This is a genomic window from Mucilaginibacter sp. P2_A4 (genome assembly GCF_056405015.1).
In genome coordinates this window covers 1-57,671 of record NZ_JBFUCX010000010.1, presented here as the reverse complement: position 1 = coordinate 57,671, position 57,671 = coordinate 1, and the positions used below count along the sequence as shown (strand labels likewise).

General features: G+C 41.1%; 53 protein-coding genes and 1 pseudogene (1 of these 54 running past the window's edge). 12 read left to right on the top strand and 42 right to left on the bottom strand.

Going from position 1 to position 57,671, the window contains the following annotated elements; translation table 11 throughout:
• From nuoK to AC1DYB_RS18230, 20 genes are all read right to left on the bottom strand, one after another.
• A protein-coding gene (gene nuoK, locus AC1DYB_RS18325) for an NADH-quinone oxidoreductase subunit NuoK (protein ID WP_295717574.1) crosses the window boundary here: on the bottom strand, positions 1–228 show its 5' portion. Its footprint begins 102 nt before the window's first position; the window shows 228 of its 330 coding nt (coding positions 1–228); its start codon is at positions 226–228; its stop codon lies beyond the left edge, outside the window.
• The gene (locus AC1DYB_RS18320) at positions 228–725 is read right to left on the bottom strand and encodes an NADH-quinone oxidoreductase subunit J family protein (protein ID WP_295717576.1); all 498 of its coding nucleotides are present in this window, start codon (positions 723–725) and stop codon (positions 228–230) included. Before AC1DYB_RS18320 ends, nuoK begins: the two co-directional genes overlap by 1 nt.
• 61 nt (positions 726–786) lie before the next feature.
• Positions 787–1,284 (bottom strand): NuoI/complex I 23 kDa subunit family protein, encoded by a 498-nt coding sequence (locus AC1DYB_RS18315; protein ID WP_295717578.1) that lies wholly within the window; start codon positions 1,282–1,284, stop codon positions 787–789.
• Between the two features lie 4 nt (positions 1,285–1,288).
• Complete coding sequence (gene nuoH, locus AC1DYB_RS18310) at positions 1,289–2,332, bottom strand: NADH-quinone oxidoreductase subunit NuoH (protein ID WP_295717581.1); 1,044 nt, start codon at positions 2,330–2,332, stop codon at positions 1,289–1,291.
• Positions 2,332–3,321, bottom strand: coding sequence for an NADH-quinone oxidoreductase subunit G (locus AC1DYB_RS18305; protein WP_477391675.1), 990 nt, complete (start codon positions 3,319–3,321; stop codon positions 2,332–2,334). Before AC1DYB_RS18305 ends, nuoH begins: the two co-directional genes overlap by 1 nt.
• Positions 3,322–3,504: 183 nt before the next feature.
• Positions 3,505–4,863 carry an NADH-quinone oxidoreductase subunit NuoF gene (nuoF, locus tag AC1DYB_RS18300; protein WP_477437020.1) on the bottom strand — a complete coding sequence of 453 codons (1,359 nt, stop codon included), beginning with the start codon at positions 4,861–4,863 and terminating at the stop codon, positions 3,505–3,507.
• Positions 4,864–4,871: 8 nt separating this feature from the next.
• A complete protein-coding gene (locus AC1DYB_RS18295; RefSeq protein WP_295712785.1) occupies positions 4,872–5,396 on the bottom strand; it encodes an NADH-quinone oxidoreductase subunit NuoE family protein in 525 nt (174 codons plus the stop codon).
• Entirely contained in the window at positions 5,389–6,600 is a 1,212-nt protein-coding gene (locus AC1DYB_RS18290; RefSeq protein ID WP_295712787.1) for an NADH-quinone oxidoreductase subunit D, read from the bottom strand. Before AC1DYB_RS18290 ends, AC1DYB_RS18295 begins: the two co-directional genes overlap by 8 nt.
• A 57-nt stretch (positions 6,601–6,657) precedes the next feature.
• Complete coding sequence (locus AC1DYB_RS18285) at positions 6,658–7,161, bottom strand: NADH-quinone oxidoreductase subunit C (protein ID WP_477437019.1); 504 nt, start codon at positions 7,159–7,161, stop codon at positions 6,658–6,660.
• Positions 7,161–7,703: an NADH-quinone oxidoreductase subunit B gene (locus AC1DYB_RS18280; protein WP_295712790.1), complete on the bottom strand. Its 543-nt coding sequence runs from the start codon at positions 7,701–7,703 to the stop codon at positions 7,161–7,163. Before AC1DYB_RS18280 ends, AC1DYB_RS18285 begins: the two co-directional genes overlap by 1 nt.
• A gap of 125 nt (positions 7,704–7,828) precedes the next feature.
• A complete protein-coding gene (locus AC1DYB_RS18275) occupies positions 7,829–8,200 on the bottom strand; it encodes an NADH-quinone oxidoreductase subunit A (protein ID WP_295712793.1) in 372 nt (123 codons plus the stop codon).
• Positions 8,201–8,300: 100 nt separating this feature from the next.
• Positions 8,301–10,019 carry a tetratricopeptide repeat protein gene (locus AC1DYB_RS18270; RefSeq protein ID WP_477437018.1) on the bottom strand — a complete coding sequence of 573 codons (1,719 nt, stop codon included), beginning with the start codon at positions 10,017–10,019 and terminating at the stop codon, positions 8,301–8,303.
• Between the two features lie 9 nt (positions 10,020–10,028).
• On the bottom strand, positions 10,029–10,955 hold the full coding sequence (locus AC1DYB_RS18265) for a PstS family phosphate ABC transporter substrate-binding protein (protein ID WP_477437017.1): 927 nt from the start codon (positions 10,953–10,955) through the stop codon (positions 10,029–10,031).
• On the bottom strand, positions 10,945–11,175 hold the full coding sequence (locus AC1DYB_RS18260; protein WP_477391671.1) for a hypothetical protein: 231 nt from the start codon (positions 11,173–11,175) through the stop codon (positions 10,945–10,947). The genes AC1DYB_RS18265 and AC1DYB_RS18260 overlap by 11 nt, the downstream gene beginning before the upstream one ends.
• Positions 11,176–11,179: 4 nt before the next feature.
• Positions 11,180–12,010: an energy transducer TonB gene (locus tag AC1DYB_RS18255; protein WP_477437016.1), complete on the bottom strand. Its 831-nt coding sequence runs from the start codon at positions 12,008–12,010 to the stop codon at positions 11,180–11,182.
• 39 nt (positions 12,011–12,049) lie between these two features.
• The gene (locus AC1DYB_RS18250; protein WP_477437015.1) at positions 12,050–12,595 is read right to left on the bottom strand and encodes an ExbD/TolR family protein; all 546 of its coding nucleotides are present in this window, start codon (positions 12,593–12,595) and stop codon (positions 12,050–12,052) included.
• A gap of 6 nt (positions 12,596–12,601) precedes the next feature.
• Positions 12,602–13,228, bottom strand: a complete 627-nt coding sequence (locus tag AC1DYB_RS18245) for an ExbD/TolR family protein (RefSeq protein ID WP_477437014.1) — start codon at positions 13,226–13,228, stop codon at positions 12,602–12,604.
• Positions 13,229–13,318: 90 nt separating this feature from the next.
• The gene (locus AC1DYB_RS18240) at positions 13,319–14,164 is read right to left on the bottom strand and encodes a MotA/TolQ/ExbB proton channel family protein (RefSeq protein WP_295712812.1); all 846 of its coding nucleotides are present in this window, start codon (positions 14,162–14,164) and stop codon (positions 13,319–13,321) included.
• 411 nt (positions 14,165–14,575) lie between these two features.
• Entirely contained in the window at positions 14,576–14,911 is a 336-nt protein-coding gene (locus AC1DYB_RS18235) for a translation initiation factor (RefSeq protein ID WP_477437013.1), read from the bottom strand.
• Positions 14,912–14,925: 14 nt separating this feature from the next.
• Positions 14,926–15,807, bottom strand: coding sequence for a diacylglycerol/lipid kinase family protein (locus tag AC1DYB_RS18230; RefSeq protein ID WP_295712819.1), 882 nt, complete (start codon positions 15,805–15,807; stop codon positions 14,926–14,928).
• 223 nt (positions 15,808–16,030) lie between these two features.
• Between AC1DYB_RS18230 and metK the strand changes: the two genes are divergently transcribed.
• The 4 genes from metK (at position 16,031) to purD (ending at position 22,657) form a co-directional block, all read left to right on the top strand.
• A complete protein-coding gene (gene metK / locus AC1DYB_RS18225) occupies positions 16,031–17,281 on the top strand; it encodes a methionine adenosyltransferase (protein WP_295712822.1) in 1,251 nt (416 codons plus the stop codon).
• Between the two features lie 211 nt (positions 17,282–17,492).
• Complete coding sequence (locus AC1DYB_RS18220; protein WP_477437012.1) at positions 17,493–20,015, top strand: M1 family aminopeptidase; 2,523 nt, start codon at positions 17,493–17,495, stop codon at positions 20,013–20,015.
• A gap of 129 nt (positions 20,016–20,144) precedes the next feature.
• Positions 20,145–21,179, top strand: a complete 1,035-nt coding sequence (locus AC1DYB_RS18215; RefSeq protein ID WP_477437011.1) for a YncE family protein — start codon at positions 20,145–20,147, stop codon at positions 21,177–21,179.
• Between the two features lie 203 nt (positions 21,180–21,382).
• Positions 21,383–22,657, top strand: a complete 1,275-nt coding sequence (gene purD / locus AC1DYB_RS18210) for a phosphoribosylamine--glycine ligase (protein ID WP_477437010.1) — start codon at positions 21,383–21,385, stop codon at positions 22,655–22,657.
• Between the two features lie 94 nt (positions 22,658–22,751).
• On the opposite strand, the gene AC1DYB_RS18205 is transcribed toward purD, so the two are convergent.
• From AC1DYB_RS18205 to AC1DYB_RS18195, 3 genes are all read right to left on the bottom strand, one after another.
• Positions 22,752–23,885 (bottom strand): redoxin domain-containing protein, encoded by a 1,134-nt coding sequence (locus tag AC1DYB_RS18205; RefSeq protein WP_477437009.1) that lies wholly within the window; start codon positions 23,883–23,885, stop codon positions 22,752–22,754.
• A 131-nt stretch (positions 23,886–24,016) separates the two neighbouring features.
• On the bottom strand, positions 24,017–25,189 hold the full coding sequence (locus AC1DYB_RS18200; protein ID WP_477437008.1) for a redoxin domain-containing protein: 1,173 nt from the start codon (positions 25,187–25,189) through the stop codon (positions 24,017–24,019).
• Positions 25,190–25,246: 57 nt separating this feature from the next.
• Positions 25,247–26,428, bottom strand: coding sequence for a formimidoylglutamase (locus tag AC1DYB_RS18195; RefSeq protein WP_295712840.1), 1,182 nt, complete (start codon positions 26,426–26,428; stop codon positions 25,247–25,249).
• A 249-nt stretch (positions 26,429–26,677) separates the two neighbouring features.
• Here AC1DYB_RS18195 and AC1DYB_RS18190 point away from each other — a divergent pair, with 249 nt between their 5' ends.
• A complete protein-coding gene (locus AC1DYB_RS18190; protein ID WP_477437007.1) occupies positions 26,678–27,643 on the top strand; it encodes an SDR family NAD(P)-dependent oxidoreductase in 966 nt (321 codons plus the stop codon).
• Positions 27,644–27,791: 148 nt separating this feature from the next.
• Entirely contained in the window at positions 27,792–29,081 is a 1,290-nt protein-coding gene (locus AC1DYB_RS18185; protein ID WP_477437006.1) for an HAD-IB family phosphatase, read from the top strand.
• An 88-nt stretch (positions 29,082–29,169) separates the two neighbouring features.
• Here AC1DYB_RS18185 and AC1DYB_RS18180 read toward each other — a convergent pair whose 3' ends face one another.
• Complete coding sequence (locus AC1DYB_RS18180) at positions 29,170–29,640, bottom strand: universal stress protein (RefSeq protein ID WP_477437005.1); 471 nt, start codon at positions 29,638–29,640, stop codon at positions 29,170–29,172.
• Between the two features lie 216 nt (positions 29,641–29,856).
• Here AC1DYB_RS18180 and AC1DYB_RS18175 point away from each other — a divergent pair, with 216 nt between their 5' ends.
• A complete protein-coding gene (locus tag AC1DYB_RS18175; RefSeq protein ID WP_477437004.1) occupies positions 29,857–30,804 on the top strand; it encodes a tryptophan 2,3-dioxygenase family protein in 948 nt (315 codons plus the stop codon).
• A gap of 8 nt (positions 30,805–30,812) precedes the next feature.
• On the opposite strand, the gene AC1DYB_RS18170 is transcribed toward AC1DYB_RS18175, so the two are convergent.
• The 9 genes from AC1DYB_RS18170 to AC1DYB_RS18130 form a co-directional block, all read right to left on the bottom strand.
• A complete protein-coding gene (locus AC1DYB_RS18170; RefSeq protein ID WP_477437003.1) occupies positions 30,813–31,979 on the bottom strand; it encodes an aminotransferase class V-fold PLP-dependent enzyme in 1,167 nt (388 codons plus the stop codon).
• A 44-nt stretch (positions 31,980–32,023) separates the two neighbouring features.
• Entirely contained in the window at positions 32,024–33,343 is a 1,320-nt protein-coding gene (locus tag AC1DYB_RS18165) for an MFS transporter (RefSeq protein ID WP_477391658.1), read from the bottom strand.
• 271 nt (positions 33,344–33,614) lie between these two features.
• Positions 33,615–34,997 (bottom strand): M20/M25/M40 family metallo-hydrolase, encoded by a 1,383-nt coding sequence (locus AC1DYB_RS18160; protein WP_477437002.1) that lies wholly within the window; start codon positions 34,995–34,997, stop codon positions 33,615–33,617.
• A gap of 130 nt (positions 34,998–35,127) precedes the next feature.
• On the bottom strand, positions 35,128–37,230 hold the full coding sequence (gene recG, locus AC1DYB_RS18155) for an ATP-dependent DNA helicase RecG (protein ID WP_477437001.1): 2,103 nt from the start codon (positions 37,228–37,230) through the stop codon (positions 35,128–35,130).
• A 383-nt stretch (positions 37,231–37,613) separates the two neighbouring features.
• Positions 37,614–37,991: a RidA family protein gene (locus AC1DYB_RS18150; RefSeq protein WP_477437000.1), complete on the bottom strand. Its 378-nt coding sequence runs from the start codon at positions 37,989–37,991 to the stop codon at positions 37,614–37,616.
• Positions 37,988–38,131, bottom strand: coding sequence for a DUF6728 family protein (locus AC1DYB_RS18145; RefSeq protein WP_366086741.1), 144 nt, complete (start codon positions 38,129–38,131; stop codon positions 37,988–37,990). The genes AC1DYB_RS18150 and AC1DYB_RS18145 overlap by 4 nt, the downstream gene beginning before the upstream one ends.
• Positions 38,132–38,270: 139 nt before the next feature.
• Positions 38,271–39,614, bottom strand: a complete 1,344-nt coding sequence (locus AC1DYB_RS18140) for a M28 family peptidase (protein ID WP_477436999.1) — start codon at positions 39,612–39,614, stop codon at positions 38,271–38,273.
• Positions 39,615–39,756: 142 nt separating this feature from the next.
• On the bottom strand, positions 39,757–42,933 hold the full coding sequence (locus AC1DYB_RS18135; RefSeq protein WP_477436998.1) for an ATP-dependent DNA helicase: 3,177 nt from the start codon (positions 42,931–42,933) through the stop codon (positions 39,757–39,759).
• An 83-nt stretch (positions 42,934–43,016) separates the two neighbouring features.
• Positions 43,017–43,730, bottom strand: a complete 714-nt coding sequence (locus AC1DYB_RS18130; RefSeq protein ID WP_477436997.1) for a hypothetical protein — start codon at positions 43,728–43,730, stop codon at positions 43,017–43,019.
• Between the two features lie 133 nt (positions 43,731–43,863).
• Between AC1DYB_RS18130 and AC1DYB_RS18125 the strand changes: the two genes are divergently transcribed.
• Positions 43,864–44,034, top strand: a complete 171-nt coding sequence (locus AC1DYB_RS18125) for a hypothetical protein (protein ID WP_477436996.1) — start codon at positions 43,864–43,866, stop codon at positions 44,032–44,034.
• A gap of 111 nt (positions 44,035–44,145) precedes the next feature.
• On the opposite strand, the gene AC1DYB_RS18120 is transcribed toward AC1DYB_RS18125, so the two are convergent.
• Entirely contained in the window at positions 44,146–45,873 is a 1,728-nt protein-coding gene (locus AC1DYB_RS18120) for a glycoside hydrolase family 3 protein (RefSeq protein ID WP_477436995.1), read from the bottom strand.
• Positions 45,874–45,996: 123 nt separating this feature from the next.
• Between AC1DYB_RS18120 and AC1DYB_RS18115 the strand changes: the two genes are divergently transcribed.
• Complete coding sequence (locus AC1DYB_RS18115) at positions 45,997–46,677, top strand: porin family protein (protein ID WP_295712884.1); 681 nt, start codon at positions 45,997–45,999, stop codon at positions 46,675–46,677.
• A gap of 61 nt (positions 46,678–46,738) precedes the next feature.
• Here AC1DYB_RS18115 and AC1DYB_RS18110 read toward each other — a convergent pair whose 3' ends face one another.
• The 4 genes from AC1DYB_RS18110 to AC1DYB_RS18095 form a co-directional block, all read right to left on the bottom strand.
• Positions 46,739–47,689: a nucleotide-diphospho-sugar transferase gene (locus AC1DYB_RS18110; protein WP_477436994.1), complete on the bottom strand. Its 951-nt coding sequence runs from the start codon at positions 47,687–47,689 to the stop codon at positions 46,739–46,741.
• Positions 47,690–47,771: 82 nt separating this feature from the next.
• Positions 47,772–48,368: a hypothetical protein gene (locus tag AC1DYB_RS18105; protein ID WP_477436993.1), complete on the bottom strand. Its 597-nt coding sequence runs from the start codon at positions 48,366–48,368 to the stop codon at positions 47,772–47,774.
• A 68-nt stretch (positions 48,369–48,436) separates the two neighbouring features.
• Positions 48,437–50,296, bottom strand: a complete 1,860-nt coding sequence (locus AC1DYB_RS18100) for an ABC transporter ATP-binding protein (protein ID WP_295712892.1) — start codon at positions 50,294–50,296, stop codon at positions 48,437–48,439.
• 97 nt (positions 50,297–50,393) lie between these two features.
• A complete protein-coding gene (locus AC1DYB_RS18095) occupies positions 50,394–51,482 on the bottom strand; it encodes a glycosyltransferase family 4 protein (RefSeq protein WP_477436992.1) in 1,089 nt (362 codons plus the stop codon).
• Between the two features lie 83 nt (positions 51,483–51,565).
• Between AC1DYB_RS18095 and AC1DYB_RS18090 the strand changes: the two genes are divergently transcribed.
• On the top strand, positions 51,566–52,309 hold the full coding sequence (locus tag AC1DYB_RS18090) for a glycosyltransferase family 2 protein (RefSeq protein WP_477436991.1): 744 nt from the start codon (positions 51,566–51,568) through the stop codon (positions 52,307–52,309).
• On the opposite strand, the gene AC1DYB_RS18085 is transcribed toward AC1DYB_RS18090, so the two are convergent.
• From AC1DYB_RS18085 to AC1DYB_RS18075, 3 genes are all read right to left on the bottom strand, one after another.
• A complete protein-coding gene (locus AC1DYB_RS18085) occupies positions 52,295–53,356 on the bottom strand; it encodes a glycosyltransferase family 4 protein (protein WP_477436990.1) in 1,062 nt (353 codons plus the stop codon). The two genes, AC1DYB_RS18090 and AC1DYB_RS18085, sit on opposite strands and share 15 nt — an antisense overlap.
• Positions 53,349–53,486 (bottom strand): hypothetical protein, encoded by a 138-nt coding sequence (locus tag AC1DYB_RS18080; RefSeq protein ID WP_295712903.1) that lies wholly within the window; start codon positions 53,484–53,486, stop codon positions 53,349–53,351. Before AC1DYB_RS18080 ends, AC1DYB_RS18085 begins: the two co-directional genes overlap by 8 nt.
• 468 nt (positions 53,487–53,954) lie before the next feature.
• Positions 53,955–54,950 carry a glycosyltransferase family 9 protein gene (locus AC1DYB_RS18075; RefSeq protein WP_477436989.1) on the bottom strand — a complete coding sequence of 332 codons (996 nt, stop codon included), beginning with the start codon at positions 54,948–54,950 and terminating at the stop codon, positions 53,955–53,957.
• Between the two features lie 114 nt (positions 54,951–55,064).
• On the opposite strand from AC1DYB_RS18075, the gene meaB reads away from it, so the two are divergent.
• Positions 55,065–55,961 carry a methylmalonyl Co-A mutase-associated GTPase MeaB gene (gene meaB / locus AC1DYB_RS18070; RefSeq protein ID WP_477436988.1) on the top strand — a complete coding sequence of 299 codons (897 nt, stop codon included), beginning with the start codon at positions 55,065–55,067 and terminating at the stop codon, positions 55,959–55,961.
• A 35-nt stretch (positions 55,962–55,996) separates the two neighbouring features.
• Here the strand turns inward: meaB and AC1DYB_RS18065 are convergent, their stop codons facing one another.
• Entirely contained in the window at positions 55,997–57,286 is a 1,290-nt protein-coding gene (locus tag AC1DYB_RS18065) for an aminopeptidase P N-terminal domain-containing protein (protein ID WP_477436987.1), read from the bottom strand.
• Between the two features lie 148 nt (positions 57,287–57,434).
• Here AC1DYB_RS18065 and AC1DYB_RS18060 point away from each other — a divergent pair.
• Positions 57,435–57,671 (top strand): annotated as a pseudogene (locus AC1DYB_RS18060) (hypothetical protein); the annotation flags it as partial.

Genomic DNA, 57,671 nt, shown 5'->3' with positions numbered 1-57,671 from the left:
TGCCATAATGAAGAATACGAAAACCTGGCCCGAAGCATCGCCCCTGTAAACAGAGAATGCCGTTAGCAAAAGGTTCACCGCGTTCAGCATCAATTCAACCGACATAAATATTACGATAGCATTGCGGCGTATCAATACACCCATTACACCAATCGAAAAAATAATGCTGCTTAATAAAATGTAATGATTAAGCGGTACCGCATGTATTGTATTTGTTAAACTTTCCATTATGCAGTTTTTGTGTCTTTTGTAGCCAGTAAAACAGCGCCCACCATTGCCGATAGCAGCAATACAGACGATATTTCAAATGGCAGTAAAAATTCGTTAAACAATACTTTACCCAGGTTTTTTACCAGGCCCAAATCGGGGTTCTGTAATATTACAGGGTTAGATGCGCCGATAGATTTTAAAGAAGCCGCTAAAGCCACCATCAGTATACCACCACCAAACACACCGGCAAATTTTACCATAAATGGTTTAACGGGCTCGCTATCCTTATTAAGGTTGATAAGCATCAATGTGTAAAGGAATAATACCAGGATAGCCCCCATGTACACTATAAAATTAACTATCGCCAAAAACTGGGCGTTCATTAAAATATAATGAATAGTGAACGTAAAAAAGGTAAGTATAAGATAAAGGATACTATGTACCGGATTTTTGGCCGTAATAACCAATATCGAAAAGAATATGGACAAAAATGCGATGAAGTAAAATGTACTCATGTTTATATTTACAAAATACCCTTGCCCCATTAAAAGAGTTGGGCAAAGGTATAAAACTTCTTTATTGATTTAGGGGTGCCTCTACTAATTTGTCTTTACCGTAAATAAAATCCTTCCGTAAATAGTCGGCAGGTACAATATCTCCGTCAAGATATATGGCCTCCTTAGGGCAGGCTTCTTCACAAAGGCCGCAAAAAATGCAGCGAAGCATGTTTATTTCATAAACAGCGGCGTATTTTTCTTCACGGTACAGGTGCTCCTCGCCTTTCTGGCGTTCTGCAGCCGTCATGGTTATAGCTTCTGCCGGGCACGACAATGCGCATAACCCGCAGGCTGTGCAGCGTTCCTTGCCATCCTCGTCGCGTTTAAGCGAGTGCATACCTCTAAAGTTTTCAGAAAACTCACGTTTTTCTTCAGGATAACTGATCGTTACCGGTTTCCTGAAAAAGTGCTTCATGGTAGTAATAAGTCCACCCGCGATAGCCGGCAGGTAAGCACGCTCTAAAAAATTGAGCGGCTTTACTTCCAATACTTTTCGTTTATTGCTTAATGATTCCATTTAATTAATATCCAAAGTGAGTAAGTGTTGCACTAACTATACCCGTTAGTACAATATTGGCAATGGCCAATGGTATCAATATTTTCCAGCCCAGATCCATCAACTGATCGTAACGGAAACGTGGAATTGTCCAGCGTACCCACATAAAAAAGAAGATGAACAAGAAAGTTTTAGCGAACAAAACCACCACACCAATAATTGGCGCAATAGTTGGCCCTGTATGCGCAAGCATCCAATCCATACCCGGATAGTTATAACCACCCCAATATAAGGTAGCCATTACTGCCGATGAAATAAACATGTTAATGTATTCGGCAAACAGGTAAAAGCCCAGTTTCATTGACGAATACTCGGTATGATAACCACCAACCAGCTCAGTTTCGCACTCAGGTAAATCGAACGGGGTACGGTTGGTTTCTGCAAAAGCACATACAATAAATATCAAAAACCCAAGTGGCTGGCGTAATATATTCCAGTTCCAGCCGTGCTGTTGCTCGGCAATTTCACGTAAGCTTAAGGTACCTGTCAGCATTAATAAAGCGATGATTGACAAGCCCATTGAAATTTCGTAACTGATGTTTTGTGATGCTGCACGGATAGCCCCCAATAAAGAGTATTTATTGTTTGATGCCCAACCGCCAATCATTACGCCATAAACGCCTAATGATACCACACCGAAGATGTATAAAACACCTACGTTAATATCTGTAACCTGCAAATCAACTATATGCCCGCCTATGGTGATCTGTTGCCCCCATGGGATAACTGCTGAACCTATACAGGCTGTTAATATGGCCAGTGAGGGGCCAACTATAAACAGGAATGGTGTTGCGTTGGTTGGAATGATCTCTTCTTTCAGGAACATTTTAGCTCCATCAGCCAGTGGCTGCAAAAGTCCGAACGGACCGGCACGGTTAGGGCCTATCCTATCCTGGAAAAACGCGGCAATCTTGCGCTCGGCATAGGTTGAGTACATGGCCACAACCAAACTGATAAGGAAAATAATCAATATCAGGCCAAATTTAAATGCTATATCTACTAATCCCATTATAAGCGTGTGTCTCTTTCAAATTGTTCTTTATTCGCTTCCATCAATACCGGGTTGGTTTTAACAACCGGCAGCGGTGTAAACTCGTAGTGATTTGAGCTGATAACCGATTTATGCGATATTTTGCGTGGGCCTTCAATTACCCAATCAGCTGTTTTCTTTTTATCAAAGCGGCAGGTATTGCAAATAAATTCTTCAACCTCACCATAAACATCCTTGCGGCCTGTTACCCTTATCACATCCTCGCCTTTATACCACAAAGTTACTTTACCACAGCATTTATCGCAATCGCGGTGTGCATCTACAGGCTTAGTGAACCATACACGGTTTTTAAAGCGGAAGGTTCTATCTGTTAATGCACCTACAGGGCATACATCTATCATATTTCCAGAAAAATCGTTATCAACAGCTTTGCTGATATAAGTGGAGATTTCTGAATGATCGCCCCTATTCAGTATGCCATGCAAACGGGTATTGGTGATCTGATCGGCAGTAAACACACAACGGTAGCACAGGATGCAACGCGTCATATGCAGCTGAATTTTATCACCAATATCAATCTTCTCAAATGTACGGCGATCAAACTCGTAGCGTGTTTTGGCAGCACCATGCTCAAAGCCTAAATCCTGCAGGTGGCACTCACCGGCCTGATCGCAAACGGGACAATCCAACGGGTGATTGATCAATAACATTTCAACCACACCTTTACGGGCCTCCACAACTTCGGGCGAGGTAATGTTTTGTACTTCCATACCATCCATAACACCGGTACGGCAAGATGCAACCAGCTTAGGCATAGGGCGTGGATCCTTTTCAGATCCTTTAGTCACCTTTACCAAACAGGTACGGCATTTACCACCACTGCCCTCCAGCTTGGAGTAATAGCACATAGCAGGCGGAACGATGTCGCCACCTATCTGCCTCGCGGCATTTAGGATGCTTGTTCCTGGTTCTACTTCAACGGGTATTCCGTCTATTGTTACTTTCATTGACATTTATATAACGTCCTTGTATAAACTCTAAATCCCGATTTCTAAATCTTAAAGTTTAGAAACCTCTACATTTTTCCGGTATGTCATTGCGAGCGCAGCGCGGCAATCTCGTAATGCATAGTCGTCACCTGTCCTTATGAGATTGCTTCGTTCCTCGCAATGACATAGTGGTGTGTTATTTTATGCTGTCGCTGCAACCGTTAACGGATCAGCATAATGCGCTAACCCAAAATTACGGGTTGTAGCTTCCGCTCCGTTAGTTACATGCCATTCAAATTCATCCCTGAAATGGCGGATAGCACTGGCCACCGGCCATGCTGCCGCATCACCAAGCGGACAAATTGTATTTCCTTCAATTTTTTTAGATACATCAACCAGCAAGTCCATGTCGCTCATTTTGCCATGGCCATACTCCAAGCGGTGCAGTACCTTTTCCATCCAACCGGTACCTTCACGGCAAGGCGAACATTGTCCGCAGCTTTCGTGGTGATAAAACCGGGTAAAATTCCAGGTATTACGCACAATGCACTGGTCTTCATCATATGCAATAAAACCGCCAGAACCCATCATGGTACCACTTACAAAACCACCATCGGCTAATGATTCATAGCTCATTAGGCGGGGCTCGTTATTAATAGTTTTCAAGAAAAGATTAGCAGGCAAAATTGGCACCGATGATCCACCTGCAACAACCGCCTTTAAGCGTTTGCCATTGGCAATACCACCACAGTATTCGTCAGAGTATAAAAATTCCTCTACCGGTAAACCCAGATCAATTTCATAAACTCCAGGGTTTTTAACATTACCTCCAGCCGAGATCAACTTGGTACCTGTGCTGCGGCCAATACCTAATTTAGCATATTCGTCGCCACCTTCGTTAACGATAGGCACTACTGCCGCTATTGATTCCACATTGTTTACCACGGTAGGGCAACCATACAAACCCGCGATAGCAGGAAATGGTGGTTTTATACGCGGATTACCACGTTTGCCTTCCAATGATTCCAATAAAGCAGTTTCCTCACCGCAGATGTAAGCACCGCCACCAGGTTGAACATATAATTCAAGATCGTAACCCGATCCTAATATATTTTTACCTAAAAAGCCTTTTGCTTTTGCTTCGGCAATGGCTCTTTCCAGTATACGGATTTGCGGCATCATTTCGCCGCGAACATATATGTATGATGTTTTAGCACCCAACGCAAAGCTGGATACTATCATTCCCTCAATTAATAAATGGGGAATATAAGTCATCAAATAACGATCTTTAAAAGTACCGGGTTCAGATTCATCGGCATTACAAACCAGGTAGCGCTCTACGCCCTCGGGTTTAGCCAAAAAGCTCCACTTCATGCCGGTAGGGAAACCCGCACCGCCACGACCGCGCAAGCCCGATTTCTTTACCTCTTCCACAATCGCTTCTGGCGACATGGTTTTTATAGCCTTTTCAACAGCCGCGTAGCCCCCTTTTGAGCGGTAAACATCAAATGTATTGATGCCTGGTACGTTTATATGTTCTAAAAGTAATTTGCGTCCCATATTAACTGTTAATTTTTTGCCTTAACTCTTAAGTCGCCGATCAATTTATCAACAGACGCTTCAGTTAAATTTTCGTAAAAAGTATATTCAGGGCCTATTTGTAAAACCGGACCGTAACCACAGGCAGCAAGGCACTCAACACCTCTCCAGCTAAATAAGCCGTCGGGAGTAACTTCACCCTCTTTAACGCCTAAGGTTTTTCCAATATGATCCATTATCTTATCGGCGCCAACTACACCGCAAGGGCCTGTACGGCACACTTCCAGTACATATTTACCACTCGGGCGCAAAAGGTACATTGTATAAAACGTAGCAACCTCATACACCTCAATAGGTAAAATATCTAAATATGCCGCTACTTTATCCATCGCCTGCGGACTAACCCAGCCAAACTCGGCCTGTACGTAATGCAGGATCGGCAACAGCCCTGATTTTTGTTTTCCTGCGGGATAGCGGGAAACCACATCAGCAAATTTATTCAGCAGTTCCGGGCTAAACTCAACCGAAACCTGAGCATCTTCAACTCTAAGCATCTAATTCTCCGGCTATAACGTTTAAACTACTCATATTAATAATCGCATCTGATAATAACATACCACGGCTCATAGGCGCATACATCTGGTAATTGATAAAACTTGGCCTGCGGAAATGCAAACGGTATGGGCTGCGCCCGCCATCATTAACCAAATAAAAACCTAATTCGCCATTAGCTCCTTCTACCGAGTGATAAACTTCGGTATTAGGGGTAGGTATTTCGCCCATCACAATTTTAAAGTGATAAATAAGGGCTTCCATGTTATTATAAACTTCTTCTTTCGGCGGCAGATAAAACTCAGGCACATCAGCATGAAATATATCCGATGGTTCTTTTTCCAGTTTTACAAGAGCCTGCTCAATAATGCGCATACTCTGCCACATTTCTTCGTTACGTACCAAAAAGCGGCTGTAAACATCACCATTGGTACCAACGGGTACTTCAAAATCAAAATCTTCGTATGATGAATATGGGTTCATGGCCCTTACATCATAATCAACACCGGTGGCGCGTAGTATCGGGCCTGTCCAGCTATAGCTTAATGCATCTTCGGCTGTAACCGCGGCAACGTCTTTTGTTCTGTCAACAAAAATACGGTTACGGTTAAACAGCGATTCAAATTCTTTAAGCGTTTTAGGAAAATCAACTAAAAACTTACGCAGTTTTGCAAAGGCAATGCTATTGAAGTTACGTTCAAAACCACCTATACGGCCAATATTTGTAGTAAGGCGGCTTCCGCAAACCTCTTCGTAAATTTCATAAATGGCTTCGCGGTATTCCATCATGTACAGGAAACCGGTAAAAGCACCTGTATCAACACCCAGTACACCATTACATACAATATGGTCTGATATACGGGCCAGCTCCATCACAATTACACGCAGGTAGTCAACCCGTTTAGGGGTAGTGATACCCAAAAGCTTTTCTACGGTCATGTGCCAACCCATATTATTGATTGGCGATGAACAATAATTCAAACGATCTGTAAGTGGGGTGATCTGGTAAAATGGGCGGTGTTCGGCAATTTTTTCAAATGCCCGGTGTATGTAACCTATGGTTGATACGCCGCTTACAATCCTCTCGCCATCCAACTGCAACACGTTTTGAAACACACCATGTGTTGCAGGGTGGGTTGGCCCTAAGTTTAAGGTTGAAAGCTCGTTTTGAGGATCGTTATCTGTATATACAGGATGATTTTGCATCAGTATAAATTATTTTCTTTATGGTGATGCCGTTGAGGTTTCCCATACGGCATAATATTATCTTCCGAAAAAGTAATCCTTTTTGTCAACACGATTTGGATCTTCCAACGGAAATTCCTTACGCATTGGGAAAGCCGTCATGTCGTCTACGTTTAAAATACGGCGCAGATCCGGGTGGCCATCAAATATAACTCCGAAGAAATCATACGTTTCACGTTCCATCCAGTTGGCACCTTCCCATAGCACGGTAGCAGTTGGGATATGCACGTCGCCATCAACCAAAAATACTTTTATCCGGATACGGGTGTTTGTGGTAAGGCTATGCAAGTGGTAAATGATACCAATTTGCTTTTCCTGCTCAGGATAATGTATAGCTGTGATATCTGTTAAAAATATAAATCGAAGTGCGGCATCTGTCTTTAAAAAAGTCAACAGATCAATTATCTGCTCGCGGCTGGTCTCCACAGTAAGTAAACCATAAGGCTCGCCAACTAAAGTTACCTGCTCGCCAAATTTCTCACCAATTCTTTTTAAAAGCTCTTCGTTGGGTATAGTAGCCATTATTGGATTCCGTATTTAGCTAATAATTCCTGGTATTTAGGCTCATTTCTTCTGCGAAGCGATTCTGTCTGTACCAGCTTTTGAATGTTGATAAAGCCATCGATAATAGCTTCCGGACGAGGAGGGCAACCAGGCACATAAACATCAACCGGGATAACTTCGTCTATACCCTGCAAAACAGAATAAGTATCAAATATACCACCACTTGAAGCACAAGCACCTACAGCCATAACCCAACGTGGCTCGGCCATTTGCAAATAAACCTGGCGCAATACCGGAGCCATTTTTTTTGCAATGGTACCCATAACCATCAAAAGATCAGCCTGGCGTGGTGAAAAGCTTAACCGCTCGGCACCAAAACGCGAAAGATCATAATGAGAAGCCATAGTTGCCATAAATTCGATACCGCAACATGAGGTAGCAAATGGCAGGGGCCATAATGAATTTGAGCGGGCTATACCTATTACTTTATCAAGCGAGGTAGCAAAAAAACCGGCGCCTTCTACACCTGCAGGGGCATCAACTATTTGAATATCACTCATTGAACAATTTTAATAGAAAATTATTACCCTATACAAGCAAGGATAATGACGGCAAATTTACAATAATAACGATGTAAAAGATACACTATGCGTTTACAAGGGCTATATTTAGAATCGTTCTAAACTTAATCCCAGTCTAACGCGCCTTTTTTTACAACGTAGATAAAACCCAATAAAAGAGTGCCCATAAAAATGAACATTTCTATCATACCATCTTTACCCATCGCCTTGAAGTTTACTGCCCAGGGATACATAAAAATTACTTCCACATCAAACAATACGAATAGTATTGCCACCAGGAAATATTTGATAGACATTGGAGAACGGGCATTACCCACAACCTCAATACCTGATTCAAAAGGCGTAAGTTTATCCTTTGTAGCACGTTTGGGGCCAATTTTATGCGTAACAAACATGGTGGTTACCACAAACCCTAAAGCCACAAGCATTTGAAATATGATGGGCAAATAATTAACCGGTAAACTTTGTACTTCCATGCTGCAAATATACTAATGGAACAATAATAAAAAAGGCCTCTTTTTCAAGAGACCTTTTTTATTTATTAAAATATGAATTCTAAATTCCTGTTTTTCTCAATTATTTGCTTTTACCGCCTGCGGCTTTACGTGCAAAGTAATTTACTGCCTGTTTATTTGTAGGATCCAATTCTTTAGCCTTGGTGTAGTTTTCTACAGCTTTGGCTTCATCTTTTTCCTTAAACTCATAATAACCTCCAAGGTAAGCATAAGCTTCACCCATGAATGATTTATCAGCATCAGTTACTCCCTTTGCAGTTGTTAAAGCAATGTATTGCTCATAGTATGGCTTAGCATAACCCTTAAACGCAGTTCTGTCTGCTGGCTCTTTCTGATCATTAGCCCGTGCCTGGAATAAGGCTACAATTGCTGATGGTGCTTTTGCTTTGTGCTGAATATAGCTAAAAGCTGAGTCTGCTTTGGTCAATAAAGTGGTATCAGCAACCGGTTTAGGTTTAACTGTGCTAAAATATTGATCATTATATGCTTTGTAATAGCTCATACCCATTGATAAGTAATCATTAAGCTGAACCTTGCGTGATTTTGCAATATAGTTGGCATATGTTGCAGCAGCTTCGCCATATTTCTTTTTACCATATAGTGATTTGGCAATTTCACCATAAACATCAACCTGGGTAGTATCCAAAGAAATTGCTTTCCTTAAAGTGTTAATACCTGTTGAATCCTGTCCAGATGCAATTTGCAATCTGCCAAGGTATAAATAATCACGTGGCACAACCCTTTTTGGATCTGCTTGGGCCAACCAGGTGTTCATAGCGGCTAAACCAGCAGGATAATCTTTATTTTCCAAAGCTGCATAAGCTAAATAACGGTATGCCCTTAAGTTTGATTTTTTAGATTTTGACAAATCAGCAGCAACAGTTTGCAGCTCCTGGAATTGACCGGCGCTGATCAAAAAGTCGGCATAACGCATTTGAGACTCAACAGAAAGATCTGTTAAACTCAAATACTTTTTGTATTCCTCAACGGCTTGTTTAATTTTAACAGATGCCATTTTTGGATCGGCATTAGCCCAACGGTTGTCAGTTTCTGCCCATTCGCGGTAAGCCGGCCCAAAATTAGGGTCAATGGCTAACGCATCCTGAAATTGTTTTTCTGAATCTTCAAAGTTATTTGCATATCTCCACAAAACACCGGTTGCTACCTTAGCAGCTGGATTTTTGGGATCAATTGTAGTTGCATCTGAATAAGCCTGGTAAGCTTCATTACTTTTTACCTGTGAAGCATAAGCATCACCCAAAGTAATCAATAACTCAACATCTTTTGGATTGGCGGCTTTACCTTTTGATAAAACGGCAATAGCTGCGCTTGCATCATCAACAGATATTTTACCGTCTGCAGTTGTAGGCAGTAAATAAGCTTTACCTACATATACAAATGGCTTGCTGTTTTTACCGGCAAGGCTTACAGCCTGGTTAAAATTGGTAGTTGCACCTGATTTATCTTTATCCAAGCGGGCAACAGCACCTAAACCGGCATAATTTAAACCAGATTTAGGGTTTACAGCAATACCTTTATTGAACGCTGTTTTTGCAGAGTCGGTATAATCCTGTTTAATATATACCCAACCCAGGTAAAAAAAGTTCTCGTCCTTATCGGCCTGTGTAACCGTAAGGTTTTTAAGCATTGATTTGGCTTTTTGATATTGTTCGGCGTCAATAGCTTTTTTGGCGTCGGCTAGACTTTGCGCAAAAACTGATGATGAACCTATAAATACCAGTCCTAATGTTGCCTTAGCTATTTTACTGATCATTTTCATCTTATTTAGTTATAATTTACTTTTTAAATTTATCTCTCTTGGCGGCATAACATCAGGCAATAAACCCGATTTTAATATAATCCGCTGCCCCACATCACTGCCTAAAAATGTTGCAAACCCGGTAGCTAAACCATCTTTGCTCGACGTATTAACCAGATATAACCCCCTGCTTAAAGGATACTGTTTTAAGACGAGTGATTCTTGAGAAGGTTTAAAGTAGTACTCTCCATACTGCTTATTCGCCTCATCCTTAACCCCTACAATTTTAACTTTAGCCACATAAGGTATCATATCCTCATCCGGATCATTAAGCCAACTAAAACCTGTGATACCAAGTGCGCCCGGGTGTTCACTAACGTATTTAATAACCTCTTTATTTGATTTTAAGGCATAAATATTTTTCTGATTGAATTCTTTAGTACCAGAAAAGTACTTCAAATACCTTACCAAACTTGAGTTAGGGTTATCAAAAACAATTGTTTTATTTGCATCGCCTTTTCCACGAAGCATATTTTTTAATGCAGCAACAGTAATAGTAGTATCGTTTGATGCCTGATTTACTATCAATGTAATGGCATCAGTTGCAAACCGCAGTACTGCAACGTTTAAAGAGCGTTTAATGATAATATTACGTTCAGCAGTATCCAAATCCCTTGAAAGCACTGCCATCCTGACACTATCATTTAATAGCATATTCACCGCCTGATTTTCTGTTTTGTACAAAAAAGTGGGCTGTGCCTCCGGATTTCTGTTTTTATAAACATATTCCTCCTGCCCTACTATTGGTGCAAAAGATTCGTCGGCAACAAAGGTACTTTTACCAGAATTGAATGTATCGTCGGCAATCGGTTTTGCAGCTTTTTGTTTACAGGCCTGTAAACCAATTGATACAATCAGCGCAAAAAAAAAGTATTTAAAATCAAACCTAATCTTCATCCTGATCTTTTTTGAACAACCTTGAGAAACGCAAAATCGCGTATCCGATAATAAAAGCTCCGAAAAGTATCCGCTGATATGGCTGTAACTGTAATGGAAGTTTATCCCAAAACATGATCATCAGGCCCAAAATTACAAAGCAAATAAATGCGGCAGTTCCTAAAATAAGCAAAAACCGCCTTTTGGGCGATTTTTGCTCTTTATTGAAATTAAATGGCATTATTCTAGTTATCGCTGGCTAATGTAAAGCTTACGGGTACGCTATACTGTACACGAACCGGCCTTCCGTTTTGAATACCTGGTTTCCATCTTGGTGAACCTTTTAGTGCACGTATTGCTTCTGCATCGGTACCTGCGCTAAGGCTTCTTGAAACCTTAATATCAGTTAATGATCCGTCACGTTCCACAACGAAAGTAAGAATTACACGTCCTTGAGTACCGTTTTCACGGTCAACTGCAGGGTACCTGATGGTCTTGCTCAAATAAGCACCAAATTTTTCAACACCACCCGGAAACTCGGGTAAGTTTTCAACAGATGCAAAGATCTTATTAGGATCTTCTTCAACAACCTGCTTAATATCTGAGTTACCTACTGGCTCATCAATTCTGATATCAGCATTCGGATCACCTTTTTGATCTTTCTGACCTGGATCCGCTACAGCAAGCTCCTTAATGGTTGGTGGATCTTTTTCTTTTACCTCGTTATCTGGTTTTACAACCGGAGGAGGGAAACGAATCTGATCTACCTTTGGTTTTGGTGGTTCTGGTGGCGGTGGAGGTGGTTTTTTGGTTTGATCCACCGGTGGCGGAGGTAACAGCACTACGTCTGTTATCTTTACCTTTTCATCAGCTTTAGGTATCAAACCTTTCAGCTTGTTGATTATAGTAGGCAAAGAAATTATAAATACAAATAATATAATGGCAATAACCAGTGCCCTATTGGTATTTTTTGCATTATCCTTTCTCAGTTCATAAGCACCGTATGCTTTATTCCTGCTACTAAAAACAACGTCGATCCATTTCTGGTCTAATATGTCTAATTTTGATCCAAACATTATGTAAGGCTTTAATAGTTATTTAACGTTGTATATAATTTATTTATTATCGTTGTACAGATTGTTCTTTTTCAGGTCATCTATTTCTGATTGTGTGATATCAACAATACCGTAACCTTGTATGTTGGTGATGTTAATTTCATCCAAAACCGCTACTGTGTTTTTGTAAACAGATTTAGCACTTGGTTTAACTAAAACAAACATCCATTTTCCGGTTGCATCCTGTATTTCTTTACCCTTTTCAACCAGCAACTTGCGCAAACCATCTTTGCCGTAACCGATAATAGTTGGGGCCGATTTTCCCGGCTCGCCAATATACCACTCCAACTTGTCATTGCTGCCAAGTAAAAGGGTCAACGAACGAGATGCTGCAATAGGTTTCTCATCTTTGATCTTTTCATCTTTATCAGGCATAGCCAGGTCCATTGCTTTAGGTTTAGCTAAAGTAGTGGTCATGATAAAGAATGTGATCAATAAGAAAGCCAGATCCACCATCGCGGTTAAATCTATACGGGTTGATTGCTTTTTACTGCGTACCTTCCCGCCTTTATGTTTCCCTCCCCCGGAGGTGTCTAATTCTGCCATGATTCCTTATTTTGATTTAGGGGCAGGTCCACCGCCGCTAACTGAAGTTATTAAACTAAACTTATTAACTTTTTGCTTTTGCAAAATCCCAACAACATCCTTTATAACAGGGTACTCTTCCTTGCTATCACCTTTTATAGCTATACGCATTTGTACATTGTGCAGTGCTACGGTAGCTTTACGGGCTTCGCGTATCCAGTTAAACAGCTCATTGGTTACCGAATCTCTCGGGATACCTGGCTGAGTATACTTTTTCTGCTGCTCTGATGATAAAGCAAGGAATTGCTTCATCTGTGCAATCGGTACACCAAATGACTCTACACCCGAAAACTTTTTCAATTCTTCCGGAGTAAACCCGATTTTATAAATCGAGCCCATTTGCTCTAAAGTAGCTTTACGAAGATCTGTTCCCTCAATACCGAAAAAAGTCTTGTTACTACCTACAGTTACTGTAGCAAAATTCTCATCAGGAACAGGCTGTTGAATAGAAGACCTTGGTACATCGATTGGAATCGGGTCGTCAGTTCTTGGTTTTGCAGTTAATATAAAGAAAGTTAACAACAAGAATGCCACATCGCACATGGCGGTCATGTCAATTGCTGTACTCTTTCTTGGAACTTTTATCCTTGCCATGTTTTAATTTTTTTAAAATATATAGTATTGTTAAGTATTAAAATCCCCCGCTTTTATTTTATTCGGGAAAAACTAAGCACTACTATATTTTTATGCTCTGTTGGCGTTTTTGTGAGATGAAGCAAATGTTTGTACAATGCTAAATCCTGTTTCGTCAATAGCGTAAGTCAGTTTATCAATTTTTGATGTAAATACGTTGTACATGATAATTGATATAGCTGAAGTACTGATACCTAAAGCTGTATTAATCAAAGCTTCAGAAATGTGTGCTGAAAGTTCAGAAGGGTTTGGAGCACCAGCGGCGGCTAATGTAGAGAACGCACCAATCATACCGATTACTGTACCTAATAAACCGGTTAATGTACCGATAGATACTAATGTAGCGATGATGGTTAAGTTTTGCTCTAACATTGGCATTTCTAAAGCTGTAGCTTCTTCAATGTCTTTTTGGATTGCCAAAGTTTTTTGGTCAACATCTAAATTAGGTTCAGCTTCCATTTCGCCATATTTTTTCAAGGCTGATTTGATAACGTTAGCTACAGAACCTTTTTGTTTGTCGCACTCAGCTGCTGCTGCTGCAATGTTACCTGCGTTAAGAGAGGACTGGATTTTTCTAACAAAAGAATCAACACTGCCTGTACCTGATGCTTTACCGATTACTACGAAACGCTCGATAGAGAAAACGATAACCATTAAAAGGAAACCCATAATCATTGGTACGATAACACCACCTTTGTGTACAGTACCGAAGATATCTGCCGGGTTGCCGTGTTCAACATCTCCGCCTTTAAAGTGACTTGCATCGCCTAATATGAATATAAAAATACAAGTTGATACTATTAAACAAATAGGAATAGTTAAAGAAGCAAACATGCCCGATGCACTTGAGCTTTCTTTCTTAACAGGAGTAGTTGGTTTTGTTGGTGCGTTTGCCATTACTTTTAATTTTTAGTTTTTAGTTTTTGTTTATATTATAAGTTAGTTAAAATGTGCTCTAAAATGCGAATAACAAAAATAGAATTTTATTGAAATAAAAAAATCATTTATATTATTCTTTACAATTTTTTAATACCAAATTACATTTTGTGTGCAATTGGATATAAATAACGTAATAATGTCTGATTATTGTGTGTTGCCACTACAATTATTTGCAATGAAAACCATTTTTTTTAATATTATCAAGCAATCCTGATAAAATTTATGCTACTATTTCGTTACACTTCAAATTGGCGCGGCATTTATTATGCCCGTAATGCGAAACTCTTATAGCAAGGTTTAAATTTTCCAGTGTACAAAATACGCTATTAATTGGTTTAATATTTGGTTAATGAGGCACTTATCCAGCAGTTATCCGCCGGCCTTTTTTGCTTTATAGCCATCGGTTTGCAGCAGGATTAATATTTTATCCCTGAAATCACCCTGGATCAATATTTCGCCCTCTTTTACCGAACCGCCCACCCCGCATTTTGTTTTTAGCTTTTTTCCAATCGATTCCAGATCGGCATCAGTGCCTACAAAACCGGTTATCCGGGTAACCAATTTACTTCCACCCTTCCTATCAAGATATATTTTAAAGTTTTGCTGTTGTGGTGGCAGCGTTTGAGCAGCATTACTCCCATTTTCCTGGTATTCAAAGTCGGGATCGGTTGAATAAACTACACCTGTAAAATTCTTCTTAGCCATAATAATCTATTTTTTTAATAGCCGGGGCCTACAATTACTTTTAATGAGCCGGGTATTATATTAATATGTATATCGGTATCCATTACATGTGGCTCGCCGTCAAGATGGATAGGCCCCGCCTTTTGCCGGGTAATTTTTATATTCTTTCCTCTTATAATTTCTATATACTTAGAGGATTCAATTGTTTTAAGCATCAGGCGTGCGCCAATCTCGGGCAGGCGCCATATGGGGAATTTTTGAATCACACACACATCCAATAAACCATCCTGCACCGATGCCTTTGGTGAAATGTGCACATCATTACCCCATTGTGATGAATTGGCAATACTTATAATAAAAGCTTCGCGCTCATATATTTTTCCATCAATTTCAATCCGGTACTCCTGAGATTTATAGTTCATAATCTCCTGCATGGTTGATTTGATGTAGGTTAAAAAACCCCTCTTTTTACCATGCGAAAATACTTCGGCAATGTGAGCATCAAAACCCATACCTGCCATATTAAAAAACGGCAAACCGTTCATCTGTCCCGAATCAATGGTTTCTATTTTATAGGCACTTAACGCTTTTATTGATTCGGCAGTATTCATCGGAATTCCTAAAAACCGGGCCAATCCGTTTCCTGAGCCAAAGGGAACCACACCTAAAGCGGTACTGCTACCCACAATGGCCGAAGATATCTCATTTACAGTACCATCACCGCCAACAGCAACCACCACATCAAACTTATTTGCCGCTTCGCCGGCTATTATTCGGGCATGTGATACACCATCACTATAAACAATGTCGGCATTAAACACATTCTTATCAAGGTTCTGGTCTATCAACTCTGGCACACCATCCTTCTTCTTCCCCCCCGATATCGGATTTATTATAAATAACGCTTTACGTTTCAACTATCTGTATTAATATTAAATAAAGTATCAAAAGTAAATGTATTTTCGGCTTTGTAAAATTTGTTTTATTTTTGCTACCCGAAAGTGGAATGATTTAATTGATTACCGACAGGTAACTGGATTGCAACCACGTAAAAAAGTGCTAAAACCAATGCTTCTTTTTACTACGATGCCTTTAAATCTCCTCTTTTGCTGTTTTAAATTAATTGTATAAAAATTTTATATGCCATATTTATTTACTTCTGAATCCGTATCAGAAGGACACCCCGATAAAGTTGCAGACCAGATCTCAGATGCGCTGATAGATCATTTTTTAGCTTTCGACCCCAATTCAAAAGTTGCCTGCGAAACGCTGGTAACCACCGGGCAGGTATTTTTGGCCGGCGAAGTAAAATCAAAAGCTTATTTAGATGTACAAAAAATAGCCCGCGAGGTAATCAACAAAATTGGTTATACCAAAGGTGAATATATGTTTGACGGCAGCTCATGCGGTGTGCTATCGGCTATTCATGAACAATCGCCGGACATTAACCAGGGTGTTGATCGCCAGGCTAAAGAAGAGCAGGGTGCAGGCGACCAGGGTATGATGTTTGGTTATGCTACTGTAGAAACTGACAACTATATGCCTTTGGCTTTGGATATAGCTCACGCCTTACTAATTGAGCTTGCGGCTATCCGTCGTGAAAACAGCGAGATCAACTACCTTCGCCCGGATGCAAAATCGCAGGTGACGTTAGAATATAGCGATGACAACAAACCACAGCGCATTGATGCCATTGTTATCTCCACACAACACGACGATTTTGACGAAGAGAAAGCAATGCTTGCCAAAATCAGTGCAGATATCATCAGTATCCTGATTCCTCGTGTTAAAGCAAAATATCCAAAATACGCCCACTTTTTTAACGATCAGATCAAATACCATATTAACCCAACCGGCAAATTTGTTATTGGCGGTCCACATGGCGATACTGGTTTAACCGGTCGTAAAATTATTGTGGATACTTATGGTGGTAAAGGTGCACACGGTGGTGGCGCATTTTCAGGTAAAGATCCTTCAAAGGTTGATCGTTCTGCTGCTTATGCAACACGCCATATTGCCAAAAACCTGGTTGCCGCCGGCGTTTGCGACGAAGTTTTGGTACAGGTATCATATGCTATAGGCGTGGCCCAGCCAATGGGTATTTACGTAAACACCTACGGCACTGCCAAAGTTCAATTGCACGATGGAGAAATAGCCAAAATAGTAGAGGCTGTTTTCAATATGACTCCATACGCCATTGAAACCCGCTTTAAGCTGCGTAACCCTATTTACAGTGAAACCGCCGCTTATGGTCACTTTGGTAAACCAAGCGAAACCGTAACTAAAACTTTTATTGCCCATGACGGCAGCGAACTAAAACGCGAAGTGGAACTTTTCACCTGGGAAAAATTAGATTATGTTGATAAAGTAAAAGCAGCCTTTGGGTTGTAAACTATCCAATATATATTATTGCAAAAAGCGACTGGTAAAAATCAGTCGCTTTTTTTGTTTTATATCTGGAACAACGCTATTCAGCTATATCACTGTTTACTTGACGATATAAAGTAACGACACTAATTCAATGATTTACAATTACCTTATTTTCAGTAGATTAATAACATGGCTTTGAATTTGCCGTTCTGATAAATAAGACACAAAAGCAATGGCAAATAAATGGGAGGCAGATACCTTCAAGAGTGTGATTTTTAAAATTATTTTCCTTTTTATATTTATAGAGCTTTCATGGACACCTGTTTCGCGCGCGCAGGAAAGCAGTTCTGATGATTCGTCAATGAAAATTTACCGGGCTACGGCACCGAGGATCAATAATCTCATACATACCAGGCTGGTTGTTAGTTTTGATTATAAAAAACGGTATTTGTATGGCAAGGAATGGGTTACAATCAAGCCACACTTCTATCCTACAGATTCACTAAGGCTTGACGCTAAAGGAATGGATCTTCATAATATCGCGATAGTAAAAAACGGCAAAAATATTCCGTTGAAATATAAGTATGTTGACAGCCTTTCCGTAGCAATACAACTGGATAAAGTTTATAATAATAATGAAAGCTATACCATCTACATTAACTATACGGCCAAACCAAACAATTTAAAAACAGGCAGACATGGCATTATAAGGCACAAGGCTTTATTTTTTATTAACCCCGATGGCACCGAAAAGAATAAACCTACCCAGGTATGGACGCAAAGCGAAACAGAGAGTGCATCTGTATGGTTTCCTACCATTGATAAGCCGAACCAGAAATCGACCGAAGAGATCTCAATGACTGTTCCTTCAAAGTACGTTACGCTCTCGAACGGCCGATTGGCATCACAAAGAAACAATGCCGATGGAACCCGTACCGATACCTGGAAAATGGACCTTCCCCATGCCCCTTATTTATTTATGATGGCTGTTGGAGATTTTAAGATCTATCATGACAAATGGCGTAATAAAGAAGTTAACTACTACCTGGAGCCCGATTATGCTCCTTACGCCCGGGAGAATTTTGGGATGACACCGGAAATCATGGAATTTTATTCAAAACTATTGGGCGTTGATTTTCCATGGAATAAATATGCCCAGGTTGTAGTGCGTGACCACCCGGGTGGTGCTATGGAAAACACCTCGGCTACGTTGCACAGCGAGATAGTTCAGGAAACTTCGCGCGAGCTGATAGACGCCAATTACGATGTTGGCAGACAGACTATTGCCCACGAACTGTTTCATCAATGGTTTGGCGATTATGTGACCAGCGAAAGCTGGAGCAACCTTACGGTGAACGAATCTTTTGCCGATTTTAGCCAAATGCTTTGGGCAGCGCATAAATATGGCAGGGATGAAGCTGATGCCGTTAACTATGCGGCATTACAAAATTACCTGAGCTCGCCCGATGCACATACTAAAAACCTGGTAAGGTTTTATTACCACGATAGGGAAGATACTTTTGATGCGATTGTAACTTACAATAAAGGAGGGCGCATTTTAAATATGCTACGCAATTATTTAGGAGATGCCGCATTTTTTAAAGGACTAAACATTTACCTTAAAACGAATGCCTTTAAAACTGCAGAAGCACACCAGGTTAGATTAGCTATGGAAGAAGCAAGCGGCCTGGATCTGAACTGGTTTTTTAACCAATGGTATTATGGCGCTGGTCACCCCATATTAAACATCAGCTATAAATGGGATAACGAAGCTAAAACCGAAACCGTTTATTTACAGCAAACCCAGCAAGGACAAATATTCAGGCTGCCAATGGCTATAGATATTTATGCCGATGAAAAAAAAGAACGCCATAAAATTTGGATGAATGACAAAACGGACACATTAACGTTGCATGTTGCCTCAAAACCCGACCTGGTAAATGTAGATGGGGATAAAGTGCTGCTGGCTGAAAAAAAGGATAACAAAACGTTGCAAGAATTAGTGTTTCAATATTTTAACGCCCCTTTATATCAAGACCGTTTGGAAGCAATAGATTCGGCAGCAAGCCACCAGAATGAACGGGAAGCACAAAAAGTGCTGATAGCGGCCCTGCAGGATAAATATTATGGCTTGCGTATCAAAGCTGTCACGGCGTTAGATATGAGCAATGATGATATTCATATTACAGCCAAACCGATACTTACTTTACTGGCCCAAACCGATAAAAATACATTGGTACGTGCAGCAGCTATCTCCGTATTAGGTCAACTTAAAGTATCCGCTTATCTCCCTTTATATAAACAGGCATTAAGCAATAAATCTTATGCTGTAGAAGGAGCAGCTTTAAATGCCATTGCGTTATTAGATGCCGGGCAAGCTATAACTCTTGCCAAAAACTTTGAAAGCGACAACAAAGGCGAGCTCACCAAAGCTATTGTTGCCGTGTATGCCAAATATGGCAACAGCAAACAATGGCCTTATATTTATAATACTTACAACAGTAAAAACGCAAATAACCAGTATAGGATGATAGCTGACCTGGCCGCCATGACCTCCCGTATTGATACCCCTGCCTACGTACAGCAAGGCATCAATGCTTTGGTTATTTTAGGTACAGATTTCAAACAGTTTGGTTTAGCCCCAAAATTCATTAAGCTATTGAATGATATAAAAATCGGGCGTTCGCAACTGAACGATGTTGTAGGGGCAAAAGCTGCAGATGATGCTATCAAACAGATAAACGGCGCAAAGTAACCCGATCACCATTACAGACTATGGCCCGGGTTTATCGGCAGGATTCAACATCAACGAAATAAACTCAATGATGTCCATCCAAAATTTCTACAGAATTAATTAGGTAAATTGCGTAAAAACCAATTACTTATGAAAAACTTAAACCTGCTACCAGCAACCATCCTGGTTGCCATTTTTATAATAACCAATCCCATTTACTCCAGGGCTCAGCAAAAAACCGGGTTTCATATATTGAAGAATATTCCAGTAAACAGCAATGGCGGCTGGGATTATATAACTGTTGATGGGGCTCATAAACGCATTTACACATCACATGGTAACCAGGTTAATATTTTATCTACCGCTGGCGATTCTATAAGCTATATCCCCAATACTCCGGGTGTACATGGTATTGCACTGGTTAATGCATTAAATAAGGGCTATATCAGCGCCGGGCGCGTTAATAAGGTAATTGTGTTTGATCTTACAAGCTTCAAGGTTTTGGGCGAGATTGCTGTAGGTACAAATCCAGATGCTATATTTTATGAACCCTTTGCAAAAAAGGTATACGCATTTAATGGCCGAAGCATGGATGCCACTGTTATTGATGTGGCTACAGATAAAGTTGTAGCCACCATTCCCTTGGGAGCAAAGCCCGAAACCGGTGTATCTGATGAAAAAGGAAAGGTATTTGTAAATGCAGAAACGACCAACGAAATAGTAGTGATAAACGCCACCACCTTAAAAGTACAGGACAGGTATAAAATTAACGGCGGCGATGAGCCATCAGGCCTGGACATCGATCGTAAAACCAACCGCTTATTTATTGGTTGCGGCGGCAATACAACCATGGTGATCATGGATGCCACTAACGGTAAAAACCTGGCCAAATTCCCTATTGGCGGCTGCGACGGCCTGGTATTTGATCCTGAACTAAAAACAGCTTACGCTTCAAACGGCGAAGGAACAATAAGTGTGGTAAGAGAAATCAATGCCAATAAATTTGAATTTGTGGAGAATATTCCATCTGAGCCCAGCGCACGTACAATCGGTATTGATCTGCTAACACACAGGCTTTATTTACCGGCAGCTAAAACCACTCCCGTAGCCGCAACTGCCGAAAACCCAAACCCACGGCCCAAACAAGTACCCGGCACGTTTCATATAATTGAAGTTGGAAAATAAAACCAACATCAACTTATTTTGGGTACTGTATTGCGGAATGGGCCTCGCGGGCAATCAGGTATTGATATTAATATAGTTTAGTTGCGCTTGTTTAACTTACAAACAAGCGCAACTGAACTGAAAAACGAAGGTCAAAATCCTTCATCCTTCGTCTTTTAACCTTCATCTTAAAATCTTTCGTCCAAAAACCTATCTTTGCCCACATGAATATCCTGATCCTCGGTTCGGGCGGAAGGGAAAGTGCCTTCGCCTGGAAAATTGCACAGAGTCCTAAATGCCAAAAGCTTTTTATTGCCCCCGGCAATGCCGGTACCCACCAGTACGGCACCAACGTTAACCTAAAGGTTACCGATTTTGAGGGCATTAAAACTTTTGTTATTGCAAACGCTATCAACCTGGTGCTGGTTGGCCCCGAGGAACCACTGGTTAAGGGAATTCATGATTTCTTTTTGGCCGATGAGCAGTTGAAAAATGTACCGGTAGTTGGCCCGCAGCAGCATGCCGCCCAGTTAGAAGGTAGCAAGGATTTCAGCAAGCAGTTTATGCAAAAGCATAACATCCCTACAGCCGCCTACAAAACGTTTACCAAAGATACCCTTCAGGAAGGCCTTACCTACCTGGTTACGGCAGGTTTGCCCGTAGTATTAAAGGCTGATGGACTTGCGGCAGGTAAAGGCGTATTAATATGCCTTAGCCTTGAAGAAGCCCAATTGGAACTTACTCAAATGCTTGCCGAAGCCAAGTTTGGCGAAGCAAGTTCAAGCGTGGTTGTTGAGCAGTTTTTACAGGGTATTGAGCTATCTGTTTTTGTAATGACCGATGGCACCAACTACAAAATACTCCCCGAAGCAAAAGATTACAAACGCATTGGCGAAGGTGATACTGGTTTAAACACAGGCGGTATGGGATCTATTTCGCCCGTTCCATTTGCTGACGCTGCCTATATGAAAAAGGTAGAAGAACTGGTAATTATCCCTACTGTTGAGGGACTGAAAAAAGATAATATCCCATACAAAGGCTTTATATTTATTGGCCTGATGAACAAGGATGGTGAGCCATGGGTTATTGAGTACAACTGCCGCATGGGCGATCCGGAAACAGAAAGCGTTATGCGCCGTATTGAAAGCGACTTTGTAGACCTGCTCCAGGGCGTTGCCGAAGGTAACCTGGATGAAAAGGAACTCATCATATCTCCAAAAACAGCTGCCACTATAGTAATGGTTGCAGGCGGCTATCCCGGCGAATACCTCAAAAACAAAGTAATAACCGGTACCGAAAACGTGCGCGACTCCATAGTGTTTCATGCAGGCACCAGTAACGATGGCGAAAACGTAATAACTACCGGAGGCAGAGTTTTAGCTATCACTACACTGCAGGACAATATGTTTAACGCCCTGCAACAAGCCACAGCCGATGCCAGCCGTATTTATTACGATGGTATGTACTTCAGGAAAGATATTGGGTTCGATCTTCTTTAACAAGAAGTTGATTGGTTGATTAAGTGAATGGTTGATTGAGTTTTACCAGCCAAACTTAATCAACCTAATCTAACCCAATCAACCATTCTCTAAACTATATTTTCCCGAAGATCTCAGCAAGCTTATCTTCCAGATCATCGCCACGCAGATTTTTGGCAATGATTTTTCCATTGGGATCAATCAGAAAGTTTTGCGGAATACCACGAACGGCGTATAAACCGGCCGCTTTACTATCCCAGAATTTTAAATCAGAAACATGATTCCAGGTAAGGCCATCTTTGTGAATGGCGGCTAACCATTTTTCTTTTGCGTTTGGCTTATCAAGCGATACACCCAAAATAGTAAATTTTTGACCTTTATAGTGGTTATAAGCTTTTACTACATTAGGATTTTCCCTTCTGCATGGGCCGCACCATGATGCCCAAAAATCAATCAAGACATACTGCCCGCGAAATGATGACAGGTTGACAATCTTTCCGCTGGTATCAGCTTCGGCAAACTCAGGTGCAGTTGCACCCAATGCCACAGCCTTTAATTTAGGCATCCTTTCGCCCAGGGCTTTGCCTGCTTCAGTGCTCTTTACAGCAGGTGTTAAAGCATCGTATAACGGTTTAAGATCTACATAATCGGCACTGTAGGCTAAGGATTCAAGAGCATTGAGGCTGATAATGGAGCCGGGATTTTCCTGGATAAATTTCTTATCTATAGCAGCGCTCATATCGTCGATGGCCTTTTCATCGGCTTTTACTTTTTTGAGATACTCAGGCGAAGCTTTTTGCTCTTCTGTAGCTGCTTTTTGCCTTTCCTCAAGCGCAGCATAGGCATCACTTATTGGCCTTTGTCCAAGCTGGTATTTTTCGTTCTCCTGGTTTGTTTTTGGGCCTTCAACTGTTGCGTTTTCAATCTTGTCAGTAGCCGTTAGGTTGATAACACCCGGTTCCAGATAAATTACGCGGTAACCATCAGCATTACCTGTGCCGGTACCTTTACGATTAAATAACAGGTAAGCATTAAGTGGCGCAGCGCCAACTGAACCAGTAAAATGAAATTTACCGTTAACAACCATACAGGAATCATAAATAGGTTTGCCTTTAGGGAACCTGTATTCGAGGTAAACCTTGGCAGGCGCGTTAAATTCGCCTATCTTTCCTTGTATGCTATATTTAGTATCCTGTGCAAAAGCAACAGCGGGTATTACAGCTAATGCCAATAATATTATTCTTTTCATGAATGATAAAGTTTATATCGCAATATAATATGTATTAACTACATATTAGTCATAGTCAATAAAAAAGTTACATTGCTGAGCACCTGAATTAAGTTTAACTGACAGGTATTACTCAATCACCACTCACCAAATTATATCTTTCCAAACAATTCCTGCAGCTTGGCATCAAGGTCTTCGCCACGAAGGTTTTTGGCAACGATCTTTCCATCGGGACCAATCAGGTAATTTTGAGGGATAGAGGTTACGGAGTAAAGTGCGGCTACCGCATTGTTCCAGTATTTAAGATCAGATACCTGGGTCCAGTCAAGTCCGTCGTTTTTAATGGCGGCAAGCCAGGCCGATTTGCTTTCGGCTTTATCCAATGATACTCCTAATATTGTGAAGTTTTTTGTTTTGTATTTGTTATAGTTGCGTACCACGTTAGGGTTTTCCTGGCGGCATGGGCCGCACCATGAAGCCCAAAAATCAAGCAATACATATTTACCTCTAAATGATGATAGTTTAACAGGCGTACCGTTCACATCATTCTGTGTAAAATCCGGCGCTACTGAACCAACAGCAGTCGCTTTTAACATATCAAGCTGGCTTTTTAAAACCCGACCCGCCTCGGTTTCCCTTACACTTTGCGATAACGAATTGTACAATGGCTGAATTTCGCTGGGATCAGGCGATGGCCCACCTACCGAACTTAAGGCAAGTAAGCTAAGGTAACTATTAGGGTTATCGGTTATAAAGCTTTTTAAAGTAAAACTCTGCAGGGTTTGCAGCGCTTTGTATTTTGCCTGCATACTGCTTTGAAACGCTGGCGATTTTTGCTGTTCTGGTGTTGCAGCCTTAACCTCGGCCATTAATCTTTCGGCTTTTATATTGATACCTTTCAGTTGCTCCTGTAGTTTTACATTATCAATATTAAGTTGCGAACCTGTAATCTGTGCTTTTTTTAAAGAATCCTTACTGGTAATAGTTACTGTACCCTTATCAATAAAAAAACTCAGGTTATCGGCGTTATTGGAAAGTGTTCTGCCATCAGAGTATTGCTGCGTAAATTTTTCAATACCCAATCCTTTATAGTCAACTACCAATGTTGCATTAACGGGATTTAGCATTTTGCCGGTGAAACTAAATGCACCATTCTCCACGTTTGCAGAGTCGATAATGCTATTAGCGCCTAACTGGTATGATAAATAAACTTTAGCCGGAGCGCCAGTGCTTCCTATTTTGCCGTTAATGGTAAAGGTTTCAGGAGTTTGAGCAAATGCCATAACCGGCAGCAATGCAGTTACTAAAAAAAATATTTTCTTCATCAGAATATAAAAACTGTAAGTTTTGATAACGTTAAAATGCTGTTCTAATTGTAATTATCAGTTTAATTTTTGATAAGTACGCCACCAAAGGTCGGGCAGCTCGCCGGATGTGGCTGTTTTATAATCGGCATAGCTGCAAGGCACCAGGTGAAAACGCTCATTGCGCGATCCGCCGCTTGGGTAAGGTACCTGCATCCACCAACGATCTGATTTTTTACTTTTTACAAATACAACCTCCTGGTCTTCATGTTTAAGACTGGTTTTGTAAATAAGGTATTGTGATTTGGGATTGAGCGGAAAATCACTTTTCCTGCCATAAAAACCATCAACAAAGTACCATATCATTTGCGCCAGTAACATAGCTGTTTGGCCATTATTATCATAAGCGGGGTTAAATTCATAAAAGCCTATAGAGCTCAGTTTATCATTAAACCCGGCATAGCGGCATAGCTGGCAGGCTTCCTGCCCGTTAAAACCGTTGGGAGATGCATTGGCATTACCCATTGCATCTGATGACCGGATAGCACCCACATCAAAACTGATCATACTGGCATTACGGATAGCGGGCTCCGTTATGGCTATATTGCCGCTTAGCTCGCCAAGGCGGTGTACATCAAAGTATAGCTTATCCATAACCCGAAGGCTCTCCTGGCTGGCAAAATAAGTTTGATAACCCAGGTTACTGAAATTGAACAGGTAGTTGGGTTCATGTAAAAATATTTTATTGAGGTAAGATTGCGAGGTGGTTTCCAAACTTCCGGATGTTTCGTCTTCATCCAAATCGAACTTTGAATCAATCACCACCAGGTCTACCTTTTGCTCCAGATCTTCATATCCCATGTATTGGGCGTAGGTAAGATCCTGCCCGCCACCTATAATAATGGGGATGATATCTTTTTTAACCAATTCAGACACCACAGTTTTAAGCGCGAAATAAGTATCGGTAACTGTAGCCCCGGCAACAATATTGCCCAGATCGGCAATTTTTAAATTATAGCCGCCCTCGTTAAGCTGATACAGTTTTTCGCGAATGTAATCCGGACCAAGAGCACAGCCCTGGTTATCGGTTGCGTTTCTATCGTCCATAACACCAATAATGGCGAGGTCTGTTTTTTCCTCCAGATCGGGAAAATCGACAGAATAATGCACAATTTTATCGCCAAGCTGGCTGGTATAATACCCCTTTTTAGGAGCGATCTTTTTAAGATCAATGGGTGTAAAAAAATCAGCTAAGGACATAATGTTTGATGTGCAAATATGCAGATGTGCAAATGTGCAGATTGATGTGCAGATGTGCAAATTTGAAATGTGTAGATATAAGGGTTGATATACAGATGTGAAATTTAATATGAAAATAGTAGATATGCATATCTTTTTTGTCCGATTGAGATCATCTGCACATCTGAAACGGCGACGTCAACGAACTTAATTTGCACGTATGCACATCTAACTAATATCTGCATATTTGCACATCTGAAATCTGCACATATGATTCTTATTACTGGCGCAACAGGTTTTCTCGGGGCCGAACTGGCAAAGTTACTGGCTAAATCCGGTGCGCGTATTCGCTGTACTAAACGGACCACCTCAACTATACCCAATTTATTGGTTTCTTTTCAAGCGCAAATTGAATGGGTTAACGCCGATCTGTTGGATATTTTTGCATTAGAAAACGCGCTGGAAGGTGTAACACAGGTTTACCATTGCGCGGCATGGGTATCCCTCAAAGCTGCTGATAAAGAGCCGATGATCAATACAAACGTAACCGGTACAGCCAACCTGGTTAATTTATGTACAGAAAAGGGCATCAGGATGGTTCATGTAAGCTCCATTGCTGCCATAGGCCTTGCCAAACCAGGTGAATTGACTACCGAGAATCATCACCTAGAACAATCAACAGAAAATGATGGCTATGCCATATCCAAGCTGGAAAGCGAGATGGAAGTATGGCGGGGAATTGCCGAAGGGTTGGATGCTGTAATTGTAAATCCGTCGCTTATTATAGGCGCGAGTGCTGGTAAGGAAGGTAGTGGCGCTTTGTTCGAGACTATACGTAAAGGGCTTAAATTTTACACCAGCGGCAGTATCGGTTTTGTTGATGTGGAAGACGTGGCTAAATGTATGACGGGCCTCATGAACAGCAATATTACAGCCGAGCGCTATATCATTACCGCCGAAAACCATACCTATGAAGCTATAACTACAGCCGCCGCACAGGGATTCGGTATAAAGCCGCCTGCCATTTTAGCCAAACCCTGGCTGATGGAAATTGGCTGGCGCGGAGCTGCTGTTTGGGCCGCGCTTACAGGCGGCGATCCGGCTATTGATAAAACATCTGCACAGGCAGCCTCTGTTACACGCGAGTTTGATAACTCAAAAATTAAAAAGGCTATTGGGATTGAGTTTAAGCCGATAAGTAAAACGGTTAAGGAGATTAGTGAGGCGTTGAAATAATTAGCAGATCATGATAATTTGTGATCTAAATACGGCCCCCTCAGGGCAACGGCGTTTTCTATAATAAAGTAAAATAACAGCTCAGCCAACCAACTAATAAAACTCTACTTATTCTATCTACAAAATTTTTCGCACCTTTGCACCCAAGATGGAGCAGTACTTTATTATTGATTTCGACAGCACGTTTACACAGGTTGAGGCCCTTGACGAACTGGCCCGTATATCTCTCAAAAATCACCCCGACAGGGAGGGCATTTACAAACAGATTGAAGATTTAACCAATGCCTCTATGGAAGGCAAGTTATCCTTTACCCAAAGTTTAGAAGCAAGGGTTAAATTATTGCAGGCCAACCGCGATCATTTAAAGCAGCTGATAAGCCATCTTAAGAAAAAAGTATCTACATCATTTTCCCGTAATACCATTTTCTTTAAAAATCACCAGGACGAGGTTTTGATCGTATCAGGTGGTTTTAAAGAGTTTATTACGCCAGTGGTTACCGAGTATCACATCAAAAAAGAAAACATTTACGCCAATACCTTCGAGTTTGATGAAGAAGGTAATATTGTGGGTTACGACCGCACCAATCCCCTTTCGCAAGAGGGTGGTAAGGTTAAATTGCTGAAAGAATTACAGTTGCCAGGTGATATTTATGGCATTGGTGATGGCTATTCTGATTTCCAGCTAAAGGAATCAGGCATGATCAAAAAATTCTTTGCTTTTACCGAGAATATTGAACGTAAATCTGTAGCCGAAAAAGCCGACCATATTACCCCAAGTTTTGATGAGTTCCTGTACATTAATAAACTGCCGAGGGCTATATCATATCCTAAAAACCGCATTAAATGCCTGGTAGTAGGCAATATTGATGAGGATGCCCAGGCGCAGATGAAAAAGGAAGGTTACAACATCCGCAACAGGGAAGATATTGAAGAAAAATATTTAGAAGAAGCGGGAGTTTTATTCTGTGATGAAGGGCATCAGCCTAATCCAGAGCAGATCCAGAATGCAGGCAGGTTAAAAGTGATAGGTATTTTTGGAAAATGCAACCGCAAACTTGCCGATGCAGCTACTGATTGCGGCATTATCATATTTGACGACCCTAAGCATAACCCCCATAACAACGATTTTATCCCCAAAAGAGTTATGGCTTTCATGAACGAGGGAAAAACGCATACAAGCTGTAACTTCCCTGATCTGCAGCCACCGAGGGTTAACAACGCTCACCGACTAATTCACATCCACAAAAACGTACCGGGCATACTGGCCAAAATAAATGATGTATTTGCGCGCCATAACATCAATATAGTAGGCGAGTTTTTGGTTACCAACCCCCAAATAGGGTACGTAATAACTGACGTGAACACTGGTTATGATACCGAAGTACTCAATCAGCTAAAGGCCATTGAGCATACCATAAAATTCAGATTACTTTATTAAGGTTTCAGGATTCGGGTTGCATGGATTCATAGCGAAAGCTTTTAAACTTATGCCACCCGAGCCACGCAACACGAACCCCGAACCGGACCTATTCTGCAAAAGGTACTACCATTACAGGTATATCTGAGTGGCGGATGACGCTCTCCGCTATACTTCCCGACAGCAAACGATCAAGACCAGAGCGTTTGTGGGTGCCTACTACTATTAAATCTGCATTAAATTGTTTTGCACAATTTATTATCCCATTACCTGTATCGTCAAATTCAATAAACTTAGTTACAACCAGCCCGGTTCCAAATTCTTTTATCAAACTCTCTATAACGGTTGATGAGTGCTCACTCTGTAGGTTTACAAGCTCAACCTGCATCTGGCCCATAGCTGGATCCATGGACATACCGACTAAGCCATCGTTAGTATCGGGCGGATATATAACGGGTTCAATAATATGTACTAAACCAACTGCCGCGTTATACTTGCGGGCAATATCAAAGCCATAAGCAACGGCATTGTGGGCGAAGGTACTCTCGTCAACGCCTATGAGTACATTATTGATTTTCATGATATTTAAGGGTTAAGGATTTGAATAAACCGAATTTTTCTGGTTCTATAAAATTAACAGAATTACCTATACATCAAACAAGAACATAAAATTTTAGCAATTCGTTAATCCAATAAATTCAGATTCAGACATAATACGCTCTCATCTCAAAAATGTTTTATCTTTTGCAGATCAATACCCCTATTTAAGCTCATTTCATTTTTATTAACTTTGGCCATGCAATTCCATTCCGAAATTGAGGAGCGCCTGTCGCAACTACAAGAAAAATATGAGGCCATGGGCCAGGATATGAACTCATACTTAGACGGCCTACTGTATGCCGATTTTTTAACGTATTGGGATTATATCCACCTGGATACTTTACTGAGCCTGCAAAGCCCTAAAACACCTTTCCCCGACGAAGAAATATTCATCATCTATCACCAGATAACCGAACTTTACTTTAAGCTGGCCCTGCACGAGTGCCACCAGATTGCAGAAGCCCAACCACTAACCGTAGAATTTTTAACAGCGCGGCTAAAACGCATTAACCGTTATTTTGGCGCTTTAACCCAATCATTCGAGATTATGGTTGATGGTATGGAGAAAGAGCAGTTCCTCAAATTCAGAATGTCATTATTACCCGCCAGCGGATTTCAATCAGGACAATACCGTATGATTGAAATTTATGCTACCGATTTTATCAACCTGGTTGCTAAAGATAAACGGGAAGAATTGCGTGATGCCCCCATCGAAGAGCAGTTTGAATACCTTTACTGGAAATTTGGAGCAACCGAGCTATCAACCGGAAAAAAAACCTTGACACTTAAACAATTCGAAAAAAAGTACTCCAAAACTTTCATTGAACTTGGAAAAGCGGCGGCAAATTATAATTTTAATACCCTGGCCCTCAAATTTGAAGCGGCAGGTCAGTTTACCCCCGAATTAAAAAATGAGTTGCGCCAGCTAGACATCAATGTAAATGTGAACTGGCCGCTATCGCATTATAAATCTGCCGTACGTTACCTTAACCGCGAGCCCGAAGAAATTAAAGCTACCGGTGGCACCAACTGGCAAAAATACCTGCCTCCGCGTTTCCAGAAACGTATATTTTATCCATCACTCTGGACCGTCGAAGAAATTGAAAACTGGGGTAAGGCCTGGGTAGATAGCGTGTTGGCGTAGATGATAACTTACGCGCTGGCAAAGCTTTTTAACAACGCTGCCAGCCTGTTCCTTTCAAGGGTATTCATACCGGGGTACATGGGCAAGTAAACCAAATTTTCAAGATTAAGCTCATCATCGTTAACTACTGTTACCGGTGATGAAAGCTTTACCAGGCTTGATGCCTTTTGGGTTGCATCAAATCCGTTTGATCGTAAATAATCAATAAGCATAGCGGTTTTTTCTGCTTTTACAGGTAAAACCCAATGGTTATGCTGCTTTGCGCCCGCACCAATTAACATCGTTGCCGAAACATCTTTTAAAATATCCGATGCCAGCTTTTTCCTTTGATCAATAACATCCACTTTAAAGTTTTTCAGTCTGCTGTTAATCAAGCTGACGTTTGGCTCACAAGGCTGAAATCTTATTTTTACCAGCATACTTTCGCCGGGGAAACCCTTTGTAAAGCCGGATAACACTGCATCAAAATCTTTGCCTATGCATATTTTATAGAACAAAGTATAAATAACTTTAGCGGTAAGTATCTTCATCACTAAAACCTTGAAAAGTTTTTTGAAGAAAACAGAACTGCGCTGCGTGGGTAATTGCCTGTTAAGCGCAATTACTTTACTGCAAATGGAAGGAGATTTTATTTGAAGTAAAGCACCACTTACCGTAGTGTTAGTTTTGATAAGTCCAAAACTAAACATGACTACATCCGATAGTATATCCCTGCTAAGAACAGGTCCTGCAAAGGCCTGTGCCCTATCTTCAATCACCATTAGGTTATATTCCTTAGCTATGGCCGCAATTTCATCCAGATCTGTGATAACGCCGAAAAGATGGGTAATTAATATGGCCTTTGTATTGGGCGTAACAGCCTCTTTTAAATGCTGTGGCGAAATGCTCAACGTGTTTTTATTAACAGGCAACGGCACAGCAACCAATTGATGGGCAGTTATAATAGCAAACATATCGGGGATATTGATACTGGTAACTATTATTTCGCTCCCTATGGGCAAATCAAGCGCGCTCAATAAAACATCAAAGCCAGAACGTACAGAAAGGCAGATCACCTCATCCGCATTTGTAGGAGGGTTATATACTTCTTTAATTTTAAAAAAATCCAGGAAACAATAATACAGACTCCTGAACACATCTGTATAAGCTATATCCAATATCCCCCTTGGAATCATTTTACCATTATTGTTAGGTGATAAAAATATAAATACCCACGTGGTTAAACAGATGTTTCAGCTTCCACCTTGGGTGGTTGTATCTGTTGTAGCGATAATGGGATCAGCTTTTTAGTTTTAAGGTAGGTAATGCCCACGATGATCATAGTCATGCTTCCACCAAATATCACTGAAGGCACGGTACCCAACAGACGGGCAGCCGTTCCTGATTCAAAAGCGCCTATCTCATTTGATGAGCCGATAAACATCTGGTTTACTGCCGATACACGGCCGCGCATGTGATCTGGAGTTAACAGCTGCATAATGGTACCGCGAATAATAACGCTAACGCTATCAAATGCTCCTTCGGTAAATAAAAACAATAGCGACAGGTAAAAGCTACGCGATAAACCAAAACAGATAATGGAAACGCCAAAACCCGTTACCGCGATAAGCAAATTACGCCAGGGCTTACCCATAGGCGAAAACCTGGTCATAACCAGCATGGTTAATACTGCGCCTAATGACGAGGTTGCCCGCATAATGCCCAATCCTTCGGCTCCTACTTTTAATATTTCGTTGGCAAATATGGGTAACAATGCCACAGCGCCTCCAAAAAAAACCGAGAACAGGTCAAGACTCATGGCGCCAATCATCATTTTATTGCTAAACACAAAGTGGATGCCTTCAGAAAGGCTTTTCCAAATACTTTCCTTAGGTACAAATACCGGCGGATACTTACGTAATAATGCTACAAGCATTAGCGATACCAGCAAGAAAAAGATAATTACAACAAATGTTGCTGTAATACCGCTTAAGCCAGGGATCAGCTTATCAGAATAGCCATAGATTAAGCCACCAGCCGCCGGACCTATGATAGACGCAACCTGCCAGCTCGAACTGCTCCAGGTGCTTCCGTTAGGATATAATTCTTTGGGTATACTATGCGCGTAAATGGTGAAAGTTGCAGGTCCGTAAAAGGCCCGGGCAATACCATTGCAAAAGATCATGATATAAATGACAGGTACTATCCAACCGGTATGGATAACCCCGCTCATGCTTTTGAGGGTAACCGTAAACATTACAAGAGAGGTAAGAATTACCCCGCTAAATATGAATAACAGCATTTTGCGCTTTTCGGACTTATCGGCAATATAACCTCCATATAAGGCGATACACACTGCCGGTATGGCCTCGCACAAACCTACAAGCCCCAACGCAAACGCGCTTTTTGTTAACTGGTAAATATAAAAGCCGATTACAACGGCCTGCATTGAATATGCAAAGGTGAAACAAAAGCGCATCCCGATGTAAGACCTGAAATCTTTATATCGCAATGCTGCAAAGGAATCAATTTTGGGTTTACTATCTCCTTCTTCGGCCACAGTGTTATTTTAGATGTGCCGCAAATTTACGACACGTTTAACAAGATTTTGCAGTATTAACAGGATTTTTTTGTGATGCGGGATGTTGATGTACAGATATGCAGATTGCAATTATCAAAGTAAGGCTTCCTAATCTAACAGAATAAAAAAGCCGCCTGTGAGGACACAGGCGGCGGGAAAGAGTTATTAATCTATATACTTAATCTGCACATTTGAAATTTGCATATCTGCACATCTAACATCTGCACATCTACAATCTGCATATCTGAAATTATAACCCGTGCTGATCTATCAAATAAATTAAGGATGCTATACCTGCTGCACCCAGTTCAAGCTCGCGTTTGTTCACGTTCTCGAAAACATCGTTTGGTGTGTGGTGGATATCAAAATAGCGCTGAGAATCCGGCCTGAACCCTATCAGTATTACTCCTGGCAATTTCTCTTTCATGGGCTCAATATCTGTACCAGCTCCGCCAATGGTCAGCTGATCAACTTCATAAGGCTCAAATAAAGCTTTCCAGTTATTGTTTATCTTTTTTATAAAATCATTGGATACATCCGCGAAACTAAAGCCACGTGGCGTAAAGCCGCCTTCATCTGTTTCAATAGCTGCAATATGTTCTTCTTTGTTTTGTGCAGCAAGCTCGGCGTATTTGGCGCCGCCTTTGTCACCATTTTCCTCGTTCATGAAAAATACAGCACGTACTGAGTTTTTAGGACGATATCCTATCGCTTTAAATACCCTTAAAACCTCAACAGACTGCATTACTCCGGTACCATCATCGTGAGCACCTTCGGCCAGATCCCATGAATCAAGGTGGCCACCTACAGTGATAAACTTATTGGGGTGCTCGGTACCGGTTAACTCGCCCACTACATTGTATGATAACACATCGGGCAGTGTTTGGCAACTTTGCTTAAAGTAAAATTTAACCAATGGCAGCTTACGCAATTTAAGCATGGTGCTTAACCTGTTAGCCGCCTTTGTTGATATCGCTGCTGCCGGGATATTCTTCCCATCCTTATCAACCAAAGTTGCACCGGTATGAGGATAATCATCCAGTGATTCGGTAAGTGAGCGAACTATAACACCTACAGCGCCATATTTGGCCGCAACAGCCGGCCCCATAAAACGCTGATCACCAGCAGTTCCGTAAGCACGACCGGTTTCAATAAACCTTGGATCGAAGGGCCGGTTAAAGAAAACTATTTTACCTTTTATAACGCTTTCTCCAAGAGTTTCTACCTCTTTCAGGCTTTGTACTTCAATAACGTTTGCTGTAATTCCTTCTTTTGGTGTAGCAACCGTCATTCCTAATGCTGCTATCGGCACCGGGATACGGGTTTTGCCATCAATGATGAAGGCGGTTTCTTTTGCGCCCCTAACCCAATGCGGAACCATAACTTCCTGCAAATAAACCTTATCAAAGCCGTAGCTTTCCATCAGTTGCTTGCTCCAGTCCACCGCCTTTTGGGCGTTGGCCGAACCGCTTAAACGCTGACCGATACCTTTACACAGGTAGCGCAGGCTTTCATAGCTTTTGCCGTTTACAAGGGCTTCATCGTAAATTTTACGGATGGTTAATGAGTCCTGCGCGTGGAGCAGGTTTGCTGATAACAGCACAGAAAATAGTAGAGTAAATCTTTTTTTCATCGAAATTAATTAGTCAATAAACGGCGATAAATCATCAATAATGTACGTTTATGCACGATAATTATTGATGAAATGATCAACAAAAGTCAGTCGGAAACAAATGTAATATTTTGCGGCAATAATGAAAGACTCAGGAGATCTTATCCCAGCTTAAACCCGCATTTTTTGTTTGGAAGGAATGGTGCAGGACCTGGTTTTCGGGCAGGGCCAGTTGAGGGTCTTTAGCTAATATCTGTTCAACAGTTTTGCGGGCTTTAAATAACAGCTCCTGGTCTGTTGCCAGGTTGGCCACTTTAAGATCGAGCACACCGCTTTGCTGGGTACCATCCAAATTACCGGGGCCACGCAGCTGCAGGTCAATTTCAGAAATTTCGAAGCCGTTATTGGTTTTTACCATGGTATCCAGTCGGATCTTACCATCCTGACTCAACTTATGACTACTCATTAAAATACAATAGGATTGCTCGGCTCCACGCCCTACCCTGCCACGCAGCTGGTGTAGTTGCGACAGACCGAACCGCTCGGCATTTTCAATGATCATTACCGAAGCATTGGGCACGTTCACCCCCACCTCGATAACCGTGGTTGCTACCATGATCTGCGTTTCGCCTTTGATGAAGCGCTGCATTTCAAATTCCTTATCGGCAGGTTTTAGTTTGCCATGAACTATACTGATGCGATAATCGGGCAAAGGAAACTCGCGCGACATAACCGCGATACCATCCTCCAGGTTTTTCAGATCGAGCTTTTCACTTTCCTGGATCAGGGGATATACAATATAGATCTGCCGGCCCCGCGCAATTTCTTTTTTCATGAAGCCGAAAACCCGCAGGCGCTGATTTTCGAAAAAATGAAGTGTTTGGATAGGTTTGCGTCCGGCGGGTAATTCATCAATTACAGATACATCCAGGTCGCCATACAAGGTCATGGCCAGGGTGCGGGGTATGGGCGTGGCCGTCATCACCAGGATGTGGGGCGGTACAATATTTTTTCGCCATAGCTTTGCCCGCTGTTCCACGCCAAAACGGTGCTGCTCATCAATCACCACAAAGCCCAGGTTTTTGAATTGCACCTTATCCTCTATCAAAGCATGGGTACCTATGAGTATTTTCAATTCGCCGCTTTCCAGTTTCTGATGCAGTATTTTACGGTCTTTTTGTTTGGTAGAGCCGGTTAGCAATGCCACCTCTATAAAGCCCTCGCCTACCAAACTGCTGATGGTTTGAAAATGCTGACTGGCCAATATCTCAGTAGGCGCCATGATACAGGTCTGGAAGCCATTATCAACAGCAATCAGCATGGCCATCAATGCTACAACGGTTTTACCGCTACCCACATCACCCTGTAAAAGACGATTCATCTGCACACCACGCTGGGTATCCTGCCTTATCTCTTTCAGCACCCGTTTTTGAGGTGTAGTTAATTCAAAGGGCAACTTATGGTGATAAAAATCATTAAAATAATGACCAACAGTATTAAAAACATTCCCTTTAAATTTTTGAGTATGCAGCAGCTTATTGCGCAATAGCTTCAATTGCAAAAGAAATAGTTCTTCGAATTTTAAGCGATGCAGAGCCTCATTCAGTAAGTTGGCATCCGCGGGGAAATGAATATTCCTGTAGGCCTCTGCACGGCCAATTAGTTTAAAGTGCTGGAGGATATACAGCGGTAAATTCTCATTGATATCCTTAGCATGCAGACCTAATAAAACGGAGGTAAGTTTCTGGATTCCCTTACTATCCAGCTGAAACTGCTTTAGCTTTTCGGTAGAATTATATACCGGCTGCAAAGTAGCGTTTCCTTGCCGCTGCATGGTGGCAGGTGAGTATATCTCCATTTCGGGATGCGCCATTTGCGCCTGCCCGTTAAAAAAACCGGGCTTGCCAAATACGATATATACCGTACCGGGAACAATGGTTTTCTCTATCCAGTTAATTCCTTTAAACCAAACCAGTTCCAGTGTGCCGGTGTCATCACGGGTTTGTACTACAAGGCGCTTGGTTTGCTTTTCGCCCACTACCTGTTTGCTAATGACGCGGGCCAGCACCTGTACATAAGGCAGATCTGACTGAATATCTTTTACTTTATAAAACTTGGTACGATCTATAAACCGGAAAGGAAAATGCCGCAGCAAATCCTCGAAATTAGCTAAACCTAATTCTTTTTTCAAAACTTCGGCCCGTGCCTGGCCAACACCTTTTAGGTATACGATGGGTGTTTGAAAAGGATCCATAGGTTTATTTGAGAACCATATATTATAAAATCGTCATTGCGGGGAACAAAGCAATCTCCGATTTGCAGGTTCGCCCTGTATAGTTTGGGATTGCTTTGTGCCTCGCAATGACGCGTTTGTTATTTAACGTATTTGCATTCTAAAAAGGCCTGTCACCCTGAGCTTGTCGAAGGGTCGCGCGTAGAGGCCTTTGCCCACATGCTTCGACAGGCTCAGCAGGACAGCCTTTTTTTAAAGTTTCCCAAAATTTCACTCCTCGGGATGACATGTTTATTTTAACCAATTTGTCATGCTGAACGCATTGAAGCATCTATTATTCGCCCTGTACTGCCTGCGAATAGATCCTTCGTTCCTCAGGATGACAAACCTTTTAAAACTTCAATTTATTTTACTGCAATAACCGAGATCTCCACATTTACCCCTTTTGGCAATGCAGATACCTGTACCGTTTCGCGGGCCGGGAAGTTAGCGGTAAAATAAGTGCCGTACACTTCATTTACCTGGCCAAAATTCCCAAGGTCGGTTAAAAATATGCTGGTTTTAACAATGTTTTCGAAACCGATGCCAGCTTCAGTTAAAATGGCTTTAATGTTTTCCATTACCAGCACAGCTTCATCTTTAATACCGCTGGTTACCAGTTCGCCGGTAGCAGGGTTAAGCGGGATCTGGCCCGAAACAAATACAAAATTACCGGCAACAGTTGCCTGGCTGTATGGCCCGATAGGTGCAGGCGCGTTATTGGTGTTTATTATTTCCATCATTTTTTGAGTATGAACACTTGTATCAGCTTATAGATGATGCCAGCTAAAAACATAGTTATGGCAATAGCATTTATAATATGCATAATGCGCAGATTAATGTTTGTTGGCCTGTTGGGATCTTTTTTTCTAAAGAAATACATAATACAAACTTACAATATTTTTCCTTTTTGTCATCCTGAACGATAGTGAAGGATCTATTTACCGACATGCATCGTCAGCTTTTAAAGTTCAATAATGGATTCTTCGCTATCGCTCAGAATGACAGGACTTTTTTGGGCCCTACCTCACCGGTTTAGGAAACACCGGCAAGCTCTCATGTCCATCGGCATCTACGGCCTGTACTGCAAAAAAGTAATTATCTTTTGAGTAAGCCAGCGTAGCGGTTGTATCGGTTACGTAAAATTTCCTTTCCCAAAAAGCGCTCGTAGTTTCGCGCATCAATACGTAATAACCGGCTGGTTTTTTGCCGGTAGCCGGCACTTCCCAGGTGAGTTTGGTTTTATTGGTAAGATCGCTGGTTATGATGCCTACATTTTGCGGCCGACCGGGTGCTGAGGCAAGATTGGCCAGTACAGACAAGTTCATGCGGGCTACTTTTTGCACATAGTTAAAATCAACAAAATCGGGCAGATCGCCGTATTCCACTCCATTTTCCGTACGGATGTTCTGGTGCTGGCGGTTAAAGTCCTCGTTCATTTCGGTGAACCGCACGGCCGTAAAGCCCTGTTCCAAAAACGGCAGGTGATCACCACCACGCAGGTAACGGTCACGGCGGTAAATGAGTTTTACATCAAGCTGGTCAACATACCGCTCGCCGGTTTCTTTGGCATAACGGGCCAGCTCGCGCGAGGGACTGTCATTTTCGCCTCCTAATGATTTTAAGGCCGCCACCTGTTTATCAGTAGCATTGGTTGGTATCCCATCGCTAAAAACACGAACGCTGCGGTTATCCTTAAGGTCTGTTTCCATACCGTGGGTATTGCCTACAATATCATTGTTCAGCATGGCATCTACGTTCCAGTTTTCGGCTTTGGCGCGTTTGGCTACGTTTGTAGATCCATATAACCCTTGTTCCTCCCCTACTACCGTCATAAAAATTATAGTTGCCGGGAACGACCGTTTAGCCATCACCCTTGCCAGTTCCATAGAAAGCGCGGTACCTGATGCATCATCATTGGCGCCGGGCTCTACCCCGTTGGCATCCATTACATCGTTAATCCTTGAATCATAATGTCCCGATACCAGGTATACACGTGTATCGGCCGGGTCGGTACCCTTTAATATGGCCAGTACGTTTTTAAGTTTTACCGGTTTATCAATGCGTGTGCCCTTAGGCTGCGTGAACGTATCAAATTGAACGGTCATTCTTCCACCCGATTCGCTGGCATATTTTTCCATTTCTGCCTTGATCCAGTTACGCGCCGCACCGCTGCCGGTGATTTTGCTGGTGGTATCGCTCAGTGTATGTCTACTTTTAAAGGTTACCAATTTGCGAATGGTAGTCTCGATGTTTTTGGACGACACCTCATCAACCATTTGTTTAATTTTTTCATCCTGCTTGATGATGGTTTGGGCTGAGGCTGCTGCTGTGATTAAAAGGAGGATTAGGGTGATGTATTTCATTGGATGGTATTGGATTTCTGGCTGTTTTTTTTTCGGAACCTTGATTTATAGCATTAATTATTAGATTGATATGATTCTCTTTGTCATTTTTAAAATCCCCTCTCAAGAGGGGAATCGCACATGCCCCTATTTCTTCCCCACTTTACACTTCCTCTTCTTCTTCTTCGCTCGCCGCGGTTAAAAGCTCATCGGCCTGTTTAAAATTGCTTTTTACAAAATGGCACCACTGGCACTCCTTTTTGCCGCAACCTGTATTGAAATCATGGGCCAGTATTTTTTGATAAGTTTCGGTAATCTGACTGGTTACCAATTCTATATCCTGCGGACTTATCACGTATTTTTTCTTAAAGTATTCGCCTTCACTTTCGGGTTCTACAAAATCAAAAATTGTGTCAATTACTTCCCAATCGTTGGTGCGGTCATGGTCTACCAATATTTTGTAAAACACGCCCTGGCGCCAGTAATCGCCGCCCATAGGAGCCTCAGGGGTTGGGGGCAGTAACTTGTCTTTGGCATTTTTTACTTTACCGGTTTTATAATCCACAACTGTTACGTTTTTGCCGTCAAACTCCATTTTGTCCAGGTTACCTTTTATGGGTACGCCTTGTATCTCAATGTTTTTGATGGATTTTTCGGTTACGGCTATTTTGTTCCAGGTATCCACATTTTGCTCATAGTATGGCGGTAATATTTTCCAGCCGTAAGCTAACCGGGTTGCATATTCTTTTTTTGTAAATGAATCCCTGTTACGCACCATATACCATTCAAACTCCTTCATGAATTGCTCGGTAGACAGAAACTCATTATCGTTTTCCTTCAGTAATCTGTAAGTTTTATTGAGCGCCCAATGCACCGCCTGCCCAAACGTGGCCGACGGACTTTTTCCCGAAGGCACCCGTATCAAACATTGAAAATAAAAACGCAGCGGACAATCCAGGTAATTATTTAAATGCGTTACCGATAGTGTATAACTTTGCAGTAACTGGTTAATATAATTCGTATCCAGCAACTCAACCTTAGGCTTTTCCACCTCACTGAACTGGGTGGCAACAAAATCGATCATTACGTCGGGGGTAACTTTAGGGAATTGTACTTCCAGGTGTGTACTGGCCAATATCTCGCCTACAAATCTGCTGGCTTCCTGGGCCTTCCCCTTTTTATCCTGACCAGCGTAAGAGATCATGAGGCATTGTTTGGCACGGGTAACGGCCACATAAAATAAGCGACGCGCTTCCTCTATCTGTGCAATATCATCAGATGAGGTACTGGTAAGTGTATCTGGCAAGCTAAAGCCATTATTACGGCCCTTGCTATCCCAGGTGCGCTTATCGCAACCAATAAAAAACACATGCTCAAACTCAAGCCCCTTGGAACCGTGGGCGGTTAAAAAATTAACGCCGTTGTCACTAAAGATCACCTTGTTCAGATCAAGCCTGATGCTGTTCTTTTTCATCAGCTCGATGGTGGCCATCAGGTCGGCCAGTTTAATATCGGGACTCTTACGACTCTCGTCTTTCAAAAAATCAAAAAAACTGGTGAGCATTTGCATGTAGCCTCCTTTATCGGTTTGCTGCATGATGTAACGGAGGATACCCATTTTGGCTATCACATCCTGGAAAAACTGTTGCAGGGTTACATTCACGGCCGATTTCAGCAACTCATCAATATTGTTCATGAGGTACCTCATCTCCATATATTTATCCGGGGCAAACAGATCTGGCTGGGCAGACGGCCGCAGCTCGCTGATGTAACGACGGATGGATGTCCTTTGCTTATCCCGGTTATTGGCCGAAAAGTTTTCCTGCGATACCGCGATACTCGCTTTGGCTATTTCAATAGGCTCGATATTAAAGAAATCATAGTGCAATATCTCAAACAGTAACTCATCGCCGCTGTAAGGTGAATCCAGCTCCATCATGAGGTAGCTCATAATGTTGATGATCTTTTCGCCAAAGGGCTGGGTTAAGATGTCTATTTTGCGTTTGGTATTTACGGCTATCTTTTTTACCTCCAGGTATTGGATCATTTCCTCCACCTGGCTGTGGTTACGGTAAATTACCGCTATTTCGCCCGGTTCAGTTCCGTTATCAATCAGGTGTTTTATTTGTGCCGATACATCAACCAACTCCTGGTTGGCATTTTCATATTCACGGATCACCGGCTCCACCGTCATTTCCACAAAGCGGGGGTGCGATGCACGCAGATCTTTATCCAGTTGAAGCTGGGTAGTTAAACGCTCAAAGTTATTATTGATGAGGGCCTTTGAAATATCGAGGATATGTTGGTTTGACCGGTAATTGTGCCTGAGCACTACCGTCTGTAACGTGCTCACATAGTCGGTAGCAAAATCAAGGATGTTTTTCATATTGGCCCCCTGGAATTTGAAGATCGATTGATCATCATCGCCCACCACAAATACGTTGGGCACATCCCAGTAATTGAGTAAAAAGCGCAGCAGCTCGTTTTGCGATCCGCTGGTATCCTGAAACTCATCAACCAAAATATATTGGTAACGCTCCTGGTATTTACGCAAAATCTCTTCATTATCGCGGAAAGCCCTTAATACCCAAATGATCATGTCATCATAATCATACCGCCCGCGGGCCTTCATTTTGGCATCATAGTTCTGGTACTCGCGCACGGCGGCTACCAGCTTTTTCATGAGGTCATGCGCGGCATCAATATCCTTTTGCTTTGGGTCGCCTACTTTAATGCCTGTTTTGGAGTTGGCACGTTTGTAAACAAATTCCTCGCGGTTGGGGATATCATCCAGGTATTCCTGTACAGCTGTTTCAATCATTGCAGCATCCCAGTTCTCGCGTTTCATGGTGCTGAAAAGGTCTTTAAGGCGCTTGGTATCGTAATATACATCACCGGTAAAGCGCTTTAGCAGGTGGTCGTTATCAAACTCATCCACCAGTTCGCGAAACAGCATAGCCGATTCCAGGTCAGACAATGATTCCAGGTTCAGCTTGCCAAAATACTCCAGGTTCTCCTGGATGATCTCGTTACAAAAAGCATGAAAAGTATAGATGTTGATGCGGTAAGCATCCGGACCAATAAACTCAAACAAGCGCTTGCGCATGGCCACCGCACCGGCATCGGTATAGGTTAAGCACAGTATTTCATTGGGCAGGGCATCTGTATCGGTTAGTATCTTTCCTATCCGTGCCGCCAGGATCTGCGTTTTACCTGTACCCGGCCCGGCAACTACCAGTACCGGCCCATCCATTTTATTTACTGCTGCCAGCTGCTCGGGGTTTAAACCCGCTAAAGCCGCCTGGAATTTATCGTTGTACTTATTAAAGTTGGATTGCATAATTGTTTAGTAAAGATAGAAAACGATGGGCGGGATGGCAATTGGTAAAGTGAATGTTACTTGTTAGACAAAAGGGAATCCTTCTAATACGTAATAGGAGCTGTCAAATAGTGCATATAATATCTTTTTCTGTAAAGCAAAGCGTACGAACTTTTAATTTTTCTTAAAGCGACTTCTTCTCCTGATAAAGGAAAGATATTAAAAAAGTGACGAACAGTTCTTCCGTTACCCGCTGGAGATATTAAAATTATTAATCTGTATTCCCTCCCCAATATAGGCTCAATGCTATCCACACTATTTATATAAGTAATATCTAATATTTTACAGAATGCTACTTTAGCCGCCTTACTTGTAAAATAAATAACTTTAAGACTTTCGCTGTTACGGACTATTTCCTTTAAACTTTCATTATTACTACTATTTCTTAAATCCGAATCCAATGGGGAATAATTATTTCGCGACACGGAATTAAAAACATCAGAAATTAAAAACCCATATTTATTAAGCAGAGCAATGGCTTCATCTTTTGTGTTGGGTTTCTGTTCATTAAAAGAAGATGCTAATAAGTTCCAGAAGTGGCTTCCCTCGCTACCATAAAAATATTGTATAAAAGCTTCCGATTGCCAATTTCTTCTTTTTTCCACGCCAGTTTGCTCTATTGGGACTGATTCAGTTATGGCGTAAACGGGGAATGTTCCCACAATCAATTTAGTATATTTCGACAATTGAGATTTTTCAGTAAAAATATTTACTTGCTGCCTTAAATAAGGGTGACTTTCTTTTTCATTAATGGGCATAAAATTCAAGTTTTAAGTGATTAAAAAGGTTTGGGCTTTTTAATAATATAGCGAATTTATTTTGATGAAAAAACTTTTTTAGCTTTATTCGATAAATTCATCTAAGAAAATTTGGAGTCAAAAACTGAATGTTATGGGTAAACCACAAAAAGAAAAACATTACTTAAGTATTAACCAGCGCAATGAATTAGATAAAAGATTTGACGATCATCAAAATGGCATTGGACAATTGTTTACCTGGGATGAAACTTTGGCTATGGCAAAAAAGTTAAACCCTGCCAATGAGAAACTTACGAAGTTTTAAAAACTTCGTAAGTTTGATATTACATGCGATCAACGTTAAAGTCACCTCGAACAGTTCGCGATTGCCGCGCTGCGCTTGCAATGACATTTTTTGCTCGAATCTACATCCATTTTATTGCAACCCAATCCCCGTCCCAGTAGGGAAAAACACATTAACGCTTACCGGCAATTTACCGGTTGGTTTTAGGTTACCCGTTAACACCTTTGCTGCTGATTTTTGCAGCTCGGGGCTCATCTGGTAACATACCATCAATGCGTTGCAGTTTTCAATACCGGGCAGGCCGGCTATAGTGTATGCATTGGCAAATACACTCATTACAGTATTTTTGCGCGCGGCAAGGTCAGCAATCATCAGTCTCACATCGCTGGTATAGTCCAGCTTGCTTTGGGGGCGCAGGCGGGTATCATGTATACCTACTACTACTTGCTGGTATTGACTTAATAAACCCAGGATATTTTTTAATTCAACTGCCTGCGTATTTTTATCAACCATAAATAATTTACTGTTCGGGAAGCTTTTAGCTACTTCCTGCTGAAAAACGGTAGGCGACGAAACACCAATACTTAAAATGGCTGTTTTTAAAAATGGATTAAGCTTTAGTGTTGATGCATCGCCTTTTAATACGGTTACGGCGGCATCGCTCAATTGCTGCACCAGTGCTTTAGCGGCTACACCGTTAATATCCTCACTTAAATTTGCCGGCGGTACTTCCTGGTAATTATTCAGCCCAACCCAATATTTGGCGGCCAATACTTTTTTCACCCTGGCTTTAAATTCGTCTTTGCTTACTTTACCCTGCCTAACTGCTTTCCTGATTAGCTTAATGGCCCGTTTAGAATCTTCTGATAATTCAATGATGTCGTTACCTGCAATAAAAGCCCTTACATCAGCTTCGCCGTCGGGGAAGTATTTTACTACGCCTTTCATTTCCATTGCATCAGATACTACCAGTCCTTTAAACCTCAATGAATCTTTTAAAACACCGGTAATAATTGGGCGGGATAAGGTAGATGGTAAATGTGTAGTACTATCCAGCGCAGGAATGCTCATGTGTGCTATCATCACCCCGCTGATGCCTGCATTGATCGCCTCGCGGAAAGGATATTCTTCCAGCGAATCTAACCGGCCACGGCTATAGGGCAACAGCGGCAGATCAAAATGCGAATCAACATTGGTATCCCCATGACCGGGGAAATGCTTGGCCGTGGTTAGCAAACCGGCATCCTGCATGCCTTTAAAATAGGCAATACCCTTTCTGGCTACATTGTACATATTATCGCCAAATGACCGGTAATTGATCACCGGGTTATCAGGATTATTGTTCACATCCATATCCGGACCTAAATTTATCTGCGCGCCTATCCGTTTAAAATCATAAGCCACCTGCTGGCCCATTTTGTAAATGAGGTTATTATCCTGTATGGCGCCAAGGGTCATCTGGTATGGGTATGAAATGGTAGAGTCCAAACGCATACCCAGGCCCCACTCACCGTCCATAGCTATCAGTAATGGCACTTTAGCCAGTTTTTGGTATGTATTGGTGAGGCTTGCCTGCCTGCCCGGACCGCCCTGAAAAAATACAAGGCCGCCAATTTGCTGTTTTTCAATCACCTTGCCTACCGAATCTTCATAAGCCCGGCCTTTATTGGTATGTGCCCTAACAAAAAGCAGTTGGGCTACACGATGTTTTTTGCTCAGTTTTTTATAAACAGAATCCACCCATTGGTTTTGTTTATTTAAACTCTCTATATAGCTTTCCTTTTGCGCAAATGCATCAATACCCATAAAACTAAGGGCAACAATTGATATAAAGCAATAAATGATTTTCAATTTTGGCATGTCCAAATGTAGTGTAAATGTTGTTTTTGCAGCTTCACGACCGCGTAATTATTACAAAAATTAAATCGCTAATAAACCTTTAGTACAATTTTTACTCTATGAGTATATTAAAACATACTAACGATGAAAAAAATTATCTTTTTTACCCTTTGCTTATTTGCAGCCTACACCGCCAGTGCGCAACGATATTATGGACCACGCCGCAGACCTCCCTACCGCACCGAGCGACATGAAAGACAACGCCACCAGGACGATGATTTTTACCGTGTTAAAGTTGGCTTAACTGCAGGCTTAAATATTGCAAACACTATTGACGCGTATGATTCAAATTTTAGTACAGATGCCATAGCTGCTTTTAATGCGGGGTTAACGCTGGAAATTCCTATTGTTTACCCATTATCGTTTGCACCGGAGATCATGTATTCTGGCAAGGGTTACGCCGCGAACACCCAATATGGCAGGTTTACGCAGCGTACAAATTACATTGATGTGCCATTGCTTTTAAAAGTTAAACTTGCACCAAACTTTAACTTCCTGGTAGGGCCTTCTATAAACTTTTTAACTTCGACAAGTAACAAATACGAAACCGATTTTAATACCGATTATGAACACTTTTACAACAACCGCGGCGATCAAACCAATGTAAGCGGTGTTATAGGCTTAAGTGTTGATGTTGCCAGAAATGTGGAGTTAAGGGCAAGATATAATATTGATTTAACAGCTAACCATCCTGATAACGATTCATACCTCCCCGACTACCGCAACCAGGTTTGGCAAATTGGCCTTGGATTTAAATTTCAGTAAAAACAATTAAAACAGTATGAAAAGAGTCATCAGGGATTGCCGGGTGGCTTTTTTTATGGGACTATTTTTTAAACGGCGACTTGATCCATCGTTTAAACCTACGGCGCAGTGCTTGGTCTTTTTTACGGCCAACTACATTAAACTCGCGACTTAAAGTAATATAATCGGCCTGTTTTTGCGGCACCATGTAAACAGGATGCGTTATTTGGCCAATTTCAACAACGGGAATGTTTGACTCCGCGCTATCGGCATGGGTAGTATGTGTTGCATTTACGCCAAAGCCTATGTTGCTGATCAGGTTATGGTTGGGTATAATGGATAAACTGTTGTTAAAAAAATTGGTGAAAGTTAGCTGATAATCCCATGTATCTATCAAGCCGCCTTTCATCTCCTTAAAAATCTCTTCCCATGCATCAACTATTAACGGCTCGTCAAAAATATTTGATAATACGCTACGCACATCATTTTCATCATATCGCGAAAGGTTTTTATCATACTCTTTCCAAACGCGCCGCCAGCCGGCCCATCCCCAAACATGTGTCATATTTGAATAATAATAGCTGGCATCGCCCCATATTTTACCCCCCTGCAGATTACTGCCACCTATATGCCTTATACGTGTATCAAAGCGATACTTTTCAAGCAGTTCGTCACAATATTTAAAAAAAGTATCTGCCGGCAGGCAATCATCCTCAAGGATAATTCCTTCATCCTCATGCGAAAAAAACCAATCTAGCGCAGATGATACGCCATTTTTACAGCCTGCATTAACATCCTTAAAGAGCGTTTGCACCTGGCAGTCCCAATCTATTTCGCTTACAATCGCCCTGGCTTGTTTACATAACTCAGCCTCGTTGGGCTTTGTTACCCGTGGCCCATCTGCAGCTATGTAAAGGCGAGGCGGCTTCGCCTTCCTTATCTGGCTAAAAACCCTTTTGGTGGTATCGGGCCGGTTAAATATGATAAATAATACCGCCGATTTTGTTGAACTATTAGCAATAGCTGTTTCCATACTGCAAATATTGGTATAAAACTTTAGCTCTTGCTTATTTTGATTTAAATACGCTAATAGGTAAGGCTAACCAACCAAACCCTTATGCAGTAAATATTCTCTCGGAGTTTGCACCCTGGTAGGCTGTTATACCCAGTCTGTCAATTTCAATATGCTTGTCCATTACCATTAAATAGTTTTTTATATCCCATTCAATAGGCGTGTCATTAACAAGTGAAAAATCTATACTATTAATGGTATCCAAAAACAGCCGTTTTTTTAAGCAATAAAAAAAAGTATGATAGCCATTCCCCTCAAAAACATCATCATCGTTTTTAAAGATACTGTCGAATTTATACTGAAGCTCTATTACCTTCTCAAAAAAATAACTGTCGTCAATTATATATTTACCAGAAAGTTTAATGATAGGTTCTGAATCTTTTAATGTTGATCCCTCAAGAAAAACCCTCAAGTGATTTAACTCATTTAGTCCCTTATTAAGGTACAGATTTTCCTCTGTGCTGTAAACAGTATTGTATTGATCAAGATACTCTTCTTTTTCAGATACACATTCCAATACAGTGTAAGAACTAAAAAGATGCGAGTATTTTAAACATGTTTCAATGGAGTCGATATATTGCTGCTTCCTGCGCTCATATTGTTCAGGAATATTGGCAGTAGTAATTATTACATGGCTCATGCAAACAACAATCAATTAATGTTTTATAAATAGATGTAAGCTGTAAAAACAGCATAATATAATAACTCTTACTTGCTTGTATTATTTTCCCCGCCATCGTTAAAGGCCTGCATTTCTATCAATCTTTTGTAAATACCGTTCTTTAACAGCAACCCCTGGTGCGAGCCCTGCTCCGCAACACAGCCATTTTCAAGCACTATGATCAAATCGGCATTTTGAATAGTACTTAAACGATGGGCAATGATCAGCGAGGTGCGGTTTTTCATTAAATTGTTTAACGCGTCTTGCACCAGTTTTTCAGATTCAGTATCCAGGGCCGATGTAGCTTCATCAAGTAGCATAATAGGCGGATTGCTCAATACGGCCCGTGCAATGCAGATGCGCTGCCTTTGCCCGCCAGATAGTTTTGAGCCACGATCCCCTGTATTAGTTTGGTAACCATTATCGGTTTCAATAATAAAGTTGTGTGCATTAGCTATTTTAGCTGCCGCCTCTACCTGCTCTTGTGTTACATCGGGTTTGCCAAAAGCTATATTATTAAATATGGTGTCATTAAACAGGATAGACTCCTGGTTAACAAAGCCCATCAGCGCACGCAAAGATGTTGTTTTTAGTTCTTTAATTTCATGATCATCTATCATGATGCGGCCACTTTGAGGTTCAATAAAACGGGGGATCATATCCATAAGTGTTGATTTACCACCGCCTGATGGGCCTACCAGTGCTATTGTTTTACCTTTGGGTAAAGTAAGATTGATGTTTTTTAACACATCTTTTTCCTTATACGCAAAAGAAACGTTTTCAAACCTGATAGCATCTTTAAAGTCATCAACAGCAATTGCATCCGGGGCATCTACAATCATTGGCTTCTCGTCTATAAGCGCTAATATGCGTTCGCCGGCAACAAGCCCCGAATGGATGTTGCTGAACGAATCGCCGATGGCTTTGGCCGGCCGCATTAATTGCGAGAACAAGGCTATGTAAGCAATAAAATCGCCTGGGCTAAGTGCTGATGTATTATTAAAAATAAGATATCCTCCATAAAGCACCACAAATGAGATCATGGTTACCGATAATGTTTCGGAAACCGGCGAGGCAAGTTGCTGGCGCTTTGACATCGCCCTGGTTATCTTTGAATATTTTACATTTTCATCATCAAACCGCTTGATGCTAAAATCGGTAGCGTTAAATGCTTTGATAATTTTAATGCCGGATAAGGCCTCATCAAGTTGGCTTATCATATTGGCATATGAATTTTGTGCTTCAATAGCCTGTGAACGTAGCTTTTTTACAATACGGGAAATTAACAAGCCAGCCACCGGCAATATAAGCAGCGAAATAAGGGTAAGCTTTGCCGATATCATAAACAGCCATACCAGGTAACCAATTAACAAAAGGGGCTCTTTAAAAACCACTTGCAGGGTCCCAGTTACAGAAAACTGCACAGTTTGAACTTCAGATGCTATTTTAGACATGATATCGCCTTTACGCTCATTGCTAAAATAACCCATATGCAAACTCATTACGTTATCAAATACAGCTTTACGAATACGAAGCAACGTATGTATGCGCAGGCTTTCCATAATGCGCTGAGACAGGTATCTAAATATGTTACCTAAAAATACGGCCACCACTATTACACCGCATACAAATTTCAGTGCAAACCATTTTCCATAATCATTAATAAAATGGGCAGTATAATATTTAAACCACCCGGTTATATCAAAGGTGGATATATCTTTAGCCGCTTTAACGGCGGCTAAAGGATCGGTTTTGCTACTCCCCAGAAACAACGTATTAAGCAAAGGCCCCAGCAATCCCAATACCGACGTACTAAAAAGAACATATAGTAGCGTAAAAAATATATATGGGATAGCAAATTTCTCTATCGGTTTGGCAAATGAGAGCAGCCTGAAATAAATTTTCATTTAAAGTATTTATAAAAATGTGAAATTATACAAAATAAGGCATACTTAGCTTTAAAGGTGCATAATGATTAATGTCTGCTACTGCAACCACGGGCAGTTATATAACAGATTTATATATGTTTAACGTATTATTAACGCAGTTTTTTTGGGTAAAAAGCTGCAGCCTTTGCTGCCCGTTTTTAACAAGCTCCTGCCTTAAATCATTATTATATAAAACGTTGGTTACTGCTCCGGCTATGGCGGCTTTATCGAGCGGATCGAAGTATTCGGCTGCATTGCCGGCAACTTCGGGCAAGCTGGTGGTATTGCTGCATGCTACCGGGCAATTATTGGCATAGGCCTCCAGCAGTGGCAAACCAAAGCCTTCCTGTAATGATGGAAATACAAATAGTTGGGCCTGTTGATATATTTGCTGTAACTCCGCCTCGGTAGCGGTTAGCTGCCTGCATTTATCTGCAATTCCAAGCTTAGTTAGCAAATCACGGTCGGTTTGGTTAAAGCTGCCGCCCCCAACGCATAACAGGTTCAAATCTTTACCGTTTTGTAAAACAGGAGTTATTGCCTCTGCAAAAAGGGCAAAATTTTTATAATAAGCTCTATCGCCAACGTACAATATATAATTGCCCGGAAGCGATAAACTGGCTGGCGGTAAAACGTTCTGGTTGTACCCATGATGCACTACGCTTATTTTAGCATTCGTCCCCGGAAAAAATTTCACTATATCGCTTTTAGTATGTTGTGATATGGTAATTATAGCGTCGGCATTTTCAATCATCTGCCTTTTACGTGCAATAATAATATCCGCATCAGGAAAAAAAGCAGGGAATTGCTCATGGATCATGTCATGAACGGTTATCACAAAGGGCTTTTTAAGGTTTGTTAAAAGGTCTGTATCGTAGTAAGTGGGATGAAAAACATCAAAGTTATTTGCCTTTATCAGCAAATTGGAGTACCGCTTGTTCCACCTATAGGTACGGCTGTTATGGCCTTTAAAAAAGGCTTTCCCTACTGCATTGTTTAAAGGAAGGGCTAAGTTTTTAATATATTCATTTTCGGAATACAAGGCTCCTATTGTACATTTTGTGCCGGAAATTTCATTGAAGCCCCGGTTCAAATTTGCAAAATACCGTGTGATGCCGCCGTATTTTTGAGAGGAAAAGTATTGATGATCAAATAATATTTTCAACAGTTTTTATTTTGATGTTTTTATTTTGAACCATTGTTCTATTTTTAGCTGATTAAAACCTTGTTGCAAATTTAAGTAATAGTATGATGCTAAACGCGAAAGAAGAAGTTATAGCTGCAAACAGCAAGCTTATATCGGTTATCGTTGTTACCTACAACGCGGCTAAAACATTGCAAACCTGCCTTAACAGCATCTTCGCGCAAACTTACCCTGCTATTGAACTAATTATTGTTGACGGCAATAGTACCGATGGCACTAAGGAAATTTTAGAAGCCAACAACAGTCGTATCAATTACTGGATAAGCGAACCTGATAAGGGCATTTACGACGCCATGACCAAAGCACTAAAAAAAGCTACAGGCCAATGGATCTATTTTTTAGGCGCTGATGATGAATTACTGCCCGATTTTTCAACCATGGTTGGCGCGCTATCATCACCTAACAGGGTTTATTATGCCAGCGTGCTTACCCGGAACCTTAAACCATTAGGCAAGGTATCTGATTATTACCTGGCCAAGCTGGGCATAATTCAACAATCAATAATTTACCCCAAACTGGCTTTTGAAAAACATAGCTATAATTTAAAATACAAATCATCGGCCGATTTTGCTTTTAACATGACTTGCTTTGGTGATAAAGAGCTGGAGTTTTATTACCTTGATTATGTAATAGCAAAGTTTGCAGATGGAGGCATGTCAAGCCACTATAAAGATGTAGTTTTTGAAAAAGACAAACCTTTTCTTATTCTCAAAAACTTTGGCCCTAAGCTATGGTTCCGTTTTATGTTCAGGAAATTAAAAGGCAAAGCCCGGTCAATTGCCGGCTAAAACATCGTGGTACAATTGTAAATATTGCTGTGCTGTTGTATCCCAGTTATATTGGGCAGCATGCGCCATTACTTTTGCCGATGTATCCTGTTCATAGAAATGGCGTAAACCAATACTTAAAACCTGTTGCATCGCTTCCGGCTCAAAACTTTCAAAATAATAGGCTGCATCACCTGCAATTTCTGGCAGCGATGTAAGGGCCGACACAAAAACAGGCTTACCAAAGTGCATGGCCTCAATCACCGGCAAGCCAAAACCCTCGGCAATGGACGGAAATACAAAGGCTTCGCAATTTTTATAATACCATGCCTTATCATCGTCAGATACCGGTCCAAGTATTTTTACTCTATCGGCAACGCCGTGTTTTTTTGCCTCTGCTTTTATCTGATCAACATATGGAGTAATAATGCCGGCTATTATCAGCTCATGATCATTACCTACCAATAGCGCGGGCAGTACGTGAAAATTCTTTTTGGCCGATATAATACCTATAGCAAACAGAAACTTTTTTTGCGGTAGATATTTAGGCTGATGACCATGCTTTAATTCCAATTTCTCGGCACCATTATGAATAACGCTGATCCTATCAGCAATATCAGGGAAATAGTTAAGTATATCATTGGCGGCAAATTGTGATATAGCGACTATCCGTTCGCACTTGTAAATCCGCTCGCCCAACTTTTTAATATATGTATTTAATTTTTCTGCGCTCACGTTTTCATGTACCTGGTTGATATCATGAATGGTGAGGATCTTTTTTTCGCCCCAAACTTTCTTTGGCTTTAGCCTCGACATTTGGTCTGTAAAATGAAAAAGCTTTATTTTTTTATAGTTGACAAAAAAGAATTTGTGATATTTTTTAAGGTACATTTTATCCACTGCCTCATTATCAAACTCTTTGGTATTGTGATGTAAAAAGAAATTTAACTTAAACCGAGGATCGTCGGCCTTTATCAATGCATGCCCCAAACTTTTACCAAAATGATATAATCCCGTATTGGGATAACGCATGGAATCCAGTGTTATTAAAATATTGGTTTCATTCATCTGTACAATAATAGGTAGCGTGTTGTGCTGTTTTATAAAAATTTACGGCTGATGTTTTAATACATGTACTGGCTAATACCGGTACAAAAGCCATACCTGTTTTAGCACTCACCATACAGCCAAGTGTCATCAATTATAGAGCCCGTTGTAATTATGCGTAAGGCAAAATTACATTTTACAGTTTGCTCCATTTTTTTGCATGCCGTTATGCTAACGTCAACTATCAGTTATGATCATTGTTTTGCAAAGCGTGGTTACCAAACGCAAAAGTTTTTTGTCTAACAAAAGCTTCTTTTAAGCCCTATACGCATATCAATGGCTATCTGCTACAATTTGTTTACCTGCATTAAAATTGCAACAGCTTACATGCGGCAACCTGCGGATAAAACTGCATATTATTATTTTTACAGGTGGGCCACACAATACTACTGCAGATACCCTCAATAAGATATAAGGGAAGGTATTTTTTTCGCAATAACACAGATACACAAGTATTTTGATTTTGTATCTGTGCAAAATTACTTATAGCAGAACAGCGATGGCCTGCCTCCATTTAAACTTTAAATGCGGTATGCCTGGCAACGGCCCAGCTTGTTATTTATTTTTGCCAGGTGGCTATTTTTTCGGCCACTATATCAACCGTAATCTGGCTTATGGTAGCTGTATTACTTTCCAGGTATCCAGCCTTAACACCCAATGGTGCCCAACGCCCCGGATGGATCGGTCTTACCGATGGAAATAAACCCAATGTATTAATACCACCCATAGCCGCCAGGTGCAAAGGACCGGTTCCAGATGCTATCAATCCATCGGCATGGCTTATAAAGGCTATCAATTGCGGCAAGGTCATTTTACCTGTCATATCTGTTACAGTTGCCGGCAGCGTTTTAATCCAATCGGCCAGTAACAGTTTTTCTTTGTCTGATCCTGTTATAATAATATTGTATTTATCGGCAGACAAAGCATGAATGAGCTCTTCAAAATTATTAAGTCCCCACTCCATACCACTGCCATGGGATTTTGGGTGGATGATAAGATTAAATTTATCAACAGGAAGTTTTTTTGCTAATTCGTCAGGAAGCAAGGTTTTGCTTTCAAAACTAATATGACTGACAATATCCTGTAGCGATGGCACCAATTTTAGCCCCAACACTTTTAATAATATAAGATTAAGCTGAGCTTCATGCAGATCGGATTTTTTACGACTTAGTTTTACCAGTTTATTACAGGTAAACCAATGAAAAACCCTGTTGGTGGTACCTATTCTTAATTTTATCCCGGCTGCCTTTGCTATTTCGGCAACATGTTTATTAGGGAAAACGTGGATAATAGCATCAATTTTTTTACTTTTCAAGTAAAGAGCCTGCTCATTTTGCGGCAATTTCTTTATCTCATCGTAATTGATAAAGATATCTACGGCAGCACAGGTGTTTATAACCGGCTGGGTATATGTACGGCCCAAAAATGAAACAACGGCTCCCGGAATTAGCTCTTTTATGTAGGCTGCCATGGGCAGAGTAAGCACCACATCGCCAATGGCATCAGTCCGGCTGATTAATATATGCTGTATTTTTGTTTGTTCGGATTGGGGCATTGTGCTTATGATTGCATATTTACAGGCAAATTAACCGCTGTACAACTGCAATAATAAAGATTAAATTGCCTTATGTAATGATAATTTTCGTCATTTGCAGTTACAAACATAAATGTGGCAACTGTTTTTACCCAACCGGCAATGATTAATTACAGCGACTTTAAGCAGGTGGCGCGAGCCCTAACCATTGTTGAAAATGACCTGGCCGAAAGCAACGTCCTGTTAAAGAGTCTTACATTTAATAAACCCACCCCTATTATTGGTATTACCGGCCCGCCGGGGGCAGGCAAAAGCACCCTTGTTAACGCGTTGATAGATGTGCTTTTAAAGGATGGCAGCAAAATAGCTGTACTGGCTATTGACCCAACCTCACCATTTAACTTTGGATCGTTGCTTGGCGACAGGATCAGGATGGCATCCCATTTTAACCATCCCGATGTTTTTATACGTTCGTTGGCTACCCGGGGCTCATTAGGCGGCCTATCTGCCAAAACCATAGAAATGGCCGATGTATTACGGGCAGCCGGCTTTGATTATGTATTGATTGAAACGGTTGGTGTTGGCCAATCAGAAATTGAGATAACCGGGCTGGCTGATATTACCCTGGTGGTACTGGTACCCGAAGCAGGTGATGAGATCCAGCATATTAAATCGGGCCTTATGGAAATTGCCGACGCGTTTATTATTAATAAAGCCGACAGAGCTGACGCTGACATTTTTGCAAACAACTTAAAAAAAATATTAACTCAAAAGAAACATGAGCAACCCCCTGTTTTCAAAACCATCGCATCACAAGCAAATGGGATTAAGGAGGTTGCGGATTTCATCAAGGCATCAAGAAACTTTAAAAACAAGCGTCGCGAAATATTACTGGCAGAAAAAGCGTACAAACTAATCCAGCATAAATTAACTCAGCACATTGATAAAAAAAAGCTTCAGCAGGATGTTGCTGAAGCTTCGGAAAAAGGAAATTTTAACCTGTACAGTTTTGTGGACAAGTACATAAGGTAGCTTATTATTACAAAAAAGCCTTATTCATCAAACAATCAACTGTTCATTATCTCCTCTAAATGATCGGCCTCAATGGGTATGTTTACCATCAAATCGCGGTTGCCATCTTCAGTAATTAAAATATTGTTTTCTATTCTTATACCCAGCCCTTCTTCCTGGATATAAATACCTGGTTCGCAGGTTAGTATGTTTCCAACTTCAAAGCCTTTATACCTGCTTGCAAAATCATGAACATCCAACCCTAAATGGTGTGATGTACCGTGCATAAAATACTTTTTATATAAAGGCGCATTAGCATCCTGCTTAGCAACATCATGCTTATCAAGCAATTTAAGCCCTATCAGTTCGCTTGTCATTATCTTTCCTACTTCGTCATGGTAATCGTTCAAAATGGTGCCGGCCACTATCATTTTGGTTGCCTCACGCATAACACGCAAAACCGAGTCATAAACGGCACGCTGACGTTTGGTAAACCTACCATTTACCGGTACAGATCTGCTCATATCTGCATTATAATTAGCGTATTGAGCTCCAAAATCAAAAAGAATAACATCGCCATCATTGCACACCTGGTTATTATCAATATAATGAAGTACAACAGCATTTTTACCTGATGCAATTATAGGATGGTAAGCATGACCTGTAGCCCGCTGCCTTAAAAATTCATGCGTTATTTCGGCCTCTATTTCATATTCAGCAACGCCTGGTTTTATAAATTTCAGCACCCGCTTAAATGCATCGTTGGTGATATCACAGGCTTTTTGGGTAAGCTCAACCTCAATGCCGGATTTAACAACCCGTAAATCCCTCAAAATCAACGCCGATCGTTCATATTTATGCAAAGGATATTTCTGTTTTAAAGCCTCATACATCCGTAGATCACGGTAAGGTACCGTATGGGCATAACGATCATTCTCATTGGTATTGATGTAGATATGCTCGGCATAATTTATGATACTATGTAAAATCGTATCATATTCATGGAGCCAATAAACACTCTCGATGCCCGATGCAAGCCTTGCTTCCTCTTTGGTATACTTGTGTCCTTCCCAAATAGCAATATGTTCATTGGTTTGTCTTAAAAAAAGTACTTCTTTGTATGCTTTATTAGGACAATCCGGATATAAAATAAGTATACTTTGCTCCTGATCAATGCCAGTAAAGTAAAAAAAATCCGGATTTTGCTTAAAGGGAAAACTCTGGTCTCCGCTCACAGGATACTCGTCATTTGCATGAAAAATGGCAATTGAACCCTTTTTTGTTCTCGAAACGAAATTTTTTCTATTATTTGTAAACAAAGTGTTTTGAATCGCAGAATATTTCATATTTAATAATTGATTATTTTAATAAATCATTTTTTTTTCCTTATTTGTGTAACTATTACAATTTTTGGAACAATGTTTGGTCATCGTTTCAAACATAATTACTAAATTTGAAAAAAATCACAATTAAAATCGTTTAATCTTAAAAACTATGAATTATTCTACATTAAAGAAAACAGTCGCATTGTCATTTGCTTCTTTGATGGTTGTAGGTATGGCTAATGCTCAAACCGATTCCACCAAAACAGCAACTACAACTTCGTCTGAAACATCTACTGCCAAGGTATTTGGTGGTATTGGTCAGTACAACACCTTTAGTATCGGCGTTAACGTTGGTATTACAGACGGACTTGTTCCATTTACTATTAACACTACAAACAAATTAATT

Excerpts from the sequence above, each read along its gene's own strand:
- AC1DYB_RS18255 (WP_477437016.1), bottom strand. The coding sequence starts at position 12,010 with ATGTTTGGATCAAAATTAGACATATTAGACCAGAAATGGATCGACGTT.
- AC1DYB_RS18285 (WP_477437019.1), bottom strand. The coding sequence starts at position 7,161 with ATGGCTACTATACCCAACGAAGAGCTTTTAAAAAGAATTGGTGAGAAA.
- AC1DYB_RS18125 (WP_477436996.1), top strand. The coding sequence starts at position 43,864 with ATGGGTAAACCACAAAAAGAAAAACATTACTTAAGTATTAACCAGCGC.
- AC1DYB_RS18150 (WP_477437000.1), bottom strand. The coding sequence starts at position 37,991 with ATGATGGAAATAATAAACACCAATAACGCGCCTGCACCTATCGGGCCA.
- AC1DYB_RS18190 (WP_477437007.1), top strand. The coding sequence starts at position 26,678 with ATGATTCTTATTACTGGCGCAACAGGTTTTCTCGGGGCCGAACTGGCA.
- AC1DYB_RS18140 (WP_477436999.1), bottom strand. The coding sequence starts at position 39,614 with ATGAAATACATCACCCTAATCCTCCTTTTAATCACAGCAGCAGCCTCA.
- AC1DYB_RS18205 (WP_477437009.1), bottom strand. The coding sequence starts at position 23,885 with ATGAAAAGAATAATATTATTGGCATTAGCTGTAATACCCGCTGTTGCT.
- AC1DYB_RS18080 (WP_295712903.1), bottom strand. The coding sequence starts at position 53,486 with ATGACACTTGGCTGTATGGTGAGTGCTAAAACAGGTATGGCTTTTGTA.
- AC1DYB_RS18260 (WP_477391671.1), bottom strand. The coding sequence starts at position 11,175 with ATGCCATTTAATTTCAATAAAGAGCAAAAATCGCCCAAAAGGCGGTTT.
- AC1DYB_RS18065 (WP_477436987.1), bottom strand. The coding sequence starts at position 57,286 with ATGAAATATTCTGCGATTCAAAACACTTTGTTTACAAATAATAGAAAA.
- AC1DYB_RS18200 (WP_477437008.1), bottom strand. The coding sequence starts at position 25,189 with ATGAAGAAAATATTTTTTTTAGTAACTGCATTGCTGCCGGTTATGGCA.
- AC1DYB_RS18240 (WP_295712812.1), bottom strand. The coding sequence starts at position 14,164 with ATGGCAAACGCACCAACAAAACCAACTACTCCTGTTAAGAAAGAAAGC.
- AC1DYB_RS18265 (WP_477437017.1), bottom strand. The coding sequence starts at position 10,955 with ATGAAGATTAGGTTTGATTTTAAATACTTTTTTTTTGCGCTGATTGTA.
- AC1DYB_RS18110 (WP_477436994.1), bottom strand. The coding sequence starts at position 47,689 with ATGGAAACAGCTATTGCTAATAGTTCAACAAAATCGGCGGTATTATTT.
- nuoF (WP_477437020.1), bottom strand. The coding sequence starts at position 4,863 with ATGGGACGCAAATTACTTTTAGAACATATAAACGTACCAGGCATCAAT.
- AC1DYB_RS18280 (WP_295712790.1), bottom strand. The coding sequence starts at position 7,703 with ATGAGTGATATTCAAATAGTTGATGCCCCTGCAGGTGTAGAAGGCGCC.
- AC1DYB_RS18115 (WP_295712884.1), top strand. The coding sequence starts at position 45,997 with ATGAAAAAAATTATCTTTTTTACCCTTTGCTTATTTGCAGCCTACACC.
- purD (WP_477437010.1), top strand. The coding sequence starts at position 21,383 with ATGAATATCCTGATCCTCGGTTCGGGCGGAAGGGAAAGTGCCTTCGCC.
- nuoH (WP_295717581.1), bottom strand. The coding sequence starts at position 2,332 with ATGGGATTAGTAGATATAGCATTTAAATTTGGCCTGATATTGATTATT.
- AC1DYB_RS18220 (WP_477437012.1), top strand. The coding sequence starts at position 17,493 with ATGGCAAATAAATGGGAGGCAGATACCTTCAAGAGTGTGATTTTTAAA.
- AC1DYB_RS18185 (WP_477437006.1), top strand. The coding sequence starts at position 27,792 with ATGGAGCAGTACTTTATTATTGATTTCGACAGCACGTTTACACAGGTT.
- AC1DYB_RS18120 (WP_477436995.1), bottom strand. The coding sequence starts at position 45,873 with ATGCCAAAATTGAAAATCATTTATTGCTTTATATCAATTGTTGCCCTT.
- AC1DYB_RS18195 (WP_295712840.1), bottom strand. The coding sequence starts at position 26,428 with ATGTCCTTAGCTGATTTTTTTACACCCATTGATCTTAAAAAGATCGCT.
- AC1DYB_RS18170 (WP_477437003.1), bottom strand. The coding sequence starts at position 31,979 with ATGATTCCAAGGGGGATATTGGATATAGCTTATACAGATGTGTTCAGG.
- AC1DYB_RS18175 (WP_477437004.1), top strand. The coding sequence starts at position 29,857 with ATGCAATTCCATTCCGAAATTGAGGAGCGCCTGTCGCAACTACAAGAA.
- AC1DYB_RS18320 (WP_295717576.1), bottom strand. The coding sequence starts at position 725 with ATGAGTACATTTTACTTCATCGCATTTTTGTCCATATTCTTTTCGATA.
- AC1DYB_RS18290 (WP_295712787.1), bottom strand. The coding sequence starts at position 6,600 with ATGCAAAATCATCCTGTATATACAGATAACGATCCTCAAAACGAGCTT.
- AC1DYB_RS18250 (WP_477437015.1), bottom strand. The coding sequence starts at position 12,595 with ATGGCAGAATTAGACACCTCCGGGGGAGGGAAACATAAAGGCGGGAAG.
- AC1DYB_RS18295 (WP_295712785.1), bottom strand. The coding sequence starts at position 5,396 with ATGCTTAGAGTTGAAGATGCTCAGGTTTCGGTTGAGTTTAGCCCGGAA.
- recG (WP_477437001.1), bottom strand. The coding sequence starts at position 37,230 with ATGGATCCTTTTCAAACACCCATCGTATACCTAAAAGGTGTTGGCCAG.
- AC1DYB_RS18100 (WP_295712892.1), bottom strand. The coding sequence starts at position 50,296 with ATGAAAATTTATTTCAGGCTGCTCTCATTTGCCAAACCGATAGAGAAA.
- AC1DYB_RS18315 (WP_295717578.1), bottom strand. The coding sequence starts at position 1,284 with ATGGAATCATTAAGCAATAAACGAAAAGTATTGGAAGTAAAGCCGCTC.
- AC1DYB_RS18085 (WP_477436990.1), bottom strand. The coding sequence starts at position 53,356 with ATGAATGAAACCAATATTTTAATAACACTGGATTCCATGCGTTATCCC.
- AC1DYB_RS18305 (WP_477391675.1), bottom strand. The coding sequence starts at position 3,321 with ATGAAAGTAACAATAGACGGAATACCCGTTGAAGTAGAACCAGGAACA.
- AC1DYB_RS18145 (WP_366086741.1), bottom strand. The coding sequence starts at position 38,131 with ATGTATTTCTTTAGAAAAAAAGATCCCAACAGGCCAACAAACATTAAT.
- AC1DYB_RS18105 (WP_477436993.1), bottom strand. The coding sequence starts at position 48,368 with ATGAGCCATGTAATAATTACTACTGCCAATATTCCTGAACAATATGAG.
- AC1DYB_RS18215 (WP_477437011.1), top strand. The coding sequence starts at position 20,145 with ATGAAAAACTTAAACCTGCTACCAGCAACCATCCTGGTTGCCATTTTT.
- AC1DYB_RS18075 (WP_477436989.1), bottom strand. The coding sequence starts at position 54,950 with ATGCCCCAATCCGAACAAACAAAAATACAGCATATATTAATCAGCCGG.
- AC1DYB_RS18235 (WP_477437013.1), bottom strand. The coding sequence starts at position 14,911 with ATGGCTAAGAAGAATTTTACAGGTGTAGTTTATTCAACCGATCCCGAC.
- AC1DYB_RS18270 (WP_477437018.1), bottom strand. The coding sequence starts at position 10,019 with ATGAAAATGATCAGTAAAATAGCTAAGGCAACATTAGGACTGGTATTT.
- AC1DYB_RS18180 (WP_477437005.1), bottom strand. The coding sequence starts at position 29,640 with ATGAAAATCAATAATGTACTCATAGGCGTTGACGAGAGTACCTTCGCC.
- metK (WP_295712822.1), top strand. The coding sequence starts at position 16,031 with ATGCCATATTTATTTACTTCTGAATCCGTATCAGAAGGACACCCCGAT.
- AC1DYB_RS18130 (WP_477436997.1), bottom strand. The coding sequence starts at position 43,730 with ATGCCCATTAATGAAAAAGAAAGTCACCCTTATTTAAGGCAGCAAGTA.
- AC1DYB_RS18275 (WP_295712793.1), bottom strand. The coding sequence starts at position 8,200 with ATGGAAGTACAAAGTTTACCGGTTAATTATTTGCCCATCATATTTCAA.
- AC1DYB_RS18245 (WP_477437014.1), bottom strand. The coding sequence starts at position 13,228 with ATGGCAAGGATAAAAGTTCCAAGAAAGAGTACAGCAATTGACATGACC.
- AC1DYB_RS18090 (WP_477436991.1), top strand. The coding sequence starts at position 51,566 with ATGATGCTAAACGCGAAAGAAGAAGTTATAGCTGCAAACAGCAAGCTT.
- AC1DYB_RS18135 (WP_477436998.1), bottom strand. The coding sequence starts at position 42,933 with ATGCAATCCAACTTTAATAAGTACAACGATAAATTCCAGGCGGCTTTA.
- AC1DYB_RS18160 (WP_477437002.1), bottom strand. The coding sequence starts at position 34,997 with ATGAAAAAAAGATTTACTCTACTATTTTCTGTGCTGTTATCAGCAAAC.